At 58.8% G+C, this 55,899-nt stretch carries 56 protein-coding genes and 3 pseudogenes (2 of these 59 running past the window's edge); 27 read left to right on the top strand and 32 right to left on the bottom strand.

The window, feature by feature from the left end; all coding sequences use genetic code 11:
• Positions 1–785, bottom strand: the 5' portion of a protein-coding gene (locus EC919_RS15325) for an efflux RND transporter periplasmic adaptor subunit (RefSeq protein WP_133775278.1). It extends 397 nt beyond the left edge of the window; the window shows 785 of its 1,182 coding nt (coding positions 1–785); its start codon is at positions 783–785; its stop codon lies off the left edge, out of view.
• A gap of 121 nt (positions 786–906) precedes the next feature.
• On the opposite strand from EC919_RS15325, the gene EC919_RS15320 reads away from it, so the two are divergent.
• Positions 907–1,815, top strand: a complete 909-nt coding sequence (locus tag EC919_RS15320) for a LysR family transcriptional regulator (protein WP_133775277.1) — start codon at positions 907–909, stop codon at positions 1,813–1,815.
• A gap of 123 nt (positions 1,816–1,938) precedes the next feature.
• On the opposite strand, the gene EC919_RS15315 is transcribed toward EC919_RS15320, so the two are convergent.
• Both EC919_RS15315 and EC919_RS15310 read right to left on the bottom strand, forming a co-directional pair.
• Positions 1,939–2,292, bottom strand: coding sequence for a putative quinol monooxygenase (locus tag EC919_RS15315; RefSeq protein ID WP_166650555.1), 354 nt, complete (start codon positions 2,290–2,292; stop codon positions 1,939–1,941).
• An 86-nt stretch (positions 2,293–2,378) separates the two neighbouring features.
• Positions 2,379–2,576, bottom strand: a complete 198-nt coding sequence (locus EC919_RS15310) for a tautomerase family protein (protein ID WP_166650554.1) — start codon at positions 2,574–2,576, stop codon at positions 2,379–2,381.
• 143 nt (positions 2,577–2,719) lie between these two features.
• On the opposite strand from EC919_RS15310, the gene EC919_RS15305 reads away from it, so the two are divergent.
• Entirely contained in the window at positions 2,720–3,622 is a 903-nt protein-coding gene (locus tag EC919_RS15305; RefSeq protein ID WP_133775276.1) for a LysR family transcriptional regulator, read from the top strand.
• Between the two features lie 85 nt (positions 3,623–3,707).
• Here EC919_RS15305 and EC919_RS15300 read toward each other — a convergent pair whose 3' ends face one another.
• Entirely contained in the window at positions 3,708–4,607 is a 900-nt protein-coding gene (locus EC919_RS15300; protein WP_133775275.1) for a LysR family transcriptional regulator, read from the bottom strand.
• A gap of 135 nt (positions 4,608–4,742) precedes the next feature.
• On the opposite strand from EC919_RS15300, the gene salA reads away from it, so the two are divergent.
• The 5 genes from salA to EC919_RS15275 all read left to right on the top strand — a co-directional run bounded on the left by salA (position 4,743) and on the right by EC919_RS15275 (position 10,723).
• Entirely contained in the window at positions 4,743–6,032 is a 1,290-nt protein-coding gene (gene salA, locus EC919_RS15295) for a salicylate 1-monooxygenase (protein ID WP_133775274.1), read from the top strand.
• 57 nt (positions 6,033–6,089) lie between these two features.
• Positions 6,090–7,028 (top strand): catechol 1,2-dioxygenase, encoded by a 939-nt coding sequence (gene catA / locus EC919_RS15290; protein ID WP_133775273.1) that lies wholly within the window; start codon positions 6,090–6,092, stop codon positions 7,026–7,028.
• Positions 7,029–7,076: 48 nt separating this feature from the next.
• Positions 7,077–8,225 (top strand): NAD(P)-dependent alcohol dehydrogenase, encoded by a 1,149-nt coding sequence (locus EC919_RS15285; protein WP_133775272.1) that lies wholly within the window; start codon positions 7,077–7,079, stop codon positions 8,223–8,225.
• A gap of 27 nt (positions 8,226–8,252) precedes the next feature.
• Positions 8,253–9,704 carry an aldehyde dehydrogenase gene (locus EC919_RS15280; RefSeq protein ID WP_133775271.1) on the top strand — a complete coding sequence of 484 codons (1,452 nt, stop codon included), beginning with the start codon at positions 8,253–8,255 and terminating at the stop codon, positions 9,702–9,704.
• A 95-nt stretch (positions 9,705–9,799) separates the two neighbouring features.
• Entirely contained in the window at positions 9,800–10,723 is a 924-nt protein-coding gene (locus EC919_RS15275) for a SphA family protein (RefSeq protein ID WP_133775270.1), read from the top strand.
• A 45-nt stretch (positions 10,724–10,768) separates the two neighbouring features.
• Here EC919_RS15275 and grxB read toward each other — a convergent pair whose 3' ends face one another.
• The 3 genes from grxB to EC919_RS15260 form a co-directional block, all read right to left on the bottom strand.
• A complete protein-coding gene (grxB, locus tag EC919_RS15270; RefSeq protein WP_133775269.1) occupies positions 10,769–11,413 on the bottom strand; it encodes a glutaredoxin 2 in 645 nt (214 codons plus the stop codon).
• A 125-nt stretch (positions 11,414–11,538) separates the two neighbouring features.
• Entirely contained in the window at positions 11,539–11,844 is a 306-nt protein-coding gene (locus EC919_RS15265) for a putative quinol monooxygenase (protein WP_133775268.1), read from the bottom strand.
• 24 nt (positions 11,845–11,868) lie between these two features.
• Positions 11,869–12,483 carry a nitroreductase family protein gene (locus EC919_RS15260; RefSeq protein WP_133775267.1) on the bottom strand — a complete coding sequence of 205 codons (615 nt, stop codon included), beginning with the start codon at positions 12,481–12,483 and terminating at the stop codon, positions 11,869–11,871.
• A 112-nt stretch (positions 12,484–12,595) separates the two neighbouring features.
• Between EC919_RS15260 and EC919_RS15255 the strand changes: the two genes are divergently transcribed.
• The 3 genes from EC919_RS15255 to EC919_RS15245 all read left to right on the top strand — a co-directional run bounded on the left by EC919_RS15255 (position 12,596) and on the right by EC919_RS15245 (position 14,888).
• Positions 12,596–13,498 carry a LysR family transcriptional regulator gene (locus EC919_RS15255; RefSeq protein WP_133775266.1) on the top strand — a complete coding sequence of 301 codons (903 nt, stop codon included), beginning with the start codon at positions 12,596–12,598 and terminating at the stop codon, positions 13,496–13,498.
• A gap of 95 nt (positions 13,499–13,593) precedes the next feature.
• Complete coding sequence (locus EC919_RS15250; RefSeq protein ID WP_133775265.1) at positions 13,594–14,478, top strand: alpha/beta fold hydrolase; 885 nt, start codon at positions 13,594–13,596, stop codon at positions 14,476–14,478.
• 83 nt (positions 14,479–14,561) lie between these two features.
• Positions 14,562–14,888 (top strand): low molecular weight protein tyrosine phosphatase family protein, encoded by a 327-nt coding sequence (locus tag EC919_RS15245; protein ID WP_133775264.1) that lies wholly within the window; start codon positions 14,562–14,564, stop codon positions 14,886–14,888.
• An 83-nt stretch (positions 14,889–14,971) separates the two neighbouring features.
• Here the strand turns inward: EC919_RS15245 and EC919_RS15240 are convergent, their stop codons facing one another.
• From EC919_RS15240 to araD1, 4 genes are all read right to left on the bottom strand, one after another.
• Entirely contained in the window at positions 14,972–16,552 is a 1,581-nt protein-coding gene (locus EC919_RS15240) for an aldehyde dehydrogenase (NADP(+)) (protein WP_133775263.1), read from the bottom strand.
• A 116-nt stretch (positions 16,553–16,668) separates the two neighbouring features.
• Positions 16,669–18,225 carry a UxaA family hydrolase gene (locus EC919_RS15235; protein ID WP_133775262.1) on the bottom strand — a complete coding sequence of 519 codons (1,557 nt, stop codon included), beginning with the start codon at positions 18,223–18,225 and terminating at the stop codon, positions 16,669–16,671.
• Between the two features lie 55 nt (positions 18,226–18,280).
• Positions 18,281–19,600: an MFS transporter gene (locus EC919_RS15230; protein ID WP_133775261.1), complete on the bottom strand. Its 1,320-nt coding sequence runs from the start codon at positions 19,598–19,600 to the stop codon at positions 18,281–18,283.
• 69 nt (positions 19,601–19,669) lie between these two features.
• Positions 19,670–20,668, bottom strand: a complete 999-nt coding sequence (gene araD1 / locus EC919_RS15225) for an AraD1 family protein (protein ID WP_133775260.1) — start codon at positions 20,666–20,668, stop codon at positions 19,670–19,672.
• A gap of 103 nt (positions 20,669–20,771) precedes the next feature.
• On the opposite strand from araD1, the gene EC919_RS15220 reads away from it, so the two are divergent.
• On the top strand, positions 20,772–21,731 hold the full coding sequence (locus EC919_RS15220) for a LysR family transcriptional regulator (protein ID WP_133775259.1): 960 nt from the start codon (positions 20,772–20,774) through the stop codon (positions 21,729–21,731).
• Between the two features lie 83 nt (positions 21,732–21,814).
• On the opposite strand, the gene EC919_RS15215 is transcribed toward EC919_RS15220, so the two are convergent.
• Complete coding sequence (locus tag EC919_RS15215; RefSeq protein WP_133775258.1) at positions 21,815–22,273, bottom strand: GNAT family N-acetyltransferase; 459 nt, start codon at positions 22,271–22,273, stop codon at positions 21,815–21,817.
• Positions 22,274–22,414: 141 nt separating this feature from the next.
• Here EC919_RS15215 and EC919_RS15210 point away from each other — a divergent pair, with 141 nt between their 5' ends.
• Both EC919_RS15210 and EC919_RS15205 read left to right on the top strand, forming a co-directional pair.
• Entirely contained in the window at positions 22,415–23,512 is a 1,098-nt protein-coding gene (locus EC919_RS15210) for an ankyrin repeat domain-containing protein (RefSeq protein ID WP_243842266.1), read from the top strand.
• A 138-nt stretch (positions 23,513–23,650) separates the two neighbouring features.
• On the top strand, positions 23,651–24,019 hold the full coding sequence (locus tag EC919_RS15205; RefSeq protein WP_133775256.1) for a histone-like nucleoid-structuring protein, MvaT/MvaU family: 369 nt from the start codon (positions 23,651–23,653) through the stop codon (positions 24,017–24,019).
• 127 nt (positions 24,020–24,146) lie between these two features.
• Here the strand turns inward: EC919_RS15205 and EC919_RS15200 are convergent, their stop codons facing one another.
• Positions 24,147–24,773, bottom strand: coding sequence for a glutathione S-transferase family protein (locus EC919_RS15200; protein ID WP_133775254.1), 627 nt, complete (start codon positions 24,771–24,773; stop codon positions 24,147–24,149).
• 332 nt (positions 24,774–25,105) lie between these two features.
• On the opposite strand from EC919_RS15200, the gene EC919_RS15195 reads away from it, so the two are divergent.
• The 4 genes from EC919_RS15195 (at position 25,106) to EC919_RS15180 (ending at position 27,677) form a co-directional block, all read left to right on the top strand.
• Positions 25,106–25,354: a CsbD family protein gene (locus EC919_RS15195; protein ID WP_133775252.1), complete on the top strand. Its 249-nt coding sequence runs from the start codon at positions 25,106–25,108 to the stop codon at positions 25,352–25,354.
• A gap of 162 nt (positions 25,355–25,516) precedes the next feature.
• Positions 25,517–25,807 (top strand): hypothetical protein, encoded by a 291-nt coding sequence (locus EC919_RS15190; protein ID WP_133775250.1) that lies wholly within the window; start codon positions 25,517–25,519, stop codon positions 25,805–25,807.
• Positions 25,808–25,898: 91 nt separating this feature from the next.
• On the top strand, positions 25,899–26,222 hold the full coding sequence (locus EC919_RS15185; RefSeq protein WP_243842265.1) for a hypothetical protein: 324 nt from the start codon (positions 25,899–25,901) through the stop codon (positions 26,220–26,222).
• A 675-nt stretch (positions 26,223–26,897) separates the two neighbouring features.
• Complete coding sequence (locus EC919_RS15180) at positions 26,898–27,677, top strand: hypothetical protein (protein ID WP_133775248.1); 780 nt, start codon at positions 26,898–26,900, stop codon at positions 27,675–27,677.
• Here EC919_RS15180 and EC919_RS15175 read toward each other — a convergent pair.
• The gene (locus EC919_RS15175; protein WP_133775245.1) at positions 27,674–28,249 is read right to left on the bottom strand and encodes a hypothetical protein; all 576 of its coding nucleotides are present in this window, start codon (positions 28,247–28,249) and stop codon (positions 27,674–27,676) included. The two genes, EC919_RS15180 and EC919_RS15175, sit on opposite strands and share 4 nt — an antisense overlap.
• 395 nt (positions 28,250–28,644) lie before the next feature.
• Here EC919_RS15175 and EC919_RS15170 point away from each other — a divergent pair, with 395 nt between their 5' ends.
• From EC919_RS15170 to EC919_RS15150, 5 genes are all read left to right on the top strand, one after another.
• Positions 28,645–30,549, top strand: a complete 1,905-nt coding sequence (locus tag EC919_RS15170) for an ATP-dependent nuclease (RefSeq protein ID WP_133775417.1) — start codon at positions 28,645–28,647, stop codon at positions 30,547–30,549.
• A gap of 43 nt (positions 30,550–30,592) precedes the next feature.
• On the top strand, positions 30,593–32,341 hold the full coding sequence (locus tag EC919_RS15165) for a UvrD-helicase domain-containing protein (protein WP_133775416.1): 1,749 nt from the start codon (positions 30,593–30,595) through the stop codon (positions 32,339–32,341).
• A 173-nt stretch (positions 32,342–32,514) separates the two neighbouring features.
• A complete protein-coding gene (locus EC919_RS15160; protein ID WP_133775242.1) occupies positions 32,515–33,861 on the top strand; it encodes an RES family NAD+ phosphorylase in 1,347 nt (448 codons plus the stop codon).
• A 162-nt stretch (positions 33,862–34,023) separates the two neighbouring features.
• Positions 34,024–34,716 carry an ImmA/IrrE family metallo-endopeptidase gene (locus tag EC919_RS15155; protein ID WP_133775240.1) on the top strand — a complete coding sequence of 231 codons (693 nt, stop codon included), beginning with the start codon at positions 34,024–34,026 and terminating at the stop codon, positions 34,714–34,716.
• Between the two features lie 29 nt (positions 34,717–34,745).
• Positions 34,746–35,822 carry a DUF4062 domain-containing protein gene (locus EC919_RS15150; protein ID WP_133775238.1) on the top strand — a complete coding sequence of 359 codons (1,077 nt, stop codon included), beginning with the start codon at positions 34,746–34,748 and terminating at the stop codon, positions 35,820–35,822.
• A gap of 45 nt (positions 35,823–35,867) precedes the next feature.
• Here EC919_RS15150 and EC919_RS15145 read toward each other — a convergent pair whose 3' ends face one another.
• On the bottom strand, positions 35,868–36,368 hold the full coding sequence (locus EC919_RS15145; protein ID WP_133775236.1) for a hypothetical protein: 501 nt from the start codon (positions 36,366–36,368) through the stop codon (positions 35,868–35,870).
• A 190-nt stretch (positions 36,369–36,558) separates the two neighbouring features.
• On the opposite strand from EC919_RS15145, the pseudogene EC919_RS15140 reads away from it, so the two are divergent.
• Positions 36,559–36,824: pseudogene (locus tag EC919_RS15140) on the top strand (IS21 family transposase); the annotation flags it as partial.
• Between the two features lie 1,168 nt (positions 36,825–37,992).
• Positions 37,993–39,297, top strand: a complete 1,305-nt coding sequence (locus EC919_RS15130; RefSeq protein ID WP_133775234.1) for a tyrosine-type recombinase/integrase — start codon at positions 37,993–37,995, stop codon at positions 39,295–39,297.
• 40 nt (positions 39,298–39,337) lie between these two features.
• Here EC919_RS15130 and EC919_RS15125 read toward each other — a convergent pair whose 3' ends face one another.
• The 11 genes and pseudogenes from EC919_RS15125 to EC919_RS15080 form a co-directional block, all read right to left on the bottom strand.
• Positions 39,338–40,417, bottom strand: a complete 1,080-nt coding sequence (locus EC919_RS15125; protein ID WP_133775231.1) for a protein-glutamate methylesterase/protein-glutamine glutaminase — start codon at positions 40,415–40,417, stop codon at positions 39,338–39,340.
• Positions 40,380–40,913: a chemoreceptor glutamine deamidase CheD gene (gene cheD, locus EC919_RS15120; RefSeq protein WP_133775229.1), complete on the bottom strand. Its 534-nt coding sequence runs from the start codon at positions 40,911–40,913 to the stop codon at positions 40,380–40,382. The genes EC919_RS15125 and cheD overlap by 38 nt, the downstream gene beginning before the upstream one ends.
• On the bottom strand, positions 40,910–41,719 hold the full coding sequence (locus EC919_RS15115) for a CheR family methyltransferase (protein ID WP_133775227.1): 810 nt from the start codon (positions 41,717–41,719) through the stop codon (positions 40,910–40,912). Before EC919_RS15115 ends, cheD begins: the two co-directional genes overlap by 4 nt.
• A gap of 9 nt (positions 41,720–41,728) precedes the next feature.
• Positions 41,729–42,268: a chemotaxis protein CheW gene (locus EC919_RS15110; protein WP_133775225.1), complete on the bottom strand. Its 540-nt coding sequence runs from the start codon at positions 42,266–42,268 to the stop codon at positions 41,729–41,731.
• A 36-nt stretch (positions 42,269–42,304) separates the two neighbouring features.
• Entirely contained in the window at positions 42,305–43,963 is a 1,659-nt protein-coding gene (locus EC919_RS15105) for a methyl-accepting chemotaxis protein (protein ID WP_133775223.1), read from the bottom strand.
• Between the two features lie 29 nt (positions 43,964–43,992).
• Positions 43,993–45,579, bottom strand: a pseudogene (locus EC919_RS15100) (chemotaxis protein CheA); the annotation flags it as partial.
• A 249-nt stretch (positions 45,580–45,828) separates the two neighbouring features.
• Positions 45,829–45,978, bottom strand: a pseudogene (locus EC919_RS27860) (Hpt domain-containing protein); the annotation flags it as partial.
• Positions 45,979–46,117: 139 nt separating this feature from the next.
• The gene (locus EC919_RS15095; RefSeq protein ID WP_133775219.1) at positions 46,118–46,405 is read right to left on the bottom strand and encodes an STAS domain-containing protein; all 288 of its coding nucleotides are present in this window, start codon (positions 46,403–46,405) and stop codon (positions 46,118–46,120) included.
• 23 nt (positions 46,406–46,428) lie between these two features.
• Positions 46,429–46,797, bottom strand: coding sequence for a response regulator (locus EC919_RS15090; protein WP_003230217.1), 369 nt, complete (start codon positions 46,795–46,797; stop codon positions 46,429–46,431).
• Between the two features lie 9 nt (positions 46,798–46,806).
• Positions 46,807–47,718: a methyl-accepting chemotaxis protein gene (locus EC919_RS15085; protein ID WP_432213825.1), complete on the bottom strand. Its 912-nt coding sequence runs from the start codon at positions 47,716–47,718 to the stop codon at positions 46,807–46,809.
• 522 nt (positions 47,719–48,240) lie between these two features.
• The gene (locus tag EC919_RS15080; RefSeq protein WP_208294982.1) at positions 48,241–49,350 is read right to left on the bottom strand and encodes a zinc-dependent alcohol dehydrogenase family protein; all 1,110 of its coding nucleotides are present in this window, start codon (positions 49,348–49,350) and stop codon (positions 48,241–48,243) included.
• Between EC919_RS15080 and EC919_RS15075 the strand changes: the two genes are divergently transcribed.
• The gene (locus EC919_RS15075) at positions 49,350–50,249 is read left to right on the top strand and encodes a LysR family transcriptional regulator (RefSeq protein WP_133775215.1); all 900 of its coding nucleotides are present in this window, start codon (positions 49,350–49,352) and stop codon (positions 50,247–50,249) included. The genes EC919_RS15080 and EC919_RS15075 overlap by 1 nt on opposite strands.
• A 13-nt stretch (positions 50,250–50,262) precedes the next feature.
• On the opposite strand, the gene EC919_RS15070 is transcribed toward EC919_RS15075, so the two are convergent.
• The gene (locus tag EC919_RS15070) at positions 50,263–50,781 is read right to left on the bottom strand and encodes an AAA family ATPase (RefSeq protein ID WP_133775213.1); all 519 of its coding nucleotides are present in this window, start codon (positions 50,779–50,781) and stop codon (positions 50,263–50,265) included.
• Positions 50,782–50,945: 164 nt separating this feature from the next.
• On the opposite strand from EC919_RS15070, the gene EC919_RS15065 reads away from it, so the two are divergent.
• Positions 50,946–51,524: a nucleotidyltransferase family protein gene (locus EC919_RS15065; protein ID WP_133775210.1), complete on the top strand. Its 579-nt coding sequence runs from the start codon at positions 50,946–50,948 to the stop codon at positions 51,522–51,524.
• A 246-nt stretch (positions 51,525–51,770) separates the two neighbouring features.
• Entirely contained in the window at positions 51,771–52,013 is a 243-nt protein-coding gene (locus EC919_RS15060; RefSeq protein WP_133775208.1) for a hypothetical protein, read from the top strand.
• A 59-nt stretch (positions 52,014–52,072) separates the two neighbouring features.
• On the opposite strand, the gene EC919_RS15055 is transcribed toward EC919_RS15060, so the two are convergent.
• The 5 genes in view from EC919_RS15055 to EC919_RS15035 are tightly spaced (at most 36 nt apart) and all read right to left on the bottom strand, a layout consistent with a single transcriptional unit that may run on beyond the window.
• On the bottom strand, positions 52,073–52,423 hold the full coding sequence (locus tag EC919_RS15055; protein WP_407073248.1) for a RidA family protein: 351 nt from the start codon (positions 52,421–52,423) through the stop codon (positions 52,073–52,075).
• 36 nt (positions 52,424–52,459) lie between these two features.
• Entirely contained in the window at positions 52,460–53,611 is a 1,152-nt protein-coding gene (locus EC919_RS15050) for an NAD(P)/FAD-dependent oxidoreductase (RefSeq protein ID WP_243842264.1), read from the bottom strand.
• A gap of 22 nt (positions 53,612–53,633) precedes the next feature.
• The gene (locus tag EC919_RS15045; RefSeq protein WP_133775204.1) at positions 53,634–55,028 is read right to left on the bottom strand and encodes an NAD(P)/FAD-dependent oxidoreductase; all 1,395 of its coding nucleotides are present in this window, start codon (positions 55,026–55,028) and stop codon (positions 53,634–53,636) included.
• Complete coding sequence (locus EC919_RS15040) at positions 55,025–55,393, bottom strand: (2Fe-2S)-binding protein (protein WP_133775202.1); 369 nt, start codon at positions 55,391–55,393, stop codon at positions 55,025–55,027. The genes EC919_RS15045 and EC919_RS15040 overlap by 4 nt, the downstream gene beginning before the upstream one ends.
• A protein-coding gene (locus EC919_RS15035; protein ID WP_133775193.1) for an NAD(P)/FAD-dependent oxidoreductase crosses the window boundary here: on the bottom strand, positions 55,383–55,899 show its 3' portion. 626 nt of this gene lie beyond the right edge of the window; the window shows 517 of its 1,143 coding nt (coding positions 627–1,143); its start codon lies off the right edge, out of view; the stop codon is at positions 55,383–55,385. Before EC919_RS15035 ends, EC919_RS15040 begins: the two co-directional genes overlap by 11 nt.

Below are 55,899 nucleotides of genomic sequence, written 5' to 3'. Positions count from 1 at the left end.
GCCCCCTGACGCGCGAAAGCTGTTTCATTGGCCAGTCCCAGCGCCACGTTCACCGGCTTCTCATGGGGTTGGCCAAGAAAACGCACGTAGGTCTGCTCGTCGACCTCAAAGGCGGCATAGATCGGCGAGATGGACACTATCCGCGTCAACATTGGCGCGTTCGCACCTGCGGCGACGACGTTGCCCAGGGTGAGTTCGGCACGCGAGACCTTGCCGCTCACCGGTGCGACGACATGGCAGTAATCCAGGTTGACGCGCGCGGTTTGCAGACGTGCCTGAGCGGCCTTGAGGTCGGCGGACGCAGTCAGCTCTTGCTGCAAGGCCGCGTCCAGGTCGCGCTGGGCCATCGCGTTCTGGGAGAGCAATCGCCTGGCCCGTGCCGCATCGGTGCGGGCATATGCACTGCGAGCGCCGGCGCCGGCAACGTCGGCCTGCGCCTGATCCACGGCCGCCTGGTACAACCGGGTATCGATGGTAAAGAGCGGATCGCCGCGCTTGACCTGCGCACCATCCTTGAAGTGGACGGCAGTAATGATGCCGGACACCAGTGGACGCACATCAACGACATCGACCGCCTCGAGTTTGCCGGAGTAAGTCTGGTACTCGTTGATCTGCGCCGACACGGGTGTCGCGATATCGACGGCTGGACCGGCAGGGGCCGCGATGGGTTCGGCAGCCTGCGCCTGATTGCGCGCATTCGTTGCCAGCACGCAGTACCCGGTAGCGAGGGACGCGGTTAACGCGATAGCGATGGCAATGGGCAGTTTCTTTGCGATGGGTTTCATGAGTTCTACAAATCTGGGGTGTCGGTGAGGAAGGCTGACAATGCTAAAGTAGAACCCGCAGTCGATAAACAAGCTACAAATCCCAAGACTTACGCCTTTAATTCCTCAATGAGCGTTATCGATGTCCCTCAATGACAGCTTCTCCGGCATCCCTACGTTTGTCATCACAGCCCGTTCGGCAAGTTTTACAGACGCCGGAGAACGACTGGGTATTTCCAAATCCGCGGTGGGGAAAGCCATTGCTCGCCTGGAGCGACGCCTGGGGGTGATGCTGTTTCACCGCACGACGCGGCGGCTGTCACTGACCGCCGATGGCGAAGCCTACCTGGCGGCGTGCAGCGGCGCGCTTGACGAAATCCGCGACGTGGAAAACTGCCTGACGTCAAAGGCCCATGAACCGTCCGGTCAGTTGCGGGTAGATATGCCGGTCGCGCTGGGGCGGCGTTTGATCCTGCCGGTGATGCTCGACATCGGTCAGCGTTTTCCGGGCTTGTCGTTCATGCTCACCTTCAACGATCACCTGATCGATCCCGTGGAAGAGGGTGTTGACCTGGTGATCCGCTTTGGTGACCCAGGCAACCACCAGGGCCTGATCGCGCGGCCGTTGACGCAGCAGCGTTTGATCATCTGTGCGGCGCCCGCCTACCTAAGGCGCAACGGGACACCGCAGACCCTGACTGATGTGCACGATCATGCCTGCATCGTCTCCCACCGACGTGGCCAACCCTTGGGCTGGCGAGTGGCCGAGCTGGGTGACGCACTGCGTATTGTGCCGCCGGGCACGCATCAGGTGGGCGATGGGCTGGCGATGATCGACTTTGCACTCGCCGGGCTGGGGTTGTGCCAGATGCCGCTTTGCGTGGTACGCGAGCACCTTGAATCCGGTGCGTTGGTGAGCGTGCTGAGCGCCTACGAGCCCGAGCCTTTGATCGTGTACGCGCTATGGCCCAAGACGGCACATCTGCGGCCCAAGGTCAGGTGCCTGATTGACACCTTGATCGAGTTGGGGGAAGTCGGAAAGCTGGAGTGAATCGCCAGGCACGGCGTGCATCTTGATGATGCAAGTAGTCCCGGTCATGAAGGGTTCTGAGGAGGGAAAGAGGGAGCGGCGCCACCCCGGCCTTGGCAGTCGGGGCGGTGCAGATCACTATGATCAGCGGCTGAAGCCGTCAAACGGTGTCATGTACACCGCACCGAACGGATCGAGGCGTTTGCGGATCTCTGCATCGGGGGTGCCATACACGATCAGGCTGGTGATGGTGCACAACTCCAGAAAGCGCTCACCGAAAGGGGCGAAGGTCGTGTCTACGTGGCTGACCACGGAATCCACCTTGTAGCGTTCGAGGATATGGGCAACGCTTTGGTCTTCGTTGACGCTGTACTCGTAAACCAGCGTGTCCGGCTCTTTTTTGGTCGCTTCAACGATACGGGCAATCAGGGCCTTGAACTCCGGAAAGTCGCCGGGCTTGATGGCAAGGGAAAACTGGCAGGAAATATAGGGATGCATGGGGATGTCTTCCATCGAGGGCGTAAAACACGCCTTGGGAGGATGCATCGCTCGCTTGGCCGATGCATTGAATGCGCTGTATCAGATCAGGGCTTTGCCGGCTCTTCACCAAACAACTTGCCTGCACCGGCCCAGTCGGAAGGCGCTACGTCTTCAAAAATAACGTAGATGTACTCGGCCGGGGTACCGGTGTTTTTTACGATACTTTCAGTGATCTCAGCGGCGACGGTTGCTTTCTGAGCGTGCTCTTTTCCTTCGAACCAGCTAACACGTACGACGGGCATGATGTATTCCTCTTGGGGGATCGAAAACCGGGCCTGAGCTTCCAGGCCACCAGATAACACCCATCCTAGTGTAGATAACTCTCGTGATAAACGGCCTGAAACTATAAAGTGGGTAGACATAATCTCTACAGTTGACGGGTTTCATGGTTCCGATCGATTCGCTTCAAGGTGTTATCACCTTCATCACGGCCGCGCGGTCGATCAGCTTCACCGAGGCGGCTGCGCGACTGGGCGTATCGAAATCGGCCGTCGGCAAGTCCATCGCTCGCCTTGAAGAAAGACTGGGGGTGCAGCTCTTCCACCGAACCACGCGGCGAATTTCGCTCACCGCTGATGGCGATGCCTATTTCATCGCCTGCTCAAACGCACTCGAAGAAATCGGCGCGGCAGAAAGTGGCTTGGGGCCCGGCACTCGCGAACCTTCCGGCCGACTGCGGGTGGATATTCCCGTGGCATTCGGGCGGCGGGTGATTGCGCCCCTGCTGTTTGAGATTGCCAAAAAATACCCGTCGTTGCGCCTGAACATGACGTTTTCGGATCATCTGGTCGATCCGATTGAAGAAGGCATCGACTTGCTCGTGCGCTTTGGCGATATCAAGGATACCAGCGGCCTGGTGGCCCGCCGGCTCGCGCGCCAACGCTGGGCGATCTGTGCGGCCCCGGATTACCTGGCTCGCTTTGGCGTCCCCGCCAGCCTCGAGGATCTGGACCGCCACCATTGCATCGTTGGGCATCGACGGGGGCAGCCGCTCTCCTGGCGGGTCACGCAGAATCAGGAAACCGTTCGCTTCTCGCCGCCGTTCACCCATCAAATCGGTGACGGGGAAGCGATGATTCTCGCTGCCTTGGCGGGCGTGGGTCTGTGTCAGATGCCACGCTGCCTTTTCAGGGATGATATTGAAGCCGGAAGGTTGGTCGAGGTGTTGGGAGGCTATGAGCCGGAGCCAGTCGAGGTCCATGCGGTATGGCCGAAGGTGTCGCACTTGCGGCCAAAGGTGAGGTATGTCGTGGATGAATTGGTCCGGCTATTCGAGGACTGGCAGTAAGCTTTCGGGACACTCCCTGCCACTTCGGTAGAGCTGACGTGTCACCTGCGCTTCAGCGCCTGTCTGTTCCGAAGCCCCATCCACATCAGTCGCTGAACAGATCAAACATCAACTGTCGAAACCAGCGATTGGCGGGATCTCGTACGCATCGGGCGTGCCAGAACAGGTTGATGGCGATTTCCGGCAACGGCATGGGCAACGGCAAAATGGTCAGTCCGAATGGCTCAATGCAGCTCATTGCAAACCGCTCCGGTACGGTGGCGATGAGGTCGGTGTTTTGCAGGATGTGGCCGACAGCGACGAAGTGCGGTACTTCAAGTTTGATGTCTCGATGCAGGCCGGCGCGCTGCATGATTCCATCTATTTCGCCGTGGCCCGTGCTGGTCGCACTGACCCTTATATGGCCGTATTCACAGTAGCGCTCGCGCGTCATGGCGTGCTGTGTAACCGGATGCCCCTTTCTGCACAGGCCGACATAGCGATGATGGAACAGTCGTCGCTGATAAAAGCCCGCTTGCAGATCCGGTAGCAGGCCGACTGCCAGATCCACCTCGCCGTTCGCCATGCCTTCGGAAAGGCCGGCATGGCTGCGCAGCGTACTCACTGTCACGCCCGGCGCCAATGCCAGCAGCGTCTCAATCAACTTGGGCATGAAGTAGATCTCACCGATGTCCGTCATCGCAATAACGAAGCGCTTGTGCGTCGTCGCCGGATTGAAATCGTCAAGACGGTTCAATGCGCCGTGCAGCGTGCCAATGGCGTTTGCCACCGGTTCAGCGAGTTGCAATGCGTAAGGCGTCGGCTGCATCCCGCGATGGGTCCGCACGAACAGATCATCCTTGAGCGCTGTGCGTAAACGTTTAAGGGCATTACTCAGAGCCGGTTGCGTGAGTCCAAGACTCTGGGCAGCGCCGGAGACACTTCGGTCAATCAGCAACTGATGGAAGATCACCAGCAAATTTAAATCCAGATCGCGTAGCTGCATTGTGCTGCCTTCAAGCCCCAAGCCAGAGCCGTTATTCATACTGGTGATAGATTTTATGCATGTTACGCCATTTATCAATAACTCTGACTATGGGCATGATCGGGACATTCCAAAAACAAAACGCAGGTCCGTCCCATGAGCAGTACTCAATCAAAACTACAGATCGCCATCGTCGGTGGTGGCATTGCAGGCATCGCGCTTGCGCTGGATTTGTGCCGCCACACTCATCTCGACATCCAGCTGTTTGAAGCCGCCCCTGCATTCGGTGAGGTCGGGGCAGGGGTGTCGTTCGGTGCCAACGCCGTACGTGCCATCGAAGGGTTGGGCATTGGCAAGCCGTATCAGCGCATCGCTGACCGCACCCCCGAACCCTGGCAGGACATCTGGTTTGAATGGCGTCGTGGCACAGACGCCGGCTATCTGGGAGCAAGCGTTGCGCCGGGGGTAGGCCAGTCGTCGGTGCACAGAGCCGACTTTCTGGACGCTCTGGCCCACGAGTTACCCCCTGGCATCGCTCGGTTTGACAAACGTGCGGTCACCCTCGAAGAGGTCGCCGACCGGGTTCGAATTGGTTTCCTGGACGGCACCGAACACACCTGTGATCTGCTGATCGCGGCCGACGGCATCAAGTCCTCGATTCGTGATTATGTCTTGCGAGGCCTGGGGCAGCCTGCTGTGGCACCCCGGTTCAGTGGCACCTGCGCTTACCGTGGAATGGTTGACAGCGAGACCCTCCGGGCGGCTTATCGCGCTGCCGGCATCGATGAGCATTTAATCAATGTCCCGCAGATGTACCTGGGCCTGGATGGCCACATCCTCACCTTCCCGATCAAACAAGGCCGGCTGATCAACGTCGTGGCCTTTGTCTCCGATCGTAGCGTTCCTGACCCGCAATGGCCCCAGGACAAACCCTGGGTAAAAAATGCGACCCAGGCCGAAATGCTCGATGCGTTTTCGGAATGGGGAGACGCGGTTGGGGTGCTACTCGAGTGCATTCCTGCGCCCACTCTCTGGGCACTTCATGATTTGGCCGAGCTGCCCGGCTACGTCCACGGTCGTGTGGCCCTGATCGGTGACGCTGCGCACGCCATGCTTCCCCATCAAGGCGCGGGAGCCGGTCAAGGCCTCGAAGATGCCTGGTTGCTGGCGCGGTTACTGGCTGATCCTCAGCTGGGCCACGAAAACATAAAGCGCGTACTGGAGGTTTACGACGCAGTACGCAGACCGCGTGCGTGCAGGGTGCAGCGGACTTCATGGGAAGCCGGTGAACTGTACGAATGGCGTGATCGTCAGGCCGGCGATGACCCCGCCGTGCTGTCAACGACTCTCGCCAACCGGTTCGACTGGCTGTGGAACCACGACATGGAAAACGACCTGGCAAGCGCTCGCGTTCAGCTCGGGTGGCAAACGGCAGCCGTGCGCTGATGTCCCCGGACTTTTAGTCCAGTGCACACACTTCAATAATAAAAAAGGAGCCTTACCATGGCGGTCAGCATTGCAGACACACCGCAGGTTCTCGCGTTTGTCGAGGACGCTGCGGGGTTGAAAAATACAGATGGAAATCCGCGAAACAAGCAAATCGTCTTTCGGCTGCTACAGCAAACCTTTCGCTTGATCGAGGAGTTGGACGTCAGCGATGACGAGTTTTGGTCGGCGGTGGAATACCTCAACCGACTGGGCGCAAGCCATGAGGCCGGCCTGCTGGTGGCGGGGCTTGGCATCGAGCATTTCCTCGACCTGCGCCACGATGCCAAACAGGCACACGCCGGCCAGGCGGGGGGGACGCCGCGGACCATCGAAGGCCCGCTGTATGTCGCCGGTGCCCCTTTATGTCAAGGCTACGCACGGCTGGATGACGGGGGCGAGGGCGATGCCGCAACGGTCCTGTTCGTCGAAGGCAAGGTTGTCGACCTGCAAGGCCAGCCGATCGCCGCCGCGTTGGTCGATGTCTGGCAAGCGGACACCAAGGGCAATTATTCGCACTTCGATAAAAGCCAATCGGCATACAACCTGCGCCGCCGAATAGTGACGGATGAGCAGGGACGTTACCGTTTTCAAAGCATTGTGCCGTCTGGCTACGGCTGCAATCCATCAGGTCCGACCCAGGACTGCCTGAACCAGCTTGGGCGCCATGGTCAACGTCCGGCGCACATTCATTTTTTCGTGTCTGCGCCAGGTTTCGAGCATCTGACCACGCAGATCAACCTCTCGAACGACGCCTACCTCTGGGATGACTTCGCTTACGCCACCCGTGATGGATTGATCGGTGAGGTTCGCTTTGTCGAAGCCGCTGAGGAGGGCAAGCAGCAGGGGGTTCAAGGGCGGTTTGCAGAGATGACTTTCGACTTCCAGCTGCGCCTCGCGCTGGATAACACAGCCGAGCAACGCAGCAATCGTCTGCGGGCACTTCAGGCCTCGTAACCCCCGGACTCCGTACGTTCGATCAACAATAATAAAGAGGATCACCGCATGTCCCCGAGTCATTTGAAACCCATTGAAGTCACCGTCGCCGTCTTGCGTGAGGCCGGTGCATCGCTGCGCATGGAGCAGGCTGAGCTGGGCGTCCCGCGTAACGACGAGGTGCGTGTGCGCGTTGTGGCGACCGGTGTGTGTCATACGGACATGGTCGTTCGGGATCAACTGTTTCCCACACCGCTGCCGATCGTTCTGGGGCATGAAGGCGCCGGCGTGGTCGAGTCCGTGGGCTCGGCCGTGACCACCATTGCGCCCGGCGACCATGTGGTGATGACGTACATGTCGTGCGGACTGTGCCTGCCGTGCGAAACCGGACACCCGGCCCATTGCTCCCATATGCACCCGCTGAACTTCGGCGGTGGTCGTCTGGATGGCAGCACAGCGACGTGCAGTTGCGAGGGAAATACGCCCATCCATGACCATTTTTTCGGTCAATCCTCCTTTTCGACCTACGTCATCGCCAACGAACGCAACGTGGTCAAGGTGTCCAAAGAGGCGCCGCTCGAACTCCTGGGCCCATTGGGTTGCGGCATCCAGACCGGCGCCGGCTCTGTGCTCAAGGCCATGAAAGTGGAGGCGGGCGCAAGTTTCGCCGCATTCGGTGCGGGCGCAGTAGGCCTGGCGGCCGTGATGGCGGCGAAGGTCGCAGGCGCGACCATCATCATCGCGGTGGACGTGACCCCCAGTCGTCTTGAAATGGCACTTGAACTGGGCGCGACTCATGTCATCAACAGCCGAGACGAGGACCCGGTGCAGCGCATCCGTGACATTACCGGGGGTGGCGTCAACTACAGCCTGGAATGTTCCGGGCGCGCGCAAGTGTTGCGACAAGCCATTGATGCGGTGACCACGCTGGGGACCTGCGGCATCGTCGGCGCGACAAAAATGGGCACTGAGGTGGCCTTCAACATCAACGACGTGATGATTCCCGGCAAGCGAATCATGGGCATCGTGCAGGGCGATGTCGTCGCCAATGCGTTCATCCCTACCTTGGTCGATCTGTACCTGCAGGGCCGTTTTCCCTTCGACAAGCTGTGCCGTTTCTACACGTTCGACCAGATCAACGAAGCCATGGCTGACAGCGAAAGCGGTATCACGATCAAGCCAATCCTGCGCATGCCGACAGCGACTGACGCGGCTTGAACCCCTGACTGATAAAGGTAGCGAAAGATGAATGTGCAACTGGTTATCGACAACGAAAAGCAGGACGCCGCCAGCGGCAAAACCTATTGCCGGATGGACCCTGTCAGCGCTCAACCGGTCACCGAAGGGGCTGCATGCGGGGTTGAAGACGCTCTGCGTGCAGCGGCGTCATCGCAGGCAGCGTTCAAGAGCTGGTCCAGAGTTGGGCCTACCGACCGCCGTCGTCTGCTATTGGCGGCAGCCGACGTGCTGGAAAGCAAGATGGCGACATTCTGCAGCGTCATGGCGGAAGAAATCGGCGCCTCGCAGCTCTGGGCGCAATTCAATGTAGGGGCCTCTGCGAATCTCTTGCGTGAGGCTGCGGCACTCACCACTCAGATCAAGGGTGAAACCCTCCCGACCGACAAAGCCGGCACCCTGTCCATGACCCTTCGCCAACCGGTGGGCACCGTGCTGAGCATTGTGCCGTGGAATGGGCCGGTGATATTGGGCGCGCGGGCCATTGCCTACCCACTGGCGTGCGGCAACACCGTCATTCTCAAAGGGTCGGAGAATAGCCCGCGTACCCACGAACTGTTGGCCGAGTGTTTCTACGAAGCAGGCTTTCCCCCGGGTGTCTTGAACTTCATTATTTCGGCGCCCGAGGATGCATCGGCCGTCACCGAAGCCTTGATCGCTCACGACACTGTGCGTCGGATCAACTTCACCGGCTCAACCAAGGTCGGGCGGATGATCGCGCAGACCAGCGCCAAATACCTCAAGCGATGCTTGCTGGAGCTGGGCGGTAAAGCGCCGTTTATTGTTCTTGAGGACGCTGATCTCCAGGGCGCGGTGAATGCTGCAGTGTTTGGCGCCTTCCTTTATCAGGGGCAGATCTGCATGTCGACCGAGCGCTTCGTCGTTGACGAAACGATCGCGGACCGATTCGTTGAGATGTTTGCCGCGCGTATCAGCCGCCTGGAGACGGGTGACCCGGTCTCGTCCCCTGGCTGCGTGATCGGGCCGATGATTTCCCAAGGCTCGGCTCCACGCATCAATCAACTGCTGGACGACGCCATCAGCAAAGGCGCAAAAATCGTCGCGGGCGGTTTGGCAGAGCGGGCATTGATGGGCGCGACACTGGTCGACCACGTCAGCGCGGCGATGGACATTTACGATGAAGAAACCTTCGGACCCGTGACAACGGTCGTGCGGGTCAAGGGAGCGGATCAGGCGTTGGCGGTTGCCAATGACACCGCCTATGGACTGTCTTCATCGATTTTCAGCCGGGATGTCAGCCTTGCGCTTGAGCTCGCCAGTCGTCTGGACGCCGGCTGTGTACACATCAACGGGGCAACGGTGCAGAACGAACCTCAAGCGCCTTATGGCGGTATGAAAAACAGCGGTTACGGTCGGTTCGATGGCAGCGCCGTCATCGACGAGTTTACCGAAGTGAAATGGGTCACCGTGGAGCCGTCGGATCAGCCTTATCCATTCTAGGGGGCACCTGGCGTCACGTTTTCACTGCGTCAGGCAGCCTTGGAGGCAACTGACTCCAGGGCTCGCGCGTCATCACCCATTTATGGTCGCGAACAATGAATAACAATAAATCGTACGAACCAACCCGCGTTTTCAAGCCCGTTCATTATTTGATGGTCGGATCAGTGCTGGTCATGGCGCTGCCGAGCGCACAGGCCACCGAAGGAGGGGGGTCGTCCTACCCGATGGGGGCGGAAAACTACATGACCGGGGCCATGCCGCCTCCCGGTTTCTACGGCCAGATATTCGCCGAAAGTTACCGGGCCGACTCGCTGCGTGACAATCGAGGTGGAAAGGCTGTTGACGATTTTCATCTGAGCGCAGATGTCATCGCGCCGAGGCTGATCTGGGTGACGGAGCAAAAGGTGCTCGACGGCGCCTTGGCCTTTCACGTGAACGTTCCATTGGTTGACCTGAAGGTCGATGTCAATGGCCAGCATCAAAGCAAGAAGGGCATGGGTGATGTGATCTTCGGCCCTGGCCTGGGCTATCACTACAGTGAAAGATTCCATGCGATCTACGCCCTGGACATCTTCGCGCCGACAGGCCGCTACGATCGAGGCGATCTGGCCAACATCGGCCGCAATTACTGGGCATTTGAACCCATTGCGGCCTTCTCTTACGTCGACCCCGTGGGGCTTAATGCCGACCTCAAGGTGATGTACGACTTTAACCTGCGTAACTCGGACACCGACTATCGCTCGGGCCAGGAACTGCACGCAGACTATTCCCTGGGCTGGGGCGTCGGCCATGGCTGGGTCCTGGGCGTCGGGGGTTATATTTACCGCCAGACCACCGATGACCGCCAAAACGGTAACCGCCTGGAAGACAACAAAGGGCGCGCATTTGCCATAGGGCCGTCGATCAAGTACAGCGGTGCGTCGGGATGGTTTCTCACCGCAAAGTGGCAAAGGGAAAGCGACGTTCGCAACCGGCCGGAAGGCGAAGCGTACTGGCTCAAGCTTACCGTGCCACTTTAAGGCCAGGGCGACCCGGCGGTGATCATGATCGCCGTCGGGCCGACACTAGACCGCGATGTGGTCGTGAAGATCGATGCCGGTGCGTTCCGACATGCGCAGCCGGTAAGCCTGTACAGCGGGGGGGTACACGATGCCCCGTACAATCGACATGCTGCGCAAGGTCGCAAAGAGGTGGATGTCATCCTCCGACAGCTCGCCATTCACCGCGTCCGGTGACTGGATCATGGGCTCCAGAGCCCACAGATGATGATTGAGCGTGGCGATGTAGTCCGCGCTGGCTGCCCTATGATCTTTGAAGCTGCCGAGCATGGCTTCTTTGTTGCGCGTGAAGTAGGCGCGCGCAGCCGGGGTGGAGAACTCTTCGAAGTCTGCGGCCGCCCATCTCGGGATCGCCAGCGAGTAAAGAGGGCCGGTCACCTCGTTGTTCCACTGGGCCAGGAACGGGTTGCTAACGCCGGACAACACTCTGGCGCCGGACAGGCCGTCGACATACGCAACGATGTCCATACTTTCGGCGAGGTAGCGCCCGTCGTGCTCCAGAATGGGGGCCATTTTCTTGCCAATCATCCGCGTTGGTGTGGCCTCATCGTCATTCAAAAGAATAACGAGATCGAATGCGGTGTCCTTCAACCCGAAAATCGTCCGCGCTTTCACGCAGAACGGGCAGTGATCGTAGACGTAGAGCTTCATGAGTTTTGAATTCCAGAGCAGGGCTGGGTGGCGCAAGCGCGACAGGACGTTGGGGGTCTACAACTTCAGCGCATGTTGAAGGCGATAACCGTCCTGAAAGGCAGTCATCCGCCGGTTGTAATACTTCAACTTGAATAAGCACCGAAGAAAGAAATCTCGGGTTTTCCGACCATCAAATGTTCGGCATCACGCTCGAAGGTGTGAAAGTGAGGCTGGGTAAGATGTAAATCAAAAGCCGCCCGGTCTTTATAAATTTCATGAAAGACCACATAGCGCTCATCATCTTCAGGCACCAGAATATTGAAAGCTAAACATCCAGTTTCTTTGGTCAAAGAGTCCTGGGCGTCTGCGGCTGCCACTGGAAGAAACTCGGCACGCGCCCCAGGCTGCAATGCAATTTTGGCGATGACGACAAAGGTAGATAACGGCACTTCCGTATTCCTTTTATAAAGCAGTCAAACGATCGAAAGGATGTCGCTTGTGGCCTTGCGTGGCTTTTGCGGCCAATTCGTTTTGCCCGCACGCCCCACCGTCACCAGCATCACCGGAATCTCGCGATCGTCCAGGTTGAACGCGTCCGCGACGCCTGCCTGGTCGAAGCCAATCATCGGTGTCGACGCCATGCCACGTTCGGTTGCGACCATCATCAGCGTCATTGCAGCCAGGGACGCGGATCTCACCGCTTCATCACGTTGCATCGCTGGATTGTCCGCATACATGCCTTCAACCGCACCCACCCAGCCCTTGAAGGTCGCTTCGTCCAGAATTCCGGCGTCTACGGAAGGGCGCAATGAACCGGCGATGGTTTTGTGAGGGTCAAGCGTCCCGCAGACGATAAAGGTGACGGCGGCATCTACGACCTTTTCCTGGCCGTACGCCAGAGGCAGCAACTTTGCTTTCGCCTCTTTGGTATGCACGGCAATGAAGCGCCAGTTTTGCAAATTAAATGCAGACGGTGCATGGCGAGCAAGGTCGATCAAGCCAGTAACGTCCTGCTCCGATAAAACATGAGTCGGGTCATAACTGTGAGCGGAAAAGCGTGACTGGATGGCTTCGGTAACGGTTGGCATAGGGTTCCCCTTAAGGTGTAGAGACGCGAGGCAGCACTTTATGGGGTGGATGATTGAAAGAGAATGCCTGCCAGTGAGACCATGCGTTTCATAAATGAGAGGGGGGGCAACGATGGATCTCAACGCGGTACAGATGCTGGTGACCATCGTCCAGGCGGGAAGCATGACGGCGGGAGCTGAGCGTTTGGGCGTACCACTGCCCACTGCGAGCCGGAGGATTCGCGCGCTTGAGCAGGCGCTGAAGGTTGAGTTGCTGGAACGCTCAGCCAGGGGCGTGAAGTTGACTGAAGCCGGCACACGCCTCTTTGAGCATGCGAGCCGTGGCCTGGAGCTGCTGCAGGAAGGACACGATGCAGTGGTGAGCGATCAAGCCCACGTTCAGGGCAAGCTGCGTCTTTCAGTGCCGCCATCGTTCTCGCCCTGGTGGCAGCTGATTACTGACTTTCAGAACGATCATCCCGATATCCGCGTTCATCTGCTGTCGACGGAGCGTCGTGTTCACCCGGTCGAGGACGGCATCGACGTCGCACTGCGCGTCGGTGAGGTGGAGCATGAAGCGTTGATCGGCAGGCATTTGCTCGACTATCGACATGTGCTGGTCGCCAGCCCCCGGTTTATCTCGACCCACGGCCGGCCGAGTGCGCCACATGATCTAGTCAGGTTGCCCTGTGCTACGTGGAGCCTTGGCACCAATACGAACGCTACGTGGCGATTCGCGGGCACATCAGTGACGCCGAACACCGTGCTGTCGACAAACGACAGCATGCATCTGCTGCACAGTGTGTTGGCTGGCGAGGTGATAACCGAACTGCCACCGTTCATCGTCAAGGACGCTATAGAACAGGGCTTACTGGCGCCGCTGTTAGAGGAATGTCCATTGCCGTCAGTGGCTTTGAATCTTCTCTATCCTGCGCATCGTCATCCTTCTGCCGTTGTGCGCACTTACCTTGAATACTGTCGACGAAAAATCCCATGGCTGGTGGATGCGTGTACGGCTGAGGCGCCCGCCACCTAGTGCTACACAGATCATGAACTGTGCGTCTACGCTTGGCATATTGCCGCCCGGTTCGGTTGATCTCAGGATTGAGCCAGCACCTATGGAGTCAAATCATGTTCGCCGGTTTCCAGAAACAACAACGCCAGGTCAACGGCCTCACCATCAGCTATCGCATCGGCGGTACCGGCCCCGCGTTGTTGCTGTTGCACGGCCACCCTCAGACCCACGTTATCTGGCACAAGATCGCCGAGCAACTGGCCGCCGAATTCACCGTGGTCGCCGCTGACCTGCGTGGCTACGGCGATAGCGACAGGCCGGCTGCCGATGCTGAACACTCTCATTATTCAAAGCGTGAAATGGCGCTCGATGCTGTCGAGTTGATGCAGTCGCTAGGCTTTGAGCAGTTCAGGGTGCTTGCCCATGACCGGGGCGCGAGGGCGGCCCATCGGCTGGCCCTCGACCATCCACAGGCGGTCAAGCAGATGGTGCTGCTCGACATCGCGCCCACCCTGGCGATGTATACGCAAACGAACGAAGCCTTTGCCCGGGCCTACTGGCACTGGTTCTTCCTCATCCGTGCGGCGCCGTTGCCGGAGAGCCTGATCGAGGCCAACCCCGAACTCTATTTGCGCAGTGTGATGGGCAGCCGCAGCGCTGGCCTCGATCCCTTCACCCCAGAGGCGTTCGCCGAGTACCTGCGCTGCCTGCACATTCCCGGCAGTGCGCGGGGCATTTGCGAAGATTACCGCGCCTCGGCCGGTATCGACCTTGACCACGATCGCGCAGATCTCGCCGCGGGTCATCACCTGACGCTGCCATTGTTGGTCCTTTGGGGCGCCGAAGGCACCGTGGGGCGTTGTTTCGATCCGCTCAAGGAATGGCAGCAAGTAGCAACCGATGTGCGCGGAAAGGCGCTGCCTTCAGGCCATTACATCGCCGAGGAAGTGCCCGGGTTACTGCTTGAAGAGGTGCTGGGATTTTTCGCTGAGCCGCTCTAGCCAGGCCGCGTACCTGGCGCAGTAATTGCTCGTTCATGCGATGTTATCCTCATCAAAGCAAACCCCTGGCTTTTGGATCTAAAGTGACGAATCTCCTGTTCATCTGTAGTCGTAACCAGTGGCGAAGCCCTACAGCGGAAGCGATGTGGCGCCGTCGACCCGGCTTCAATGTGCGTTCGGCGGGCACCAGTTCCAGCGCACGCAAGCAAGTCGGGCCTGCGGACATTCGCTGGGCAGACGTGATCTTCGTCATGGAGCGTAAACACCTGCAGCGGCTGCGAGCAGAGTACGCTCGGCTTCTTGAACACAAGCTCATCCACGTTCTGGAGATCCCTGACGATTTTCAATACATGGATGCCGAGCTTGTGGACCTGCTGGAGAGTGGGGTGGGTGAGTGCCTTGGGCGGTAGGCACTTCGCCGGCGAGTTGCGATTAACGGATGATAAAAACCGCCCAGATCGGGCGGTTTTTCATGGATCCCTGGACTTGGCCGTCAAAGCGCCCCATTCGACTGTTGCCCATCCACCAGCCGCTGAATCCCCAGCGGGTTAGCGTCTTGCAGAGCAGGTGGCAGCAGGGCGTCCGGGTAATTCTGGAAGCATACCGGGCGCAGGAAGCGGTCGATGGCCAATGTCCCTACCGACGTCCCGCGCGCGTCTGACGTCGCCGGGTACGGCCCGCCATGTACCATGGTCTCAGTGACTTCCACCCCCGTCGGATAGCCATTCAACAGAATCCGGCCGACCTTCTCCTGCAAACACTCAGTCAGCCAGCGGTATTCCATCAGCTCATCCGCTTCGCCGAGGACGGTGGCCGTCAGCTGCCCGCGCAGGCCATGGAGCGCTGCAGCCAGTTGCTCCTGGTCGGCGACTTCAATAACGACCGTGGCCGGCCCGAATACTTCTTCCTGGAGCAGCTCGTCACCGTTGAGCAGCAAGCTGACGTCGGCTTTAAATAATTGCGGTTGAGCCTGTTTACCCTGTTGCGGGCTTCCCGCCAGGTGCTTCACGCCCGGGTGAGCGAGCAAGTGCTGCAGCCCCTTGCTGTAGCTGGCCAGGGTTCCGGCGTTGAGCATGGTCTGCGCCGGTTGTTCGTTCATTCGCGCGATTAAGCGCTCTATAAACGCCGTGAAATTGGCCGACTGCACGCCGATGATCAACCCAGGGTTCGTGCAAAACTGCCCGCAACCCAGGGTTACCGAGGCGGCGAGCTCGTTGGCGATGGTGTCGCCCCGCACCGTGAGTGCCTCGGGCAGGATGATCACCGGGTTGATGCTCGACATCTCGGCGAATACCGGAATCGGCTGGGGACGTTCCGCCGCCATCTTGCACAAGGCGTTGCCGCCTTTGAGAGAGCCGGTAAAACCCACCGCCTGGATCGATGGATGCTTGACCAGCCATTCACCGACGCCGCCGCCATAGATCATGTTGAACACACCAGCGGGCATACCGGTGCGCGCCACCGCACGCATGATCGCGTCCGCCACCCATTCGGCGGTGGCCATGTGGCCACTGTGCGCCTTGAACACCACCGGGCAGCCCGCCGCCAGGGCAGACGCGGTGTCCCCACCGGCAGTGGAAAACGCGAGAGGAAAGTTGCTCGCACCGAACACGGCGACCGGGCCCACGGCGATTCTGAACTGACGCAGATCGGGGCGGGGCAGGGGTTTACGATCCGGCAGGCTGCGGTCGATGCGCGCCCCGTAAAAATCACCACGACGCAGCACCGTTGCAAACAGGCGCATCTGTCCGCTGGTGCGACCACGCTCGCCCTGGATACGCCCGGCAGGCAACGCCGTCTCGCGGCAGACGGTGCTGACGAAGTCGTCGCCCAGGGCAGCCAGCTCGTCAGCGATGGTGTCCAGAAATTCGGCGCGGCAGGAGGCTGGCAGATGGCGGTAAATCGGGTACGCAGCAGCGGCCGCTTTGGCTGCCGCGTCGACTTCATCCTGCGTCGCCTGGGTGAAATGACCTGGAAGGGCCTCGTTTGTGGTCGCATCAAAACTTTGCAACTGCACACTGCCGGCGCCGAGTCGCTGTCCACCGATGTAGTTCAGACCGAGAATCTGGGTCATGTCAGGGTTCCTGATGGGATGAGTGAATAAACGTCGAGGCTCGACACCCGCTAAATGAAGCGGCTCCGCATCGTGCGGGACGACGGGAGCCGGCGTGTCGAATTGAATGAAAGGTATTAAGTGATCGCACCGATCTGCCACGGCACGAACTCGTTCTGGCCATAGCCATGCTGTTCGCTTTTGCTTTTGTCGCCCGAGGCGATGCGCAGCATCATGCGGAAGATATGTTCGCCGCGTTCCTCAATGGTCATGGTGCCGTCGGCGATCCCGCCGCAGTTGACGTCCATGTCCTCTTCCTGGGTTTCCCACAGGCGGTTATTGGTGGCGAGCTTGATGGACGGCGAGGGCGCACAGCCATACGCCGAACCGCGCCCTGTAGTGAAGGCAATCAGGTTGGCCCCGCCAGCGACCTGGCCGGTGGCAGAGATCGGGTCGTAGCCGGGGGTGTCCATGAACACCAGGCCATGTGCCCTGACGGTTTCAGCGTATTCATAGACATCCACCAGATCGGTAGAGCCCGCCTTGGCGACGGCACCCAGTGATTTTTCCAGAATGGTGGTCAAGCCTCCGGCTTTGTTGCCCGCTGAAGGATTGTTGTTCAGCTCGGCGTCCATGCGCTTGCAATAGGCTTCCCACCAGTGGATACGGGCGATGAGCTTTTCACCGACTGTCTGGCTGACGGCGCGGCGGGTCAGCAAGTGTTCGGCGCCGTAGACCTCTGGCGTTTCCGACAGAATCGCGGTACCACCTGCCGCCACCAGGCGATCGACGGCATTGCCCAAGGCAGGGTTGGCCGTGATGCCCGAATAACCGTCCGACCCACCGCATTGCAGGCCGATGATCAGGTGCCTGGCGCTGACGGGTTCGCGTTTGACGTGGTTGGCTTCTGCCAGTAGTGATTTGACTTGGGCGATGCCACTGGCAATGGTTTTCGACGTGCCGCCCGTGCCCTGAATGGTGAAGGTGCGCAGCGAATGGCTGCTGGTCAGTCCCTGGGCCGCCAGCAGATCGGGAATCTGGTTGGTTTCGCAACCCAGGCCGATCATCAGGACCGAGGCAAAGTTCGGGTGAACGGCATAGCCCCCCAACGTCCTGCGCAACATGGCCAGTGCCTCGCCACCCGGATCGACTGCGCAGCCCACGCCATGGGTGAGCGCGACGACGCCGTCGACGTTGGGGTATTCAATCAATGCTTCAGGATGAATGTCCCGGCGAAAATAGTCGGCGATCGCCCGCGCCACCGTGGCCGAGCAATTGACCGACGTCAGAATGCCGATGTAATTGCGAGTCGCCACACGGCCATCGGCGCGCACGATGCCCATGAACGTCTCTGCGGTGGGGGCGGGGCTGCCTTTGGCGTCGACACCGAACGCGTAGTCCCGAGAGAAATCGCCCATGGCGACGTTGTGGACATGCACGTGTTGTCCCGCTTCGATGGCCTGGCTGGCAAAGCCGATGATCTGACCGTAGCGGCGCACGGGTTGGCCCACGTCGATATGACGGGCCGCGACTTTGTGACCCGAAGGCACAGGCTCAAGTACCTCGATGCCTTCGGCTTTAAGCACCAGACCTTTGACCAGCGGTTGCCGCGCGATCAACACATCGTCCAGCGGGTTGAGTCTGATCACGGCATTGGCCGCGGTGTCGCTGCCGGTTGTGGTTATAAGCTGCATGACGATTGCCTCGGTTATTCAGTGAGCGCAATGGGAATGGGCAGAGCAGGGCAGGTCACGCCAATCCACGCTCGCGGTAATCAATCAGGCTGGAGAACAGCATCAACCCCAAGGCCATGGCGACGAAGAAAATCAGCGCCAGGAAGTACGAGCCGGTGTACTGCACGATCAAGCCAATCAGGATGGGCACAATCACGCCGACCATGTTGCCGCAGAAGTTCATGCTGCCGCCCAACACACCTGCTTTGGACTGGCCGCCGAGGATGGCGGGCAGGCACCAGTACATGCCGCACCAGCGAATGAAAAACAGCGCGACACACAGCAGCGAGATGACCACGACGGCGTCACTGCTATACGCCACGGCGAGAATGCACAGGGCGGCAATCGCCGCGGAGCCTGCGAACATGCTGCGCATGACGGTGTTGGGTTGACCGCCGGCCGCTTTCCATTTGTCGGCCACCCAACCGCCAAACAGTTCGCCGATGAACCCGCACATGAAGATCAGAAAGGTCGCGCCGCCCATGGCCTTGATGTCCAGGTTATGGGCCTGGTGCAAGTAGCTCGGCATCCAGGTCAGCAGGCCGTAAAACACACTGTTGTAGCAAGCGAAGCCCGCGAACATGGCCAGCACTGAACGGCTCTTGAGCAATTCTTTGAGGACGGCCTTGCGCCCGCCCGTGGCTTTTCGGGCCGCTTCATTGGCGTCGGTGATGTACGCGAGCTCGGCAGCATTGACCTTGGGGTGTTCACTGGGGTGGTTTCTGATGTACCACCATGCCCATACACCCACGACCATGGTGCCTACGCCGGCGATGACGAAGGCGATGCGCCAAGAATCAAACCAAGTGATCAATCCCGCAATCAGGATCGCCCCCAACGCAGTGCCCAACGGTGCGCCGCCATCGACGAGGGTAGCGCCGCGTCCGCGCTCATTGGGCGTCAGCCAAGCACCGTTGAGCTTGGCCCCGGCCGGCATGATCGGCGACTCTGCGACACCCAGCCCGATGCGGGTGATGAGCAGCGTGATCCAGTTGTGTGCACCGCCCGCCAAGGCCTGGAAGAGACCCCAGCCGATGGTGGCAATGCCGACAATGTTGCGGGTCTGAAAGCGGTCAAGCAGCATGCCGCCAGGGATCTGCATCAGCGCATACGACCAGAAGAACGCGCTGAGCATCAAACCTTCCAGCGCCGGTGTCATGTTGAAATCAGCGGAGATCAACGGCAGCGCAACGGACAGCGAAGCCCGGTCGATGTAGTTGATGGCCGAGAGGAGCAGCAGGAGCAGGAATATCCTCCACCGCACCGTGGTGGGACGGGCGCTCGCGGCACTCGTCGAGGCAGTCGCGGTGACGACCTGTACATTGCCAGTGGTCATGTTCATCTCACTCTTATGTTTATTATGAAATGCATTCCTTGCTAAAAGCCCGGTGGAGGGCCTGACCCGTCACAGCGATCTTGTTTCGCCGATGTTGAACGCTGAGGCGACGACTTCGAAGGAGTTGCACAGGGGGCTTCCGAACTCGTCCATGCTGATCTCGAACCGATCACCCGGCTGAGTTTTGACGTTGTCTGCCACCGAAAGGGTGGCTGTGCCAAAGAAGTGCACATGCACATCGCCCGGCCGCAGGAACTGGGTGTACTTGAAGTGGTGATACTCCAGGTTTTCCAGGCTGTGGCACATGTTGTCCTCGCCGCTGAGAAACTCTTTCTCCCAGAGCACCTTGCCGTCGCGCCAGATCCGGCTGGTGCCCGCCAGGTGTCGGGGCAAGTCACCGACGCGCAGCTCTGGCCCGTAGGCGCAGTTGCGCAGCTTGGAGTGGGCCAGATACAGGTAATTGCGACGCTCCATGACATGGTCGGAGAACTCGTTGCCCAAGGCGAAGCCCAGGCGGTAGGGCGCGCCGTCATGGCCGATCACATAGAGGCCGGTCAGCTCGGGTTCTTCGCCGGCATCTTCGGCGAACTCAGGGGACTGAAACGCCTGGTTCGGGCGTACCACAATCGAACCGTCGCCCTTGTAGAACCATTCTGGCTGAACGCCCACGGTACCGGCCGCCGGACGGCCGCCGTCGATCCCCCACTGGAACATCCGCGCGGTGTCCGTCAGCGCAGCTTGGTCGTCGGCTTTTTCCTGGTGCATCTTGTCCCGGGTCGAAGCGCTTCCCAGGTGCGTCAGGCCAGTGCCGCTGATCAGGCAGTGAGCCGGGTCTTCATGGTCCAGTGGCGGCAGGACGCGGCCGGCTTCCAGCAGTTGGGTATAACTTTCGGCACTCAGTGCCGTGCCCATGCGCTGAACTTCCTGCTGCAGGCTGTGGCCATTGGCAATGGCGGCGAGGGCAAGGGTGCGGGTGCTGGATGTACCGTTGACCACCTGAATCGAGTCGCCCTCGACCACGCCGACACGGCGCTGGTCTTCAGAATCTTCAAACTGGATTAAACGCATGGTGAGGCCTCGGCTTGTTATTAGGGTTGAGGCCACTTTAAATTTCCAGCCTGCTGCTGCCTAATGAGAGTTACGACCCAAGCGATAACCTTAAGGTATACCCATGCTGCCGTCCTTCTCATCCATGGTGTCTCGCCTGCGCCTCAAGCAGCTGCGGCTGTTGATTGCCCTCGACGAGCATGGCTCGGTGCGCAAGGCATCCGAGGTCATGGCGTTGTCGCAGCCGGGCGCGACCAAGGCATTGCAGGAAATCGAGACTGTCTTCGGCTCAAGCCTCTTCGAGCGCACGAGCAAGGGTCTGGAGGCCAACGATCTTGGCCGCTGCGTGATTCGTTATGCCCGCTTGATTCATACCGACCTTGAGCACCTTCGCGAAGAAATGGTCGGCATTCTCAAAGGGCAAGGCGGGCGCCTGGCCATCGGCACCATCATGGGCGCCGTGCCGACGCTGGTGGACAGCCTGGCGCGACTGCGCGACAAACAGCCGGAGTTGTCGATTTCCATCGTCGAAGACACCAGTTCGCGGTTATTGAGTTTGCTGGATCAGGGGAGGCTGGATGTCGCGATCTGCCGAACCAGTGTGAGCCCGCGTCCGGGGGCTTATCAAACACGCTTCCGCGCACAGGAACCGCTGGTGGTAGTGGCCAACCCGGCGCATCGCCTGGCACAGGCGCCGAAGCTGCAGCTGGACGACTTGATGGACAGCCGCTGGGTAGTGTTCCCGGTCAACATGCCCATGCGCTTGACGCTGGAGCGCGAGTTTCGCCAGGTGGGGCTGAGCTTTCCGCTGTACGCGATCGAAACGTCTTCGACCTTCACCACGTTGTCGCTGTTGCTCAAGGATCCGAATCTGGTGGCGGTGATGCCGAACGACGTCGCTCAGATGGCGCTGGATCACGGCATGTTGGTCAAACTGGCGCTGACTATTCAGTCCACCAGTGAGCCTTATGAGATTGTGACTCGATCAAATGTGGAGTACACGGCGTCGATGGTGCTGCTGATTGAGGAGATGACAGGGGTGGGGTTGGGTTTGTCAAAGGATGAGCATGCTCGCCATCCATAAACCATAACCCTGGAAGGATGGGGCGGGTTGGGCAGCAACAGCTTGCGAGCTGAGCGGTGTCATCTGTGCGGTGCAGGGTAGGCCTAAAGCCTGTGCTGCATTAGCGAATGCTCTTTGCCCCAAGCCCGAAACGACTCTAGATACTCCCATCCTCGCTTTGCGTAATAGTCACGTCGGTCCTGTGTGTGCAAATACAGTTTCTGATGTCCGATTTCTTTTGCGATAGAACAGACCTCTGTAATGAGTTGTTCGGCCAAGCCGCGCTTCCTTGCCGACGGTGCAACAAGGACACACGCAAGCCACGGCCCGAGTTCTGAGTAATCGGGCGAGTCGTGTTTGGCCAGGGCGGCCCCTCCGAGGAGCTGACCATTGTCCAGAGCGATCATGGTTCGCCAGTTCCCGTCATTCTGGCCATCTCTGAATTCTTGCTGCCAATCATGGAGCGCCTGAGTAGCGAACTCATACGCGAACTGTTCATGCAGCCACGATGCGAATGTATCGCTATAGTCCATGTGATCACACAGCAATACCGTCTGGAACATGTGATAAATCCTTGAGATGAGCAGGTTTGCGGAGCCTGATTCAGGTGCGCGCGCTGCGTCGATACCCACGGCTCCCACAACCTTAATTGTTGGAATTCAGGCCATCGCTCAGCGGTTTAGCGAAAACCTAGTGAGTCTATGATGAAAAACCTCTTTATCAGGATGATGACTGCCTTAATGAGTACGCGTAAAAGAAAGAAACTCCCGAAGGATTTCGACCAACTGCTGGAGCACGCTCCGTTTGCCGAGTTGATCGCAGTGTTCGATGTGTGCGACCTCGAAGCCACCGGTGGCTACAGCAAAAGCACCGCGCTTGGTTTTTATAATTGTCCCGATGATCTGGTTCGCTGGCTGGTGGAGCAGGGCGCAGACGTTGATGCCCGTGACCAGTATCAGCGAACAGCCTTGCACCATCGTAGTTCGAGCTGGAAAGGAGGTGTCGATCTGCTGCTGGATCTAGGGGCCGATATCGAGGCTCAGGATTATCAGAGCGAGACACCGCTGCAAGCGGCGATCAAGAGTCACAAGGCCGACGCAATCGCTGCCCTGATCCGCCGAGGCGCCAATAAAGAGGCTAGAAGCCGCCAGGGATACAGCCTGTTGCACCTCGCACTGCTGACCACGTCCAACACCGACATTACTGCCACTGCGAAAATCGCTCAGATCTTGTTGGAGGCAGGTTCGCAAGTCGAGGCCGCTATGCGGTCGGAGGTGGAGCGTATCGGCCGTGGATTCGAATTTCACCGAGCCGGCTTCAATCCTGATTACCTGCGGGCAACCGATGCAGCCCTTACCACTCTCTATCGCCTTTTCAATGTAACTCCAGTTGCCGCGCGCAACATCCCTGACGGTCAGGCTACGATAGTCGTGACACCAGCTGACTGGCATCCCCAGCATCAGCAATTGTGGCAACTGCTGGTGCCATCCTCTGGTGCAGCAACAACGGTGCAAGGTGAAGTGATCCGCGTCAGTGGCCGTATCTCGATGGAGATCAACGGCAATGGCTCGGCCAACTGGGACGCGGATTTCAAAAAAATGCTAAAAGCGCTTGTGGAGCATTTAGGCAGTGCCGTGCCCTTAAGTGACCTGGAGCTGTCCGAAGCCCGCACGCTCGCTGCTGCACTAAAAAACGGTACCGACCCTGCCGAGTACAGCGATCGCCTCTGTGAACTGGCCGTGTGCTGGGTCATCGCCAATCCGCAGCCAATGCCGATGAATACGCCTTCCTATAATCGCTAACGTAGCTCTTGGAGTTCTCGGCATCGGGTTATTGAACCGCGCCAGCCGTTCGGCGGAGTGTTTAGGCAAACTAGGCGAATGACTGATTACCGGCCTTCGGCTAACATCGGTCCTATCAAAACGACCTTGGAGATTTAAATGTCCCGCCTCGCAGAATTCCGCAAACTTGAGCAACAACTCGCCGCCCAGCTCGCCGAACTTGAAACCCTGAAAAATGACAGCGGCTTGAAGAAAGAAATCGAATTTGAAACCAAACTGCGTGGCCTGCTCGGTGAGTACGGCTTCAGCTTGAAAGAGATAGTCGGCATTCTTGATCCTCAGGGAACCAGCGGTCGGCAGTCTGCTCCAGTGATTGCCGAGAAAAAGACACGTAAGGCCCGAGAGATGAAGGTGTATAAAAACCCGCTGACAGGTGAGGTCGTAGAAACCAAGGGCGGCAATCACAAGCTCCTGAAAGCCTGGAAAGGTCAGTTCGGCGATGAGGTTGAGAATTGGTTGGTTAAATGACCCGTAGAAGATGAAACAGCCGTCGTGAGACGGCTTTTTTATGGCTGCAACTGCGCCCTGGCGTGAGCTGTGGAACACTTGGCGCCGCTTTCCAGGACAGGATCTACCCAGCCTGCGAGTTTGGTATTCACCCCGCGAACTTGTAATCACCGCCTTTTTCTATCGCCCTGAGATAGGCCGGCCGCGCCTGGAACCGGTCGATCCACGCGGCGAGGCTAGGGTAGTGGTGCAGCATGCCTTGGGACTTTGCAAACTCGCCAATGAAGCTCATCTGGATATCCGCGCCGCTGATTTCTTCACCCAGCAAGTACGGAGTAAGTTTCAAAGCGGTCTCCAGGTAACCTAGATAGTTGGCCAGTTCAGATTCGATCCGCGGCTGCAGCGGCTTGCCAGCTTCACCAAGACGGCCGACATAAAGGCTGAGCATCAGCGGCAACATGGCCGATCCTTCTGCGAAATGCAGCCATTGCACATATTCGTCGTAGGTCGCGGTGGCCGGGTCAGGTTGCAAGCGGCCATCGCCGTGGCGGCGGATCAGATAATCGACGATAGCCCCGGACTCGATCAGCACATGAGGACCATCCTGAATCACCGGTGATTTGCCCAGCGGGTTTATGGCTTTCAGCTCAGGGGGCGCCAGGTTGGTCTTGGCGTCTCTTTGGTAATGTTTGATCTCGTAGGGCAGGGCGAGCTCTTCGAGTAGCCAGAGGATGCGCTGCGAACGGGAGTTATTGAGATGGTGAACGATGATCATGAAGTTCCCTATAAGATGGAAAGGTGTACAGGGACAGACTGTTCCGTCGCACTGTGGTTCTAAATGGTTGCAAAATCAGCAGTCGGTAGCATCCTCTCGATGGCGGCGCCTCGGTCATGGTGCAAAGCCTGACTCGCGATACGTTCGGCGGCCATTGGCATTGACGTGATCACCTGCAGTGACGCGCAGGATAGGGGTGGTGGGTGCCATGCGGAGACGTCCAGAGGTTCATCCTCGCTGAACTAATCCCTGCGCCCGTCCCCTAATTCTGCGCACGTTGCGCCAATCCCAGGATTGTTCTGGGTCACTCACACACGAAGGTTTGGTGAATCATGAAGAGCGAACAGGTAGAAGGCGTTGTAGAGCAGGTTGCCGGCAAAGCACAGAGCGCGGTAGGGAAGCTGTTTGGTGATTCGAAGCTGGAGGCGGAAGGTACCGGTCGCCAGGCTTCTGGCCAATTGACCCAAGCCTATGGCGATGCCATGGACAGCATCTCTGCGTTTGTTAAAGAGAAACCAGTCGCTGCAGTTGCGATTGGTGGTATTGCGTTGCTGATTCTGGACCGTCTCTTCCGCCGCTGAGTGAGGAGAAAGGGATGTTCCGATAGGGGCGTTCCCGTTAAAGTTTAGATCTGCCTGCCCCCCTGGGACTGCCCGTTAGCAGCTTCGAGGGGGCGGAATGCGTGGGCAGGAATATCGAGCGCCCACCGTTTGTTTGCTTGCAATTCGAGTCTGCCGGAAGCAATGAGCACCTCATTCAGTTCATCTTCACGTAACCGCTTGGCTGGTTTGCATGGCTCGTGCCGTATTCATTTAAAGGACTCAAAACTGATCATGAATGAACAGCAGAAAAAATTCTTCCGCTCAGCTTGGTTGGGTGGGACAGTGGTTTTTGCACTCATTGCCGCTACATTTGTTTTCGAGGACGGCGTTGTGGACGCGCCCAAGGGTGTCGTTTATTGCCTTGTGGTGTTGATCGTCAGCTTCTGCCTGCGAGCTTTTAGCAAGCAGGAGGCGCTCAAACGGGATCTGTAAGTACCCGCTGAAATTCCCGGCGCTATTTACGCGTAGAGGGAACATGCCTTACTCAGACCAGGCAGCCGGCCATCCACTGATGCGGCAGTAGATGCTCAATTTTGAGCTCAAAGAAACATTGGATGCCGGCCTCACTCACTTGGAACGGCTTCGCCAATGGCGCGCGACCATAGTAGACCAACACCTTGAGGCTGCGCGGTTCGCCTCAAGCAATTTTCGCGAGCGTATTCTTAGCGACATCACCGCTTTACCCTTGACTCGTCTTATGACTCATTTGACCAACGCCCACGAGATTGCGATCGATAGTTACAACCATAGGCAGACCGCGATGGACGGGGACTCGTATTTTGATTCTGTCCTCGATATTGCTTCCAGCTCGCATGCAGCAGACGAGATACGTCGTCTTACCCACTAACTTGTGAGCTGAGGCTGTAGGCAAATCTGGGAGTGTTAAGCCATTGAATGGCGCGGGAACTCAAATCCCGCGCAGGTAATTTCTCCACAGCCCCAGTCCAGTCCGCCCATCTGCTCCGAAAGCGACGATCAATCCCTCCCGGCAAATCGCCCATCATAAAGCTAGGGGTACCGTATCGGCGTCGCAGAAGGACGGCGGCAACCGATGTGGTTGTCTAATGGACACGATTGATTAGTGGTGCGCCAATCGCGAAATGACTGGAAAGCCCGAAACCCCAGTAGTTCCTAGCCCTACCGAAGGTTGACGAAAAACGAGTGGAATCGTCTACGGCTTTTCCACCGAAGAAACAAAATAAATAGTGATTTTCCAGCCATTATTTTCAAGCCATTTCGTGATTGTCCACCAATTTATTCGAGCGTTTCGAGCAACCCTGTGAAGCGAGTCAACTCGCAACCTCATCCTCAACGATAAACTGGTAGAGCCCTTACTGAGCGATCTGTGATTGATGCCGCAGTCCGATTTCGGTAGCTCCTGTCTGAATGTGGCTGGAGACGCCTGCAACCATATGGTGCCGATATCAGACATTGCGAATCCGAAAGCTTCAAGATGCCAGACGAAGTGGGCATGCTGTACTCTTGCTCACCCTTTTTGTCAGACTAGATTGAGGATAGCCAGTTGACTAGCGCTGACCCAGCCCTGCGGGACATCGAGCAAAATGTCATTCTCCGTTTCTCCAAGGCATTTGAGTCGAGATTTCCCTCACTTGATCCAAGTGAAGCGTCGTCGGCATGGGTAAACTCCAGTTTCGGGGCTCAGGATGAGTTTTTTGCTGACCATCTCTTGGCGGCCAATGCCCGCTTTGCACTCATTGAGTTCAAAGCGAGCTTTTTGGCCATCCGAAAGGAAGCGGGGAAACCACTGCGAAAAGTTCTCTTCACTCAACTAGCCCTCCGTGGTGATTTTTTACGGCGTTGCTTAGATTTCCATTATGTGTGCTGGGGAACGATCCGCAGACACCATCCGGCCGGGCTTCCTTTCCCGATTAACGAAGAGATAGATCTGCTCAACCAATATGCATTTCATGTTGCTCCATTCATGAAAACAACCTTGCAAGTGGATCAGTCCCCCGACATAAGCACGAACACCTTCCTGGATGGTTTCATCAATAGCCGGCTGATAGGCGGCACCTACAGCCGCTTTAAGCGCTATCTGGATGAGCTAGGACAGTTGGTTGACGGCGCGAAGGTTGGCGCGTCCTCTATCTCAGGGATGGTTTGTATTTATGTTCCCGCTAGCGGCGATGAACCGGCCAGACACGCTTATAAGCGCTTCAACGGCCTAGACAGTCTGCAACTACTGCTTCAACCAAAGGCTAGAGAGCCGTCCCATGAGCATGAGCATGAGATGGAGATTTCTAGTCAGAAGCACTCCTTTTCTGGCCCGACCATGGACTAGCGGGTTTTGTCAGCTTTTACTCTCGGAGCCTGCAAAAGCTCATTAAGCCTGCGTCGATCGTCAGTATTGGCATTGTTGAAGATACGCTCATAGCCGGCTGCATTGAGCCTGATCTGGTCATCGATGGCGGAAGGTCGGCTACTCGCAAAGTATGATGCGGCGAAGACTGCAAAGAAGCTGGCTGCCATGCATCCGAAAGCCGACCAGTAGATGAATTTCTGCGATTTTTTTATCCGGACTGCTGCTTCATCGTTGGCCCGTACGGATCGGGCTAGCTCCTGTGTAACGGTATGGAGCGAAGATCTCACACCCTCGAATGCCGATTTATAGGCGAGTTGGGCCGCTTGCGCAGCTGTTTGATCGGCCTGAGTCCACGCCTTTAGCACCTCTTGAACCTGGGCCTTGATTTGAATGCTCGTGCTGTCAACGTGCTCTGTGTATTGGCCGACCTGATCAAGCACGGATTTGTTGGCGCGCATCAAGTCTGTGAATCTGTCAAGCTCGGTAGTGAGACGGTCAGATAACTGCAGAAAATTCTCATACGTAGCAATTGGGGCATCCGCTCTATTCATGATTTTACTCTGTAATGATCGTTCACCCATGTCCACTGAAACCAGGGCGCCTCGGTGTACTGTGGACAGTCGAGTTACTATTTTTTGCTGATGTTAATCGACATTCACGCGGCGATGCGCGCTTCATTACCATTACCAGTCAAGAACTCTCAGCGCTTAGATGCCTGGACTCCCGAAACGGGTCTGGCACCACGCCGTAAGATGGCGTGCCGAAGGCGAGGGTGCTTTAGGCACGAGATTTTTGGCAACTGCTCGCCGATATGACTTGACCCAGACAAGGTGTATCGTATCGCCACTATCCGGGCGCACTTTAAGCTGCAGCCATTGTGCTAAGCACCGGAGGGGCAACCAGAGGCATAGGCCCCTAGGAAGACAACTAACGAGAAGGGATGCTCATGTATCTGCGTGCTTTAGACGTTGATGGTTTCAAGTGTTTTGGCGAGCCGTTTACCATCGAATTCCACGACGGTCTCAACGTTCTCGTTGGGGAAAACGGAGCGGGCAAAACCGGCGTGATCAGCGCAATACGCCAGCTTTTCAATGACTCCGAGTCGGGTAAGCGGATCATCAGTGAGCGCGATTTCTATAAAGGCTTTGGGGTTGGAGCCGTCCCCGCGGAATCGATCTGGATTCAAGCTACGTTTTCCGATTTGGACAAAGACGATGTCATTGCCTTTGAAGATTGGTGTGGAAATCACGACGAAGCAAAACTGACGTTCACCGCGCTTAATCAGGAGGCGCGCGGCCGGTTCAGACACCACACATACGGTGGCCATGAATACACCAAGGCCTTAGACACGGAAACGCTCGACTACATTCATTGCGTTTACCTACCGCCGCTACGTGACGCCGAGACCAAACTTCGTGAGGGGCGCCAGTCTCGCCTAGCTCGCCTGTTGAAAGCCCTATGCCGCAAAGATCTTGAAACCGCGAGAAAAGCCGGCGAGCTGCACCCGCTGGAGCAATACGTGGGCGACTTCAACCGTGAGCTCTCCGAAAGCGACAAGTTTGCTATCAAATTGGCCAATCAGAGAATCGGTGAAAATCTAAAGGCCGCTCTGGGGATGCACCTTTCCCAGGGCACAATGATCCAGTTTTCAGAGGTCAGCTTCTCCCGAATCGTGGAAGGCCTGCGGCTCTTGTATTTCCCTAATCTCTCCCAGGCTGACGCTACCCAGTTTCGGTCGTTGGAGGAAAATAGCCTGGGGTACAACAACCTTCTGTACATCGCATCGATCCTGGCAGAGCTCATCCTTGAAGCAGAGGAAGATCGAGGTGAAGAAACCTATCTGCGGTTGTTACTGATTGAGGAGCCGGAGGCTCACCTTCATCCCCAACTCCAGTTACGGCTGCTTCGCCACCTCAAGACAGTTGCCGAAGCACGCGGGATACAGGTGATCATCACCACGCATTCAACGGTGATTTCTGCTGCTGTGTCGGTCGATCACATCATTCATATCTCCAATGACGACAAGCCCGTAGCAGTACCTCTCAGGAACACGGGGCTTACCGACCAGAGCCGGCGCTTTGTTGATCGCTGGCTGGATGTCACGAAGTCAAATCTGTTGTTCTCCAAGGGCGCAATCTTGGTCGAGGGCATCGCAGAAGCCATCGTGGTGCCGGAGCTGGCTCGGATTGTCCTGCGGCCCTACGGCAAAGGGAGAGACTGCCTGGATGATTATGGCGTGTCGGTGATAAACCTCGGAGGTATTTACTTCAAACACTTCATGCAGCTGTTCTGTGACGTCAATGGCGAGCAGCCGGGGGCTGATATGCCAGTCAGGTGCGCCGGTCTAACCGACAACGATCCACCGAAGTCTTTGAAGTCTATTGACGATGGGAAAGGCGGAACCAAAGCAATACCTTTTTTACCCCACGCTGATGAGCATCCTGTTGGTAACAACCCAGCATTATCGCTGCAAGGCCCCATTAACCGATCTCAGTTCGGTCGACTGTTCGCAGGCATGTACAAGACATTCGAATACGACATCGCGATGGAGGGCGACAATCTCAGGACGATGATGATGGTTGCGGCTGGACTCTGGCCAGTGCCGGACGGTTCGGTAGTGAAGGGGCTGGAAAAGAACGCGAAACTGGATTTCGCCGCCATGACATCTGCCGAAAGAGCCGATTACGCGGGAGCCTTACTTGATCGGCTCGATTCGGATGAGATCGGCAAAGGGCTCTATGCCCAGTCGTTTGCGGACGCGCTAGAGGTCTTGGAAACTGACTTCGTGGTGCCAGAGTACATCCGGCTGGCGATTCTTTGGGCCTGCGGCCTGGAAGAAAGACCAGCATGATGGTTCGAGCCGCCGCAGAAGTCCTACGCAGGGCCGGCCCATGATGAAGTTCACCCAAGAGCAGTTGGACTACCTCGCCTCACCGCTTGACCAGCATGTTTACCTCAAGGCCTGCCCGGGCAGCGGAAAGACAGAGGTGGTTGCCGCTATGGTGGCCAGAATCGTTCAGGGATGGTCTCGCTCACCCTCAGGCATTGCAGTGCTGACCTTCTCCAACAGCGCGACGGACGAACTCAGAAACAGGATTCATAAGTACTTGGGGGAGCCAATCGGTATGCCCCATATGATCGCTACGTTCGACAGCTTCGTTCTGAACCGGCTGGTGGCGAGCATCGCCAGTGAGATCACTGGATATACGGGCAAGGAGGGTGACTTTCGCATTCGTATTCTAGACAAGACAGCGGACATCTATCGGACGCGAAAGAGTATTTGCGACCGCTGGATCTCCGCGTGCAAATACGACTATGACCTTGGAGCCGCCAGATTCGTATTTTCAACCGGCGAACGCAGCCTCGATAACCAGTTGAATGCTGCCATTGATCAGGAAACCTTCAAAGATCTCATCGCCACCAAAAAACGGCTGTGGAAGGGAGGGTTCGCCACCTTTGGCGACATCGACATGCTCGCCCTGAAGGCATTCAAGGATAAGAAATTCGACGCCTACTATTCACGGATCGCGCGCCGATTTCCTTTGGTCATCGTGGACGAATGCCAGGATCTCTCGGCCGAGCAGCTGCGAATCGTCGAACATCTCACAGAGTTCGGCATCAAATTCCACTTCATCGGCGATCTGAACCAGTCAATCTATGGCTTTCGCAGGTCGAACCCCGATAAGGTCACCGAGCTAATGGGCAAGCTCAAGTTCGAACCCTATGAGCTTAAGACGAATTGGCGGAGCGGACAGGACATAGTCGATCTATGCACCAAAATCCTCGGCGGCGAACGGATCAGCGGCAACCCAGATATTGCGTCCGAACAACCGCGGATTCTCGAATACAAGGCCTGCCCCTCTGAGCTGTTGCCTACGATCCGCGCCATGACACAGGCGTACACCAACGTGGTACTGGTGGCGCGCGGTCATACCACCCTGCAGCGCTTACGTAATGGTGAGACCTTTGAAGGCATCGAGCTGCTGGCAGTCGCGTGCATCGGCGCCAGTACAGGCAACCTCAAGGACATCAAGGATAGCCTGAGGACGTTTGCAAAGTGGCTGGCGAACAAACTTGAGCTGGAGGTCACCAAGGTCGGCCCGTATTGCCCGATTGTCATGGAGTCCAGGCTTGCCTGGCGGAAGTTCATCCATGAGAGTCTGAAGTTCATGGTCGCCAATGGTGCTGGAAACTCCGATCAGACCTGGTCGGCCTGGGTGCGCACCGCGAAGCTGGCGATCCGACAACTCCCGGATCAGCCCTTTGTACCTATGGAGCTGCGGGATGTGCTGGACGGCCTGAGAGGCTTGAATCTTGTGGCTCGCAAAGGGCAGGGTGGCAAGCCCGTAACCGTGCGAGTAGTAAGCCAAGAGATGTTGGAAGGGCTACCAGACACATTGCGCTACGAAACGATTCACCAAGTGAAGGGCGAAACTCATGATGTCACTGTGGTGGTTTCTTCCCAACAGCCCGGAGTGCATCAGTCTCATTGGCAAGACTGGCTGCGGGATCGCGGATCAGAAGCAGCGCGGTTTGCCTATGTAGCGAGTTCCAGGCCACAGCACATGTTGATTTGGGCAGTGAAAAAGCTCAAAGCCGAGGATCGACCTGTGCTGGCGCAGTTGGGGTTCGAGGTGCCGTAACCAGCTTTGGAACGCCCTGTCTGATCTAGCGCCTCTCCAAGCCAAGGTTCAGCAGGAAGAAATAGGGCTACTCGCTCACAGAGGCGCGATCCACTCCGAAAGGGTAGCCCATGGTGACTTGGCCTTGCGCCGGCGTATAGACAAGCGTCTTTTGAACAGACAAGGAGCCCGTAATGAGCCAGCTCGTGTGTACCCATTGTCTCACCGAAGCCTATTTGCGCGATCAGGCCGCGGATAATGATGTCAGTGAATGCGACTACTGTGACCGAGAGCTTCCAGTCATGGACATGGACGAACTCGTGGATATGTGTGAGACGGCAATCCACGCTTGCTTTCGTCCAATCCCGCAACCGAGCTCAGTAATACACCACGGTTATCCTCCCGTCGGTGAAAGTCTGTATTTCGTCCTGGAGCGTATGCTGGGTGCTGGTCAGAGCCTGCTGTCTGATGTTCATGATCGGTTGATTGAAGCCTGGAGCGGCCTGGACGATGACGACGATCCCTATTTTATTGAAGAGACTGAGGCGTCGTCAGAGCTGACGGTCGGCTGGCGGAAAATGGAGCACAGCCTGCAATTTGAATCTCGGCTGGCGAACCCTTTAGTGGGGTCGATCCTGTCCATGGTTTTCGATGGCATTGAAGATTTGCGTTCAAAGGACGATCGATCAGCCATTGTCATCGCCGGCGTTGGCCAACCGATCTCATCATTCCAGCGGGGGCGGGTGTTCCAAGACGAAGACACAATGGCAGCAGCGCTGAAGCACCCTGAAAAGCATCTGGGGCCCCTACCCAGGGGTAAGGGCTCCCCGGGGCGAATGAATGCCAAAGGCATCTCGGTTTTTTACGGTGCAACAGACGACCATACCGCAATTGCGGAGGTTCGCCCTCCCGTAGGTAGCACGGTGGTGACCGCACGGTTCGACGTTATCAGGCCTCTGCGACTTCTCAACCTGAACGACCTGAACGCGATGCGTCCGCATCGTGACCTAAGCTACTTCAATCCCGTTCGCAGGAGCCTTGCCGAACGCTGCGCCTTCCTCAAAGCCTTACAAAGCCAACTGACCATGCCGGTCATGCCTGACTCAGCGGAAAGCGGTTATCTAATCACGCAGGCGATTGCCGACTTTCTGGCTACACACCAAAGTCTCAACCTCGACGGGATCTTGTTCCCGTCTGCACAGGTGCCGAAGGATGCCTCACCGGGCCAGAACGTGATTCTTTTTCACAAGGCAAGCGGGGTTGAAAGGTTGGAGGACACACAGGAGGCGGAGTACGTGAGCCTGTGGGAGTCGGATGAGGATCGGTGGGTGTACTACCCTGAATTCTGGGAAGCCGGGCCGAAAAGCAGAGATGAACGCTCCCAATATGTGCCACTCGTACCGCATCCCGAGCCAAGCCTGCGTCTAGCCAGAGATTGCATCGTGATTCACCAGATCCAGGGTGTTCGATTTAGCAGCGCGGTTGATCCCGTTCGCTATGTTCCTTGGTCGAAAGACAGGAAATTTACAGGATTCAGGTAGACCCTCTTCCATGCAAAGGTTCTCAGCTGCCCGGCACTTCCCGCATGAGAAGCACTTGAGCTACCGTTCATCGGAAAACCCCACATCTAGGGGTTTTGGCATGCTGACATCACTACATATTGGGTTAATTTATGTCTGAGAGCCTAAATCTGGTGTGTGGCCATGAACGAATCCTATATCGAGAAAGCAGCGACTGATCTGCTCATGCAAATCTACCGAGATCGCCGCTACCTCTGGCCAGATCAAGATACCCAGCCAATGATGATGCGCAGCCCTCAAATCGCTGCTTTGGTCTATGGCTATGATTACCATGTCTATCCCACGCTGGGGGATACCAAGTTCAACCGGCATAACACCGGTACCCGAATCGCAGGCTTGATTGATCGTCAGGCTAACAAGATTGCCGTTGCGACCGAGTTTGGTGACAAAGTCCAGCTCTTCACTGGCGCCCATGAAATAGGCCATCTCGTACTGCACGAAGACACCGTCATGCATCGCGACCGCGCGTTCGACGGCGGCCCATTGCAAGCGCCTCGGCCTCTCGCTGAGAGGCAAGCCGACCGCTTCGCAGCGTGCTTCCTGATGCCTCAAAAGCTATTGACAGAACGGTTCGAATTCATGTTCTGCTGCAAAGGACAATTGCGCTTCAGCGACGTGATCGCCTTTCACCTCGACCCTAATCACCCGGATCGCCTGCTCTATGCCTCAAAGGACTCAGATGAGCGCGAGCTAGCGCTGGCGCGGTGCATCCAATTCAACAATCGGAACCTGGTGTCATTGGCCCAGCAATTCGGGGTTTCGGATTCAGCTATGGCTATTCGAATCAAAGAGCTAGACTTGGTGCGCTGGCCCTAAAGCGGCCTATTGCAAACACCTAAGCTCGGATGAAGCTGTGTGGGGGGTTATTTGTGAAGGTTTTTATCAGCTCCGTTGTACGTGGCTTCGAGGCATATCGAGCCTCTGCCCGAAAAGCCGTAGGGCTGCTCCAGCATCAGACCATCATGTGCGAGGATTTCGGTGCTCGACCCGACTCGTCAGAAGTCGCATGCATGACCGAGGTCGACCAGGCTGACGTGGTCATTGTGATTCTGGGGGCCGATTTTGGCTTCAAAACTCCAAGCGGGGAGTCGGTGACCCAGCAGGAATTTCGTCGTGCGAGGGCAGGTGGGAAGAGGGTGCTTGCCTTCCTTCAGGACGTTCCGGTCGAGGGGCCGCAGGAAGCGTTCAGATGGGAGGTATCGGACTATGTCGATGGGCTGTTCCGGGCGACCTTTTGCAACGAACACGAGCTGTCAGACGCTATCGTTCAGGCGCTGCATCAGCTCAACGTGACGCGTGCCGCGATTTCAGAGCACGAGTTTGTTGAGCGCCTTCAGCAGCACCAAGGTCATGGCCAGAGGCACTGGAATAATTGGAGTCGCGATACCCGCATCGAGATAGCCTTCCTGCCTCAGCCAGAACTTTCCGGTACTCTGCGCCAGGTGCACTCCGAACACGAAACGTTCTTCCTCAAGCTCTGCCAGGCGGGCTTGAGCTCAGTGAAGGACGGGTACAAGGATTTCGATCAGGGCGATTTAACCGGCATAGATGCGGGCACTGTGGCATGGCGTCACCATGATTCCGGAATGGCCTGGTTCACGGCTGCCCTCACAGCCCCCACATCCAACCATGACCCTTTTGCCGGCCATTACATTTCTCCTAGCCGAGTGCGAAAACTGGCCGAGGCTGCATTCGGATTGATCACGCATGGCCGAGGAGGGTGGTTCCAGCTTTCCCTGACTGACATCTCCTACAAGCTTTTCCAAGAGCCGCCGACCGTCGTATCGAGCAGTCTCTCGATGCCGCATCGACAAGAGGAACACATTGTTGAACGGCAGCTGCTCATCCCAGCCTCACAAGCGGCCTATAACCGCTGGCTTGATGAAGTGTTTTTCAGGATGGGACGCAAGCTTACTGGGTAACCGCTGGGTGTACTCTTGGGCACCTGTGCCAGCTGCAACTTAATCCTATTGTGCGAACTGAAGGGGATCCCTAGCGGGTTGCCCGAAAAAGCTGCCAAATTTGAATTCAATATGACCAGGCTGAAGCGTGGACAAGCTGGGAAATCTTGGTTGGACTTGGGCTTCCCAGTCGAGCTCACAGAAGCGCTTGTCGGGCCAAAAATTATGCAGATCTTCAGCGACCAGCGTCTTTGCAAGTTCTCGTTCAGTCGAGTCAATTAGACACCAGGCCACAAACAGCCTTTCATCCCAATTCGCAGAGCATAAGAGGTGCACGGGTGCAAAATATCCAAGGGAGAGCTGATCGATTTCGCGATCAAAACAAAACATCCCATTTATCAGATTCAAGATTGATCCTTTGGCCGTTAGGTCGACCGCATTGAAAAACCAACCAATCGCCTGGAACTTGCTAAGCTTTATTGACTTCTTCTGCGCTGCAGAGAGGTTACTCCTGCCGAACCAGTGCTTGGCCAACTTCTGAGGGGGTGTAAGTTTTGCTTTAGACACTTTGACTTCCGCGTGCTTTCTTATTTGTTACATGTTGCGCTTGGAGCGATAGCTGGCGCAAGAAGCGCTAGAAGCACTATGTCTTCAAACGCCCCTGTAATGAGCACCGTCAGCGGAAACGAGGCGCGGGTGGCGATTAGGTGGGTGGGGTTGGTTTTGGTGTCTGTCTTTTTGAGAATGCTGCACCAGAATGCCGGAAGCGGAGAAACTGGCATCCGCATCAGTAGGCCCTGAGAACCACCGGCGGAATCAATCCGGGCTGTCCAGGAACACCATCCGAAGTGGATCAGAGCACCCGAAGCTAAACAGCCGGTGTACCGGCGGCATGCCGCGTTCAATAAGCTCAGTCCTTTCCACGAAACGCTGAAGCAGGCACTCAAAGCCGATTCGCTTCGGGCAAAACACAACCGCAGAACCGCAAAGGCTCTCTTGGACCAGATACAAAGGCTGGCGTATACCTGGCAGCAGTGACCGCGCTGATACCCGTACTGGTGTCGTTGCTACCAAGCCTTTGGAGTGACAAGGCGAGTAAAGTCCTGGGAGCCATCTCGCTAACTGTATTTGCACTTGCAGTGAGCTATGTTCTGCGAGCCGGCTACAGTGCGTTCTGCGTTCTGCGTTCTGCGTTCTGCGTTCTGCGCGTAGCGCCGCGAATAGTGCCGCCGATTAATTTTCAACGCCGACAAATTCAAGTTAACTGGGCAAGTATAAAAGCGATTCAGACACATAATTTAACATAATATACATTATGCGTAACATCATGTTACGCATTTGGGCCGTGTGTCCCGGACAATTGAACGTGGCGCCTCTGCATTTCATAATCCTCTGTCCCTGGCATCAAGCTTCTCGCCGATACCAACGCTTATCTTCGATGCTCGCGGCTCACACCGTTCACCCAAGCTCGACGAACCTACAACAACGATCACCGCTCACCTGCAGTGCATCGCCGAGTCCAGCGCAACCTTCGAATCCACAGCGAACATCTCTTAAGCCATGCCAGCACTCAGTCTCCAGAATCCACAACTGTTCCTCAGTCACGTCGACGCCGATACCTGATCGGCGCCAGTGAAATACACCACAGATGACACTCCACAAGCGCAGATCCCGAGACCTACGACCATGCAGCTCAGCGATATTCAGCTGACCGCCAGCGCTTGGCCGCCGGGACCATGAACAGCGACTCCCTGACTTGCAGGACGCAAACTCGACCCTGGATTCAGCCGTTCCAAGGCTATGCCAGGACCAACCCCAAGCACTGTCACTAAAACCACGTAAACCAGCAGCTCTCTAGCGCGGATTCACCAGGGTCAGCAGCGCCTGAACTCCTGAAAGCCGCGTAAAACAAGGCCTGCAGGGCGCTGACGCAGCCAGGAGAATCGCCACATTTACGTGGCAGACCCCGCTCAAACCCCCGAAACCACACGCAGACACTCGAAGCCATGACCTGAATTGCTCTGAAAAGCCTCAACCCACTTACAAACACCGAATAGCTTCAAGCGACCTCGCTAGCACACCCCAACCCAAAAATGCAATATCCGATAACTGTCAGACCCGGATATTGCATATGCACGTCACCTGCACGATCATGCCGGCATCTTCCGCGTCCCCAAGCCAGCGAATTCCAATGTCCGCACCGTCGTCACCTCATCCGCTGTTCGAAACCTACGCGAAGTTCGGCGAGCTCAACTTCAGCTCCTTAAAGGAAGAGCTTCCGGCGATCCGCGATTATCTCGAGCAGTTCCCTGCCGAAATCCAGGCCATCGAAGGCTACCGCGCCGTGCGCAGCTTTCTCAAGTCCTACGCCGGCAACGAATCCACGTTCAATTCCTACCGCACCCACATCGAACGACTGCTGCTGTGGACAATGCTCAAATCCAGAACTCCCCTCCTCGCCATGCGCCGCACCCAAGCCGAGAGCTTCATGGAATTCTGTCTGGCACCTGACGCGGGCTGGGTCGGTCCGGTGGTCAAATCCCGCTTCACCCGGCTCGGTGCACGCAAGAAAACCGCCACGGACACCTACGTGCTCAACCCCGACTGGCGGCCGTTCAGTCAGACCGTCGCCAAGGAAGAACGCAAGCGCGCCCAGGAAGAAAACCGGCCCGCCCTTCAGGACACCTACCGGCTGGCCCAAGGCTCTATCGCGCAGATCTTCGCGGTGTGTGGCAGCTTTTTCCAGCACGCGATCGATGAGGGTTTTTGTGAGCAGAACCCGTTTCGGGCCGTGAAGCAAAAGAGCAAATACAAGGAGCGCAATACCGATAATCAGGACACGCGCATCCTGACCTCGCTGCAGTGGGATTTCGTGCTGGAGACCGCTGAGCTGCTGGCGGCCGAAGACGCCAAGTACGAGCGCACGCTGTTTATCGTGGCGACCATTTTTGCCATGTACCTGCGGGTTTCCGATCTGGTGGGCCGTGACAACTGGAAACCGACCATGGGCGATCTGCGCAAGGACAGCGCCGGCAACTGGTGGTATCACGTGGTGGGCAAAGGCAATAAAGCCGGCAAAATCAGCGTGCGTGACGACTATGTCGATAACTACCTCAAGCGCTGGCGTCTTCATCAGGGTCTGTCCCCCCTGCCCGGCTTCCGTGAAAGCACACCGCTGATTGCCACCCAGCGCGGCCGCGCCGGGTTGTCCGACCGGCATATCCGCGTGTTGCTGCAGGAAGTGTTTGATCGGGCGCTGCAGCGCATGCAGGCCGAGCACTGGCCAGATGAAGACGTCGGCCGCCTGCGCGCGGCGTCATTGCACTGGCTGCGGCACACCTCGGCCACCTTCGATGCGCCGCACCGCGACATGAAAGACCTGCAGGTCGATCTGCGCCACAACAGCCTCAGCACGACGCAGAACGTTTACTACAACTCCGAGGACGAGAAACGGGCTTATTCGGTCAAGCGTCTGCCCATGAAAGAGCGATCGTGATCGGTCATTTCCTGCCGGATTCTGAAGGTCAGCGGCTGGGTTAAACGTTGAGGATTGCCTGATGAATATGCTCCAGCGGCATGACCCGCTGGGCAGCGTTGAGCTTGATGGCCTCCTTGGGCATGCCGAACACCACGCAACTCGCCTCATCCTGGGCAACCGTGGCGGCGCCGGCGTCGAGCATCTCCTTGAGCCCGCGCGCGCCGTCGTCGCCCATGCCGGTCATGATGATCCCGGTGGCATTCTTGCCAGCGAACTTGGCCACCGAACGAAACAGCACATCCACTGAAGGCCGATGCCGGTTGACCTGCGGCCCGTCGATCACCTGGGCGTGATAATAAGCGCCACTGCGGGTCACCAGCAGGTGCTTGCCACCGGGAGCGATCAAGGCCAGGCCCGGGAGAATGCGGTCGTTGTTGCGTGCTTCGCGCACCTCGATCGCACAGATGCTGTTGAGGCGTTCGGCAAAGGAGGCGGTGAACTTCTCGGGCATGTGCTGGACGATCACAATGCCCGGGCACACCCTCGGCAACGCCTTGAGCACCGCTTCCAGTGCCTGCGTTCCGCCCGTGGAGGTGCCGATGGCGACGATGCGCTCGGTGGTCTGCGCCATGGCATGGCCATTGGCGGCCGGCAGGATGGCGTCGGCGGTGAGCTTCCCGGCCGGGGCCAGCGGAGCCGGACTGGCGCTGCGCTTTCCCAGGTTCCGGACGTTGGAGTTGGCGGCAGCGCGTATCGCGGCCACCAGCTCGGCTGCCGATTCGATCAGGAAATTCTTTAATCCGGTCGTGGGTTTGGTGATGATTTCAACAGCGCCTGCCGACAACGCCTGCAGCGAGGTTTCCGCGCCTTTCTGGGTCAGCGAGGAACAGATGACCACCGGCGTCGGCCGCTCGCTCATGATCTTTTTGAGAAAGGTGATGCCGTCCATCCGTGGCATTTCCACGTCCAGTACGATCACGTCGGGCCATTCCCGGGCGAGCTTGTCCATGGCGAAAATCGGGTCGGACGCCGCGCCCATGACGTGGATATCCGGCGTGTCGCTGAGAATGGCCATCAGCACCTGACGCACCACGGCCGAGTCATCGACCAGCAGTACGCTGATTTTTTTGGTAGGCATCTTGTTGAAGTGTTCCCATTGGTTGGTGCCGAACCCAGACGTTGCCGTTCCACACATCGAACATGATCGTGCGGTGACCGGTGCTGCCCATGTCCTGGGCCGTCAGGTTCAGGTGGTAACGCTCGGCCAGGGCCAGGGCTGCGCGAATATTCATGCTGGCCACGTCTTGCGCCCGCAGGTCGCGCGGGTGATCGGGAAACATCCTGCCGCCGCCGAACAGCTTGATCTGGTAATCCTCGACCTGCGTACCGTTGATGAGGACGTGCCGGAATAACAACTCCAGCGCCTCGTCGCCGTATCGGCCGTCCAGCGGCTGATCGTGACGCAGGCGCCCTGGCAGCATGAAGTGACACATGCCGCCGATCAGCCGTTGCGGGTGCCAGAACGTGATCGCCACGCAGGAGCCGAGCAAGGTGCGCAAGCGCGTAGGCCGCGTCGCGAAACTGACCTGGCCAGGAGCCAATACCACTTCGGCCGCGCCGACGGGCATTTTCATGGTTTGCGGTAAATCGAGGGCGCCACCAGCTTCAAGGTGTCATTCACACCGTTGAGGCTTTCCGAATGGCTGATGATCAAGTAGCCGCCTGGCTTAAGGAGCGGCAGCATGCGTGCAACGACCTGGGTCTTGGTCGGCTGGTCGAAATAAATCATCACGTTGCGCAGAAAGATCACCTCGAATTCACCCAGGGCCGGCAGCGCTTCGTTGAGGTTGACCTGGACAAAGTTGACGCGGTTGCGCAAAGCCTTGTCGACCAGGAAGGTGCCCTCCTGGCGCCCGATGCCTTTCAGGCAATACTTGACCAGCAGCGGCTGAGGCAACGTCTCGGCACGGCCCATGGCGTAATGGCCGCTGCGCGCCTTGGCCAGCACTTGGGTACTGATGTCCGAGCCGACCACTTCCCAAGGCGTGGTCCCCAGGCCCTCGGCCAGGGTCATCGCCAGGCTGTAGGGCTCTTCACCCGAAGAACTGGCCGCGCTCCATACCCGAAACACCTTGCCCGGGGCGGCTTTGGGCAGCACCTGCTGACGCAGGAAGTCGAAGTGCTTGGGCTCGCGAAAGAAATAGGTCTCGTTGGTGGTCAGCAAATCCAGGGCAACCTGCAACTCGCCCTTGCGCTCGTCCTTCATGATCAGCTTGAAGTATTCGCCATAGCTCTGCAGCTCGTAATGCTTGAGGCGCTTGAACAGGCGCCCTGCCACCAGTGCTTTCTTGGCGGGTGACAGGTTGATGCCGGCCGCACGATACAGCCAGCTCTGGAACTGACCGAACTCACGGTCATCGATGGTAGCGGTGTCTGCCATGTTCGGGCCTCAACGCGGGTCGAGATCAAGGGCCGGCGCCTGTCCGGCTTCGGCAAGGCTGGACATCTCATCGATGGACAGTACGTTGTCCACGTCCAGCACAATCACGAACTTGCCATCGACCTTGGCCATGCCGCTGATGAAATCAGACCGAATCCGCGCGCCGAAGCTGGGCGGCGGTTCGATCTGTGTGGACGGAATCTCTTGCACCGCAGACACGGTGTCGACCAGCAAACCGATGTCCTGCGGCTGACCCTCGTCGGTGCTCGCCTCAATGATGATGACGCATGAGCGCCGGGTGATCGCCGAGTTGGCCCGGCCGAAGCGCGCCGACAGATCGACCACCGGCACCACCGCGCCGCGCAGATTGATCACCCCGCGCACAAACGCGGGCATCATGGGCACCACGGTCAGGCTGCCGTATTCGATAATTTCCTTGATTCCCAGAATGCCGATGGCGAACATTTCGCCGCCAAGCATGAAAGTCAGGTACTGCGCGTCCTCATCCACCGCAACTGCGGTTTGCCGCGTGGTCGTCACTGCGCCCATGTCGTTCTCCCTGTAGGCCCGCATCGATGCTTGTGATCAGAAGCGGGTGAATTCCGATTCGTCCGGGGCGCTGGCCATGCTGTATGCAAACGCCTTGCGCGGCGGCTGCGGTTTTACCCGAGGCGGCTGATGGCTTGGCTTGCTGCCGGAGTTGTCTGCGCTGCTGCTTTGAGTGGCGGGCCGTGGCGCTGAATCCAGCACAAAGAAACTCATGGCCTGTTGCAGCTGTTCGGCCTGGCTGCTCATTTCTTCGGCGGTGGCGGCCAGCTCCTCGCTGCTCGAGGCATTCTGCTGGGTCACTTGGTTGAGCTGGGTCATGGCCGTGTTGATCTGCGCGACACCGGCGGCCTGCTCCTCGGATGCTGCGCTGATTTCCTGCACCAGGTCGCTGGTCTTGTTGATGGATGGCACCATTTCGCCGAGCAACTTGCCGGCCTTCTCGGCCATGTCCACGCTGCTGGAAGACAGCTCGCCGATTTCCTGAGCGGCGACCTGGCTGCGTTCGGCCAGCTTGCGCACTTCGGCCGCTACCACCGCGAAACCCTTGCCGTGCTCACCGGCCCGAGCGGCCTCGATGGCGGCGTTGAGGGCCAGCAGGTTGGTCTGGTAGGCGATGTCATCGATGATGCTGATGCGCTGGGCGATTTTCTTCATCGCCACGACGGTCTGCTGTACCGAATCGCCGCCCTCGGTGGCTTCCTTGGCGGCTTTGCTGGCCATGCCATCGGTGACTTTGGCGTTTTCGGTGTTCTGGTTGATGCTGGCGCTCATCTGCTCGATCGATGCACTGGTTTCCTCAACGCTGGCCGCCTGCTCACTGGTGGCCTGGCTCATGGATTGTGCGGTGGCGCTGACCTGCTCGGAGGCGCTGGCCAGGTTATCGGCGGCGTTGCGCACTTCGCCGATGATGTGCCCCAGCTTGCCAACCATGTTGCGCATGGCGTTAAGCACCATGCCGGTTTCGTCTTTGGTCCCCGGTGCGATCGGCGCGCTGAGGTTGCCTTCGGCCAATTGCTCGGCGGCAGTGGCGGCTTGTCTCAGCGGACGCGAAATGATTCGCGCAATGAACACGGCCAGGCCCAGGCCGATCACTAACGCAGCGACCAGCGCCGCAATGATCGCCAGGCGGGCGCTTTCGTACAGCGCCGAGCCCTTGTCGCCGGCAGCCGTCGCGCCGCCGTCATTGAGCTCGACCATCTTTTGCAGGCGGTTGGTCACATCATCAAAGCGCGTTTTGGACTCGCCCCTCAGCAAGACGCGTGCCTGGTCCGCCTGATTCTGCCGTGAAAGCTCAAGCACCTGATTGCTGGTTGCCAGGTAGGCGGCCCATGCGCTTTTCGCAGCCGCGAGAAGCTGACGATCTTCGTCGTTCGACAGCAGCTGTTCATAGGTGCCCACGCGGGTTTCGAACTGCTGGCGGGACTCGGCGGCTTCCCGCTCAGCCTGGGCCTTCTCTTCAGCGACGTCGGTGGTTATGGCGCGGTACTCTTTCAAGCGATAGTTGGCGGCAAAAAAACGCATGCCTGCCGCTGCACGCATGGAAGGCATCCAGTTACCCCGGATGTCCTGGGCAGCCTGGTTCACGGCCCCTAGCTGATTAATGGCAAAGACGCCCATCGCTGCTGTGAGTGCCAGGACCACCAGGAATGAGCTGATCAACTTGGTGGAAATTTTAAGATCGTAGAACCATTTCATCGTGGAGCCTCCAGGGTGTTGCAAATACGTCAGCGGGCGACGACGGTTGGCGAATAAGGCGCCTGGGCCGTGCGGGCTTCCAGTTGTACGATTTGGTTGAGCAATGCCGGTATGTCGAGGATCAGCGCCACCGCGCCACTGCCCAGGATGGTCGAGCCGCTGATGCCGCGCAGTGCGCCAAACAACTTGCCCAACGGTTTGATCACGGTCTGGAACTCACCCAGCAGGTCATCCACGACCAGCCCGGCCTTGTGCTCGGCGTAGCGCACCACCACCACATTCTGGCGGCGGCCGGCACTGCCTTCGTGGCTGAAGTGCTCGCGCAGGTCCACCAGCGGCAACACCTCGCCCCGCAAATCCAGGTAACCCTGGTCGCGGCTCGACTGGCGCTGGTGTACGTCCAGCTCGATGCATTCCTGAACCATGTCCAGCGGAATCACGTAGGTGGATGTATCGATGCCGACCAGAAAGCCGTTGATGATCGCCAGGGTCAGCGGCAAGCGGATGCGCACCACGGTGCCCTGGCCGGGGCGACTGTCCAGATCGACGGTGCCGCGCAGCAGCGTGATGTTGCGCTTGACCACGTCCATGCCGACGCCACGGCCAGACAGATTGGTGACCGCCTCGGCGGTAGAGAAACCCGGTTCGAAGATCAGGTTGTAGATCTCCTGATCGGAGAGCACCGCACCGCTGGCGACCAGGCCGCGCTCCTGAGCCTTTTCCAGGATCCGTTCGCGGTTGAGTCCGTTGCCGTCGTCGGCGATTTCGATGACGATGCTGCCCGAGTCGTGGTAGGCATTGAGGCTCAGATGGCCCTTCCCCGCCTTGCCGGCAGCGCGCCGGGCATCGGCGCTTTCGATCCCGTGGTCCATGGCGTTGCGCAGCAGGTGCATCAGTGGGTCGCCGATTTTTTCGACGACGGTCTTGTCCATTTCGGTTTCTGCGCCGCTGATGGTCAGCTCGATGTCCTTGCCCAGCTCCTGGCTAATGTCCCGCACCACGCGGCGGAAGCGATTGAACGTGTCGCCGATGGGGACCATGCGCAGGTGCAGTGCGCCATCCAGGATCTCCTCCACCAGTCCCGACACTGTCGACGTCGCCTCTTGCAGCGGGTCGTTGTGACAGGAGCGGGCCAAGAGGCTGGCACCGGCGCTCGCTATCACCAGTTCGCCGACCAGGTTAATCAGCTCGTCAAGCTTGTCCGCATTGACGCGCACGTAGTTGCCGTCCCGGGTTTTCGGCTCACTGGCCGCCGGTAGCCGCTGCACTGACGCCGTCAATGGGCCCTGCTCTGCCTGGGCATCCCACTCGCTTGCGACGGACACAGCACGGTCGGACGCTTCGTGGATAGCTTCGATGCTCACTTCACAGTCGTCACGCACGAAGTCGAATACTTCGTTGAGGGTGGCGTGGCCCGCCGTCGAGCGAAGGTCGATCTCGAAACCCAGGTAGCAGCTTTCCGGGTCCCAGCTGTCCAGTGCCGGAATAGTCTCGGTGAGGGTCGTGACTTGCGTTATCTGCCCCAAGGTCTCCAGGTAGCGCAGGAACGACAGCGGGTCCATGCCATTGCGAAACACCTCCACACCGAAGCGCAGGGAGATATGCCAGAGCAACTCGGCGGACGTGCCTGCACCGGCGTCAACGGTTTGTATGCTTTGAGGGACAGTTTCCGGCAGGTGAGTCGGCGCCTGATAGCGACTGAGCGCCTCGCGCAACGCCGCTTCACGTTCCAGGGCCGCAGGCGGGAGCGTCTCGCCACGACTGGCGACGACGTTGATCAACTCCAGCATATGATCGCCGCACTTGAGCAGCACTGCGATCAGTGTGGCATCGACTGCCACACTGCCGTCGCGCAGCCGGTCGAGTACGTCCTCGACAATGTGCGTGAAGCCGACGACGGGGGTCAGGCCAAACAGGCCGGCAGAACCCTTGATGGTGTGCGCGGCACGAAAAATCGCGCCGATGGCACCCTGGTCGGCGGGCTCGGTTTCCAGTTGCAGCAGGGATTGCTCCATGACCTGCAACAGTTCGTGGGCTTCGACGATGAATGTCTGTAGTGCCTGGTCGAGATTGATGCTCACCCGGACCTTCCTTGTCTATCAATGAACGTGCAATGAACGTGGCTGGGGCTGGGGCTTGGGCTGGCGTGGCTGGCTATGAGCCCGCTTTGCGACATAACTCAAGCGCCTGCGTGACCGCCACGCTCTGGCCGGTGACGCTTAAGGCTGTGCCGCCGCTGTCGGCCTCACGCTGGATGACCGCGAGCAACTGCAGCCCTGCGCCGTCCATTTCCGTGACCTGCGAGAGGTCCAGCAACAGGCGTGGCGCCCCACCCATCTGCGGCAACAGCGCGCCCGCCAGTTCGGCGACGGTGTAGATCGTGAGCTCTCCGTCAATGCTGACGCAGGTGCTGTCGTCGCGTGTTTCGATAGTGATCGGCATCGCAGCCTCCCTCGCAAAAGGTTTCATGGCAGGATCAGTTTCGACACCGCTGCCAGCATCTGCGCGGGCTGGAACGGCTTGACCACCCACGCCTTGGCGCCCGCCGCCTGGCCCTCGGCCTTTTTCGATTCCTGTGACTCGGTGGTCAGCATGATGATCGGGGTGAACTTGTAGCTGGCCAGCTTCTTGACCTCCTTGACGAAGGTGATGCCGTCCATGTTGGGCATGTTCACGTCACTGATGATCAGGTGCACTTTCTGCCCGGTGAGCTTGCCCAGCGCATCCCTGCCATCGCATGCCTCGATCACGTCGTAACCGGCGCTTTTCAAGGCAATGCCTACCACTTGCCGCACGCTGCTGGAGTCGTCGACCACTAATACATTCTTCGCCATGATGAGCTCCTAAAAGAAGGTGATGTCTTGAGAGTTCTGCTGCACAGGCGTCTCGCCACGATGGGTGCGCCGCTGCTCGTCGGTGGCGTAGGTGGCGTCCATGCGCGCCAGCCACTGGCGGGCATCGATGGACGTCGCCTGGTCCGGGGCTTCGCTCGCCTGGAGCAGGTGACCATGCAGGTCTTCCATGTTGTCTCGCACGTGGCTGAGGATCTGGCTCACACGGTCCTGGAATTGCAGGTCGACCAGCACCTCCGTCATCTCGTCACCAATGCCACGGCTTTCCTGCTTGAGCAGGTCCGCGGATTCGGCCAGGCGGCCAGTGATGTTATGAAAGCGCTCGAGCACGACTTGAATGCTGTTTTCTGACGCGGCGACCGATTGGCTGTCCTGGTCGGCGCTGCTCGATGCGGCCTGCACCAACTGCGTGATGCCGTTATTGATGATGTCGACCTTGGCCGACATCTGCTGACCGGTCTCGCTGGATTTGCTCGACAGGCTGCGCACCGCGTCGGCCACCACGGCAAAGCCGCGACCGGCCTCGCCTGCACGGGCCGCTTCGATGGCCGCGTTGAGCGCCAGCAGGTTGGTCTGCGCGGCAATCGCCGCGACGTCGGCGGCCATGGTGCGCAGTTCGCCGGTGTACGCCGTAAGGCCGCGCACTTGGGCCAAAGTCTGGTCACGGCTGGTTTGAGCGGCTTTGAGCGAGTTGATCACCCGGCTTAGATCGCTTTCGCTGAGGGACAGTACTTCGAGCGCCCCATCCGCGGTTTGCCCGTCGAGTTCGCCGGCAGCGCGCTGGGAAGTCTGAACCGTTTCCTGCAAGCGCGCGGCGATCCCGATAAAGCGATTGGTCAGATTCACGATCGCTTCTTCGGTCTGATACCGAGAGCTTTCCACTTGCCGCGCCCAGATCGGCATGGCGCCCAGCAACACCTCATCGAGTTGTACCCGCGAGGTCACGCTGTGGCTCGCCGCGTCCGCTTCTGACTGCTCCGCTTGCGCCCGGGCAGTGGCGCGCAGCACCACGTCACGCTGGGAAACAGCACTCCACACCCCGGCACCGAGGCCGATCAGCACCAGTGCCGCGCACGCGATCAGATTGGGGGTTGAGGTTGACTGACTGAGTACCCATGCAACGGCGGGCACGACCGGAATGAAAGGGAACCAGAGAATACGCGGCTGAGCGGAAAGGGGAATGCGGATGGATTGACGCTGGGTCATGGGTTCGATCCTTGAACAATGCTGCGTATGTAACTGACATCACCGTTATCTGCCCAGTGCGTCGCAACTTGAGTCACCCCCTCTGCCTTCCGTCTGGTTTATGACTGTCGCGTGACCGGCGAGGATGTCTGCCCTCCTCTTGCCGCCGGCCACGACCTCGCGATTCCCTGTGATGCCGGACTGCAACACCGGGGACTTTTTTGTTGCGGTGCGAAAGGATCAATCCAGGCTGATCACCACTTTCCCGAAATGCCGCCCACTGCGCAGGTGCGCAAACGCGGCCCGCGCCTCGGCATAAGGGAAGACGCGGTCAATGACCGGTTTGATCCGGCCACTTACGGTCGCTTTTACCGTGTCTGCGAGCATCGCGCGATCGCCGACATTGGTGGACCGCAAGCTCGCACCAGCACCCATCAGGTCGAAATAGTCGAGCGCCGCGCCGCTCTCACCCAGAAAGCCCACCAGCACCACCTCGCCGTGGAAGGCAACGGCTTTCAGAGACTGTTTGATGGTGGCCGGGCCTCCCACCTCAACCACCCGATCGACGCCGATCTCAGCAGTAAGCGACCTGACCGTGGCGCCCCATTCCGCGACTTCGCGGTAATTGATCACCTCATCGGCGCCCAACGCTTTTAACCGCTCGGCCTTGGCAGTGGACGATGTGGTGGCGATCACCCGCGCGCCGGCCGCCTTGGCATATTGCAAAGCGAACACTGACACCCCGCCGCTGCCCAGCGTCAATACGCTTTGCCCCACCCGGATCGGCGTGGCGCTGCTGAGGGCATTCCAGGCGGTAACCGCTGCGCACGGCAGCGTAGCGCCCTCCTCAAAGGTCAACTCATCCGGCAAGGCGGCGACGGCCTCGCGCGAGACCACTTTGTACTCCGTCAGCCAGCCGTCTTGATCGTAGCCGTAGCTGCCAATGGCCCGGGCCGCCACCTTGGGCCCGCCGAACCAACGGGGGTGGAACAGGCTGATCACTCGGTCGCCGACCTGGAAATCCTCGACGCCTTCGCCCAGTTCAACGACTTCGGCAGCGGCGTCGCTGACCGGAATCCCGCCTGCTATGTAAGGTTTCAAAATGCCACCGTCCAGGAGTGCCAGATCGCGGTAATTCAGCGATACAGCATGGACGCGCAATAGCAACTCACCCCGCTGAGGTTTTGGAATGGCCTCCTGGTGTTGACGCAATCCATCCAATGAAGGTGTGTCGAAGCGATAACTTCGCATGGCAAATGACTCTGTTATGTGTGTGCCCATACTGTGAATTGACAAGGAGAAATGATAAATGGAGGAACACTTAACTGACTGCCAAGGAAACCTTGCCAATGAACGTGCTCAAGGCCATGCACCTGTTCGTGCAGATCGTCGATAAAGGCAGCCTCACCGCTGCATCGGACGACGCTGAGCTAACCCCAACTATGGTGGGCAACCATTTGCGCGCGCTGGAAGAGCACCTGGGCATGAAGCTGCTCAACCGCACCACGCGCCAGCAACACTTGACCGAGTTCGGACGACGCTATTACGACCGATGCGTCGAAATTCTGAGTCTGGTCGAGAGTGCGCATGTCGATGCACTGTCCGCCCGCAGCGAGCCCCAGGGTCGTCTGCGGGTTACGCTGCCCCACGCCTTCGGACTTCAGCGATTGATGCCCGTCATCGCCGAGTATTTACGCCGTTACCCCAAGGTCGATCTCGACGTGATCTTCACCGATCGGCAGGTTGAGTTACTGGAGGAAGGTTTCGAAGCGGCGGTACGGATCGGCGACCCGCCGGACGCGTTCCTGATGGCGCAACCGCTGAAACCCCATGCCCTTGCCCTTTGCGCCTCGCCGTCTTACCTGCAGACGCGCGGCCTGCCTGCGCATCCCGATGAACTGCAAGGGCACGACTGCCTGACCTATCTTTACTCAACCCGATCCTCTGCGACCAACGCGGCGGGGCTGTGGACGTTCAAAGGCGTTGATGGTGTGCACGAGGTGAAGGTCAACGGCCGGGTGCAGATGGACAACGGCCCGGCCTTGCGCCAGGCGGCGCTGGACGGGATGGGCATCGCGCTGCTGCCTGCGGTGGTTGTCGAGCAGGACTTCGCCAGCGGCGAGTTATGCCAGGTGCTCGCGGACTACCAGCTTCCCGTACGGCCGTTGAACCTGCTGTATCTGCCCGACCGCCAGGCCTCACCCAAGCTCCGCAGCTTTATCGAGTTCATGGTTGAGCGGTTTGGCTGAGGCCTTTTTCAATTCAGATCCCGTTGGATTCAAATACTGAAATGTGCTCGGCAATCGCTGCCAATGCCTGTGCCGGGGAATTGAGCGCGGTGTCTACGGTGAAGGGATCTGTGTCCCAAGGCTCATAGTCATGGTTCATAACGGATTGCCAGTCAGGAGGCGTCAGCCCCGGGATATCGACCTGCCGGGTCTCCACCCTGCGTCGATGCTCCGTCGTGTCGGAACAGATGACCTGAATATTCACCAATGGAGCACCGGATCGAGAGGATATGGCACTCCACGCTCTGCGGCTTTCCATCACGGCATTCACACAGTCGACAACCACCGTGCCGCCCAGACCAAGGTTGCTGGCCGCCAACTCGTAGGCGATCAGATACCCCGTGCGCCCCACATCCCCCGCAAAATCCGCCGAATCACGAAGGGCTTGTTCAATCGTATCGATGCGCACATAAACGGCACCCAGCGTTGCGGCCAGACCCTTGGCGAGGGTCGTCTTACCGGTACCGGGCAGACCACTGAAGACGATGAGCATTTAAGACTCCCCATAGGAGGTGCTGTTAAAGCAGGCTAATTTACTCCTATGAGGGATGCCAACGCCGCCGGTGGTGGTGTTCAAGATCCAATAAATCAGACCCTTTAAATACAACATGCTGAGTTGAGCTCGCTGCCAAAGCTGCCCCACCCCAGGAAGTCCACATGACACTGACCGCCTCCGCCCTCATCGATATGGCCTTGTCCAACCCGGTTAACGCTCAACTGGTCGAGCGACTGCCATCCTTGGGACTCAACCAAACCATGCTCACCGCAGGCTGCCTGTTTCAGGCGGTGTGGAATCGGCTATCCGATCGTCCGGCGGGCTGGGGCGTGAATGTTTACGACGTGTTCTATTACGACGAAGACATCTCATGGGAGGCAGAAGACCGGGTCATTCTTGCCGCGCAGACGCTTTTTCAGGATCTGGACGTCAAGGTCGAGCTGCGCAACCAGGCGCGCGTGCATGTGTGGTTCGCCGATCGGTTTGGCAGTGACTACCCCGCGCTTCACTCCGCTAAAGACGGCATCGACCGCTTTCTCATCTGCTCGACCTGCATCGGGTTGCACCTCGACACTGGCGAGCTCTACGCACCTCACGGGCTGAATGAGCTTGAACATGGGCTTTTGCGCATGAACCCAAACTTCCCGCAGCCCGAGTTGTTTCGCAAAAAGGCGCAGAGCTATCAGGCACGCTGGGATTGGTTGCGCGTTGTTGAGCCCGAGCCCGATTGCGGTCTCTAAGGAGGTTTCAAAAACCCCATGCCAGCTCGCTTAAGTGACGCCAGACTTAAGTAAATTGACCCGATTTAAAAATCGTGGCGTCAATTTACCGACTATAGATTTACCCTCTAATCTATCAAAAACCCAAAAGCGTCATATTCCCGACGAAAAGCACTTTCACCGCATTGCCTTCTGCCAGCACCTGCCCTCAAAATCGCCTCACACCCGCTGTCCCGCGCCGTGATTTGCCTAAAAGGAATGTGAGCAATGAAGAGCATCTTCGTGGTTGTAATGACTATGTGTTCCGGTGCGGAAGGATGTCTGGACGAGAGCCAGCCGACGGCGTATTCGACCAAGGCGGAATGCATGGAAAGCGTCGCCCTCATGCCTACCCGACGGGGCATCAAATACCGCTGCTCCTCGGTGCCGCAAGTGCTGATCACCCAGCAGCGACGCACGACCCAAAACCACTTGGTGACCAACTCCGCCGAAGCGGCTGTCCGCCCTTGAGCGACAACGCCGGGACGGGAATAAACCCGGTCCGGCGCAGCATCTACAGCGCCAGCTGATCAGCCTGCGGCTACCACGGTGATCTCCACCAGCAAATCCGGCGCGGCCAGACGTGATTCCACGGTGGCGCGTGCGGGTGCGTGCCCTTCCGGTGCCCAGGCGTCCCAGACTTCGTTCATGCCCGCGAAATTCGCCGCGATGTCCGACAGCCAGACCTGTGCGGTGAGAATCCGCGTTTTGTCGAGGCCGGCCTTGGCCAGGTAGTTGTCGATCTTCTCCAGCACTTGCGCGGTCTGGCCCTTGATATCGAGGGTGCGATCCGTTGCAGTCTGGCCGCCGAGGAAGGTAAAGCCGTTGCACTGCACGACACGGCTCATGCGTTGGTTGGTTTCGATACGGTTGATTTCCAGCATGTGAACTCCTGATGGGTTGGATGGTGCGGAGGTTTATCGAACGACGCGAGATGCGCCGTTCGGAATGTCGAACTGTGGCGTTTTAACAAGGGCGTCATCAAAACGTCCTATGTCGAATGCCTCCAGCGAAATGTCCGAATGCTCGCCGAGGATCTGCTGCGCCAGGCGCTTGCCGGTGCCGGGGCCCATCTGGAAACCGCTGCCGCAGAAGCCGAACGAATAGCTGAGATGACTGGCCTTGCGACTGGCACCGATCACCGGCAAGTCGTCAGCGGTAAACGCTTCGACACCGGCCCAGACCCGATTGACGCCCAGGTGCTTGAGGTGCGGAAACAGGTCGGTGACGGTCCTCGCGCTGATGCCCAGACGCGCCAGATCCACTTCGCCGTGGCGCGCCGGGAAATCCACGCTGCCAATGAGCTTGCCGCCAATCACCACGGTGCCGTTGGCGAACTGCTTGAATGACAGCGAGCGACCGGTCGCCCCCAGCACCGGCGCGCAAAACGGCGCAGCGCGGTGGGTCACCATCAGCATCAGGCCCTCGGGGTGAGCCGGCACCGATTCGCCGACTTGTTGTGCTAGCTCCCGCGCCCAGGCACCGGCGGTGATCACCAGATGCCCGGCGCTGAACACCCCGGCGGGCGTGGTGACCTGCCACTCACTGCCGCGTTGCTCGATGCGCTGCGCCGGTGTCGTTTCGCGCACTTTCACGCCGAGCTTTTCGGCCGCCAGCCGAAAGCTCGTGACGGTTCTGTAGGGAATGGCATAGCCGTCATCCTTGACCCAGATGCCGCCCACCACATGCCGGGCGACGGTAGGAATAATCTCGAACACCTGTTGATCGTCGATCAGCACTTCATGGGTGAAACCCAGTCGCTGCAGATGTTCGACGCGCTGTCGACACTCATCGAGTTCGGCGGCGGTTTCCGCGAGTTTGAGCTGGCCGCTCGGCACGAAGCCGCCGTCATCGCCCAGCGTCTGCGCAAGGTCGTGCCAAAGGGCGCGCGATGACAACGCCAAAGGGATTTCCGCATCGTGCCGGCCGAGGGTCCGCACCCCGCCGGCGTTGACCCCGGACGCATGACGACCGCAGTAATCAGCCTCCAGCACCGTGACTTCGACACCGCGCTGGGCCAGATGCAACGCGGTGCTCAAGCCATGGATGCCGCCGCCTATCACCAGCACGTCGCTGTGCCTTGAGCGCGCCTCACTCACCGGCCAGTTCTCCCAGCGTGATGGGCTTGATCGGCGGGCGAATGCGGTAGTAGCCGACTTCCGCCGCCGATACGCCGCGCGCCTTGGCGATCACTTCCGTCACCGTCAGGCCGCACATCCGCCCCTGACACGGTCCCATGCCGCAGCGGCCGAAGGATTTGGCCTGATTGGGGCCGGCGCAGCCCAGGGCGACGAACTTGCGCAGGTCCCCCGCCGTGACTTCCTCGCAGCGGCACACGATGACTTCATCGGCGGGGATGCGGTTCGCTTCCTTCGGCTGATAAAGCGCATCGAGAAACGGCCGAATGCGCAGGTTCAACGCCAGCTTTTCACGCAGCGGCCCTGCCCCTTCATCTCGCTGACCGGTATCGAACCGGCCCAGCCGCTGCGCAATGCCCAGCGCCGCCAACTCGCCCTGCAGCGCGGCGGCCTGGGCACCGCCAATACCGGCGCCGTCACCGGCGACGAACATACCCGGTACGTCCAGCTCACCCCACGGGTCGACCACCGGGCTGAAGCACAACTGATCGACGTCCCAGACATGACGTGCGCGCAGCGACTGACTGAATTGGATGTTGGGCACCACGCCCTGATGCAGCAGCACGCAACGCGCGTCGATCCGCTGCGCCTTGCCGGCCACCGTGAAGGTCAACGCGGTGGCGGCGGCGTCCCCCTCGATCGCCAGGTGCTCGGCGCCGGTGTAATGCGGGATACGGGCGCTGCGCAGGCTGCGCATCAACTCCAGGCCCTTGCGCAAATACGGCCAGGCACGCAACGCCGCGAACAGATGACGCCGCGCCCGCCAGTAATCTTCCGGCCGCGTGGTGTCGACCAAGGCCTTGATCGGCACGCCGGCGCGCAGGTATTGCCAGCCCAGCAGGTACAACAGCGGGCCGCAGCCGGCCAGTACCACCGGCTCGGTGGGCGCGAGACCTGCACTTTTCAGGAGAATCTGCGCGGCACCCGCGCTCATCACGCCGGGCAAGGTCCAGCCCGGGATCGGAAACGGCCGTTCCATGGCGCCGGTGGCGAGCAATACGGCCTTGGCCTGCAGGGTGCGCAAACGCCCGTCGCGCAGGTAGCTGACCTGATGATCCCGGGTTACTTGCCAGACCGCCGCGCCCTTTTCATAGCGCACCGATGAGGACGCCAGGGCCTGGGCCAGCGCGTTGCCGTGGGCGTAATCCGCGCCGAGCAGATCCCTTCGCGAAAGCGGCGCGAGGGTGACGCCGCGATAGATCTGTCCGCCCGGACTGCCCTGCTCGTCCAGCAACACCACCTGCAAACCGAACCCGGCCAACGCCACCGCGCCTGCCATGCCGGCGGCACCGGCGCCCACGACCACCACGTCCACAGCGTCCACTGCACCGCCAAAAAGATCATTCATGACTGCACCTCGACGGTCTGCTCATTGGCGGTTTGCACATTGCCAGCCTGAAAAATCAGGTCGCGCGCGCCCTCCTGGGAGCGGATGCGCATGCCCTCCGCCACTTCGATCAGGCAGCTCTGGCGATTGGGTACGCCGTCGATCTCCACCAGGCACTCGAAGCACACGCCCATCATGCAATACGGCGCCCGGGGCGATTCGCTCACCGGCGTCGCGCGAAAGCGGTTGATGCCCGACATCAGCAGGGCCGCTGCGACGCTGATGCCCGCTGGAACATCGAGAGATTGACCGTTGAAGCTGAGGCTGACAGTCCGCGTCGACCTCACTTCGCTCGTGACCGGTTGGAACAGCGGATCAGTGCGCATGGGAAAACACCTTGTCAGTCAGGAAACGCTCACCGGCGAATGCGCCGAGCTCGTCGGGCATGGCGCCACCCATCACCCACGGCGCGATGCGCAGGGCGTGGGCGGCGGCCAGGGTCACGCCACTGTGGCAAGTCACCACGAAGGCGCCTGGGTGGCTGGCCGATTGCTGATAGATGGGGTAGCCATCGGGACTCAGAACCCGCAGCGCCGCCCAGGCACGAATCAGCCGCACTTCCCGCAGCAATGGAAAGGTCGCGACGCCACGCCGGGCGATCGCTTCGAGCACGTGGGTGGAGGTGTTGTCGTCGTAGCCCACCTCCTCCATGGAATCGCCGAGTTGCACGGTGCCTTCGTCGGTCTGCCGAACATGGACTGTCGGGTGATCGAGAAACGGCCGCACCCGCTCGCTCACCAGGACCTGGCCGCGATTCGGCGCCACCGGCGCATGCAGGCCCACTTGCCGGGCCAGTCCCGGATTGCCCAGCCCGGCAGCTAATACGATGCGC

The organism is Pseudomonas graminis, assembly GCF_004364335.1.
Classification (GTDB): domain Bacteria; phylum Pseudomonadota; class Gammaproteobacteria; order Pseudomonadales; family Pseudomonadaceae; genus Aquipseudomonas; species Aquipseudomonas graminis_D.
This window is presented reverse-complemented; position numbering and strand designations above follow the sequence as displayed.

Bases quoted from the DNA above. Each gene is read 5' to 3' on its own strand.
- EC919_RS15320 (WP_133775277.1), top strand. From the start codon at position 907: ATGTCCCTCAATGACAGCTTCTCCGGCATCCCTACGTTTGTCATCACA.
- EC919_RS15315 (WP_166650555.1), bottom strand. From the start codon at position 2,292: ATGCATCCCTATATTTCCTGCCAGTTTTCCCTTGCCATCAAGCCCGGC.
- EC919_RS15310 (WP_166650554.1), bottom strand. From the start codon at position 2,576: ATGCCCGTCGTACGTGTTAGCTGGTTCGAAGGAAAAGAGCACGCTCAG.
- EC919_RS15305 (WP_133775276.1), top strand. From the start codon at position 2,720: ATGGTTCCGATCGATTCGCTTCAAGGTGTTATCACCTTCATCACGGCC.
- EC919_RS15300 (WP_133775275.1), bottom strand. From the start codon at position 4,607: ATGCAGCTACGCGATCTGGATTTAAATTTGCTGGTGATCTTCCATCAG.
- salA (WP_133775274.1), top strand. From the start codon at position 4,743: ATGAGCAGTACTCAATCAAAACTACAGATCGCCATCGTCGGTGGTGGC.
- catA (WP_133775273.1), top strand. From the start codon at position 6,090: ATGGCGGTCAGCATTGCAGACACACCGCAGGTTCTCGCGTTTGTCGAG.
- EC919_RS15285 (WP_133775272.1), top strand. From the start codon at position 7,077: ATGTCCCCGAGTCATTTGAAACCCATTGAAGTCACCGTCGCCGTCTTG.
- EC919_RS15280 (WP_133775271.1), top strand. From the start codon at position 8,253: ATGAATGTGCAACTGGTTATCGACAACGAAAAGCAGGACGCCGCCAGC.
- EC919_RS15275 (WP_133775270.1), top strand. From the start codon at position 9,800: ATGAATAACAATAAATCGTACGAACCAACCCGCGTTTTCAAGCCCGTT.
- grxB (WP_133775269.1), bottom strand. From the start codon at position 11,413: ATGAAGCTCTACGTCTACGATCACTGCCCGTTCTGCGTGAAAGCGCGG.
- EC919_RS15260 (WP_133775267.1), bottom strand. From the start codon at position 12,483: ATGCCAACCGTTACCGAAGCCATCCAGTCACGCTTTTCCGCTCACAGT.
- EC919_RS15255 (WP_133775266.1), top strand. From the start codon at position 12,596: ATGGATCTCAACGCGGTACAGATGCTGGTGACCATCGTCCAGGCGGGA.
- EC919_RS15250 (WP_133775265.1), top strand. From the start codon at position 13,594: ATGTTCGCCGGTTTCCAGAAACAACAACGCCAGGTCAACGGCCTCACC.
- EC919_RS15240 (WP_133775263.1), bottom strand. From the start codon at position 16,552: ATGACCCAGATTCTCGGTCTGAACTACATCGGTGGACAGCGACTCGGC.
- EC919_RS15235 (WP_133775262.1), bottom strand. From the start codon at position 18,225: ATGCAGCTTATAACCACAACCGGCAGCGACACCGCGGCCAATGCCGTG.
- EC919_RS15230 (WP_133775261.1), bottom strand. From the start codon at position 19,600: ATGACCACTGGCAATGTACAGGTCGTCACCGCGACTGCCTCGACGAGT.
- araD1 (WP_133775260.1), bottom strand. From the start codon at position 20,668: ATGCGTTTAATCCAGTTTGAAGATTCTGAAGACCAGCGCCGTGTCGGC.
- EC919_RS15220 (WP_133775259.1), top strand. From the start codon at position 20,772: ATGCTGCCGTCCTTCTCATCCATGGTGTCTCGCCTGCGCCTCAAGCAG.
- EC919_RS15215 (WP_133775258.1), bottom strand. From the start codon at position 22,273: ATGTTCCAGACGGTATTGCTGTGTGATCACATGGACTATAGCGATACA.
- EC919_RS15210 (WP_243842266.1), top strand. From the start codon at position 22,415: ATGAAAAACCTCTTTATCAGGATGATGACTGCCTTAATGAGTACGCGT.
- EC919_RS15205 (WP_133775256.1), top strand. From the start codon at position 23,651: ATGTCCCGCCTCGCAGAATTCCGCAAACTTGAGCAACAACTCGCCGCC.
- EC919_RS15200 (WP_133775254.1), bottom strand. From the start codon at position 24,773: ATGATCATCGTTCACCATCTCAATAACTCCCGTTCGCAGCGCATCCTC.
- EC919_RS15195 (WP_133775252.1), top strand. From the start codon at position 25,106: ATGAAGAGCGAACAGGTAGAAGGCGTTGTAGAGCAGGTTGCCGGCAAA.
- EC919_RS15190 (WP_133775250.1), top strand. From the start codon at position 25,517: ATGAGCACCTCATTCAGTTCATCTTCACGTAACCGCTTGGCTGGTTTG.
- EC919_RS15185 (WP_243842265.1), top strand. From the start codon at position 25,899: ATGCTCAATTTTGAGCTCAAAGAAACATTGGATGCCGGCCTCACTCAC.
- EC919_RS15175 (WP_133775245.1), bottom strand. From the start codon at position 28,249: ATGAATAGAGCGGATGCCCCAATTGCTACGTATGAGAATTTTCTGCAG.
- EC919_RS15170 (WP_133775417.1), top strand. From the start codon at position 28,645: ATGTATCTGCGTGCTTTAGACGTTGATGGTTTCAAGTGTTTTGGCGAG.
- EC919_RS15165 (WP_133775416.1), top strand. From the start codon at position 30,593: ATGAAGTTCACCCAAGAGCAGTTGGACTACCTCGCCTCACCGCTTGAC.
- EC919_RS15160 (WP_133775242.1), top strand. From the start codon at position 32,515: ATGAGCCAGCTCGTGTGTACCCATTGTCTCACCGAAGCCTATTTGCGC.
- EC919_RS15155 (WP_133775240.1), top strand. From the start codon at position 34,024: ATGAACGAATCCTATATCGAGAAAGCAGCGACTGATCTGCTCATGCAA.
- EC919_RS15150 (WP_133775238.1), top strand. From the start codon at position 34,746: ATGAAGCTGTGTGGGGGGTTATTTGTGAAGGTTTTTATCAGCTCCGTT.
- EC919_RS15130 (WP_133775234.1), top strand. From the start codon at position 37,993: ATGTCCGCACCGTCGTCACCTCATCCGCTGTTCGAAACCTACGCGAAG.
- EC919_RS15125 (WP_133775231.1), bottom strand. From the start codon at position 40,417: ATGCCTACCAAAAAAATCAGCGTACTGCTGGTCGATGACTCGGCCGTG.
- cheD (WP_133775229.1), bottom strand. From the start codon at position 40,913: ATGAAAATGCCCGTCGGCGCGGCCGAAGTGGTATTGGCTCCTGGCCAG.
- EC919_RS15115 (WP_133775227.1), bottom strand. From the start codon at position 41,719: ATGGCAGACACCGCTACCATCGATGACCGTGAGTTCGGTCAGTTCCAG.
- EC919_RS15110 (WP_133775225.1), bottom strand. From the start codon at position 42,268: ATGGGCGCAGTGACGACCACGCGGCAAACCGCAGTTGCGGTGGATGAG.
- EC919_RS15105 (WP_133775223.1), bottom strand. From the start codon at position 43,963: ATGAAATGGTTCTACGATCTTAAAATTTCCACCAAGTTGATCAGCTCA.
- EC919_RS15095 (WP_133775219.1), bottom strand. From the start codon at position 46,405: ATGCCGATCACTATCGAAACACGCGACGACAGCACCTGCGTCAGCATT.
- EC919_RS15090 (WP_003230217.1), bottom strand. From the start codon at position 46,797: ATGGCGAAGAATGTATTAGTGGTCGACGACTCCAGCAGCGTGCGGCAA.
- EC919_RS15085 (WP_432213825.1), bottom strand. From the start codon at position 47,718: ATGCCGATCTGGGCGCGGCAAGTGGAAAGCTCTCGGTATCAGACCGAA.
- EC919_RS15075 (WP_133775215.1), top strand. From the start codon at position 49,350: ATGAACGTGCTCAAGGCCATGCACCTGTTCGTGCAGATCGTCGATAAA.
- EC919_RS15070 (WP_133775213.1), bottom strand. From the start codon at position 50,781: ATGCTCATCGTCTTCAGTGGTCTGCCCGGTACCGGTAAGACGACCCTC.
- EC919_RS15065 (WP_133775210.1), top strand. From the start codon at position 50,946: ATGACACTGACCGCCTCCGCCCTCATCGATATGGCCTTGTCCAACCCG.
- EC919_RS15060 (WP_133775208.1), top strand. From the start codon at position 51,771: ATGAAGAGCATCTTCGTGGTTGTAATGACTATGTGTTCCGGTGCGGAA.
- EC919_RS15045 (WP_133775204.1), bottom strand. From the start codon at position 55,028: ATGAATGATCTTTTTGGCGGTGCAGTGGACGCTGTGGACGTGGTGGTC.
- EC919_RS15040 (WP_133775202.1), bottom strand. From the start codon at position 55,393: ATGCGCACTGATCCGCTGTTCCAACCGGTCACGAGCGAAGTGAGGTCG.